Annotated in this window: 49 protein-coding genes, 2 tRNA genes, 2 pseudogenes and 1 riboswitch (1 of these 54 cut by a window edge); of the genes and pseudogenes, 30 read left to right on the top strand and 23 right to left on the bottom strand. The window is 70.0% G+C overall.

Annotation, left to right across the window (positions count from 1 at the left end; all coding sequences use genetic code 11):
* From ACQEWB_RS23460 to ACQEWB_RS23435, 6 genes are all read left to right on the top strand, one after another.
* Positions 1-1,137: the end of an FG-GAP repeat domain-containing protein gene (locus tag ACQEWB_RS23460; protein WP_432834086.1), read on the top strand. It extends 1,653 nt beyond the left edge of the window; the window shows 1,137 of its 2,790 coding nt (coding positions 1,654-2,790); its start codon lies off the left edge, out of view; its stop codon occupies positions 1,135-1,137.
* A 48-nt stretch (positions 1,138-1,185) separates the two neighbouring features.
* On the top strand, positions 1,186-2,757 hold the full coding sequence (locus ACQEWB_RS23455; protein ID WP_432834084.1) for an amino acid permease: 1,572 nt from the start codon (positions 1,186-1,188) through the stop codon (positions 2,755-2,757).
* A 99-nt stretch (positions 2,758-2,856) separates the two neighbouring features.
* Positions 2,857-2,929 (top strand) — tRNA-Lys (locus ACQEWB_RS23450).
* Positions 2,930-3,150: 221 nt separating this feature from the next.
* Positions 3,151-3,489 carry a hypothetical protein gene (locus tag ACQEWB_RS23445; protein ID WP_432834082.1) on the top strand — a complete coding sequence of 113 codons (339 nt, stop codon included), beginning with the start codon at positions 3,151-3,153 and terminating at the stop codon, positions 3,487-3,489.
* Between the two features lie 404 nt (positions 3,490-3,893).
* On the top strand, positions 3,894-4,415 hold the full coding sequence (locus ACQEWB_RS23440; RefSeq protein ID WP_319301710.1) for a toll/interleukin-1 receptor domain-containing protein: 522 nt from the start codon (positions 3,894-3,896) through the stop codon (positions 4,413-4,415).
* A 12-nt stretch (positions 4,416-4,427) separates the two neighbouring features.
* Positions 4,428-5,015 carry a hypothetical protein gene (locus tag ACQEWB_RS23435; protein WP_319301708.1) on the top strand — a complete coding sequence of 196 codons (588 nt, stop codon included), beginning with the start codon at positions 4,428-4,430 and terminating at the stop codon, positions 5,013-5,015.
* A gap of 101 nt (positions 5,016-5,116) precedes the next feature.
* Here the strand turns inward: ACQEWB_RS23435 and ACQEWB_RS23430 are convergent, their stop codons facing one another.
* Together ACQEWB_RS23430 and ACQEWB_RS23425 are read right to left on the bottom strand one after the other, a co-directional pair.
* Positions 5,117-6,649, bottom strand: a complete 1,533-nt coding sequence (locus ACQEWB_RS23430) for a site-specific integrase (protein ID WP_432834079.1) — start codon at positions 6,647-6,649, stop codon at positions 5,117-5,119.
* Entirely contained in the window at positions 6,646-7,326 is a 681-nt protein-coding gene (locus tag ACQEWB_RS23425) for a helix-turn-helix domain-containing protein (RefSeq protein WP_319301704.1), read from the bottom strand. The genes ACQEWB_RS23430 and ACQEWB_RS23425 overlap by 4 nt, the downstream gene beginning before the upstream one ends.
* 96 nt (positions 7,327-7,422) lie before the next feature.
* Here ACQEWB_RS23425 and ACQEWB_RS23420 point away from each other — a divergent pair, with 96 nt between their 5' ends.
* The 7 genes from ACQEWB_RS23420 to ACQEWB_RS23390 all read left to right on the top strand — a co-directional run bounded on the left by ACQEWB_RS23420 (position 7,423) and on the right by ACQEWB_RS23390 (position 14,894).
* Positions 7,423-7,662: a hypothetical protein gene (locus ACQEWB_RS23420; protein ID WP_432834077.1), complete on the top strand. Its 240-nt coding sequence runs from the start codon at positions 7,423-7,425 to the stop codon at positions 7,660-7,662.
* A gap of 233 nt (positions 7,663-7,895) precedes the next feature.
* On the top strand, positions 7,896-9,176 hold the full coding sequence (locus ACQEWB_RS23415) for a DUF3631 domain-containing protein (protein ID WP_432834075.1): 1,281 nt from the start codon (positions 7,896-7,898) through the stop codon (positions 9,174-9,176).
* 212 nt (positions 9,177-9,388) lie between these two features.
* The gene (locus tag ACQEWB_RS23410) at positions 9,389-10,141 is read left to right on the top strand and encodes a DUF2637 domain-containing protein (RefSeq protein ID WP_432834073.1); all 753 of its coding nucleotides are present in this window, start codon (positions 9,389-9,391) and stop codon (positions 10,139-10,141) included.
* Positions 10,142-10,421: 280 nt separating this feature from the next.
* Entirely contained in the window at positions 10,422-10,913 is a 492-nt protein-coding gene (gene mobC, locus ACQEWB_RS23405) for a plasmid mobilization relaxosome protein MobC (protein WP_432834071.1), read from the top strand.
* On the top strand, positions 10,910-12,613 hold the full coding sequence (locus ACQEWB_RS23400; RefSeq protein WP_432834069.1) for a relaxase/mobilization nuclease domain-containing protein: 1,704 nt from the start codon (positions 10,910-10,912) through the stop codon (positions 12,611-12,613). The genes mobC and ACQEWB_RS23400 overlap by 4 nt, the downstream gene beginning before the upstream one ends.
* Before the next feature lie 210 nt (positions 12,614-12,823).
* Complete coding sequence (locus ACQEWB_RS23395) at positions 12,824-14,473, top strand: hypothetical protein (protein ID WP_432834067.1); 1,650 nt, start codon at positions 12,824-12,826, stop codon at positions 14,471-14,473.
* A 25-nt stretch (positions 14,474-14,498) separates the two neighbouring features.
* Complete coding sequence (locus tag ACQEWB_RS23390; protein ID WP_384149750.1) at positions 14,499-14,894, top strand: hypothetical protein; 396 nt, start codon at positions 14,499-14,501, stop codon at positions 14,892-14,894.
* 16 nt (positions 14,895-14,910) lie between these two features.
* Here the strand turns inward: ACQEWB_RS23390 and ACQEWB_RS23385 are convergent.
* The 9 genes and pseudogenes from ACQEWB_RS23385 to ACQEWB_RS23345 all read right to left on the bottom strand — a co-directional run.
* Positions 14,911-15,066, bottom strand: a pseudogene (locus ACQEWB_RS23385) (flavoprotein); the annotation flags it as partial.
* A gap of 26 nt (positions 15,067-15,092) precedes the next feature.
* Positions 15,093-16,229, bottom strand: a complete 1,137-nt coding sequence (locus ACQEWB_RS23380) for a hypothetical protein (RefSeq protein WP_432834065.1) — start codon at positions 16,227-16,229, stop codon at positions 15,093-15,095.
* An 88-nt stretch (positions 16,230-16,317) separates the two neighbouring features.
* Positions 16,318-18,399 (bottom strand): methyltransferase, FxLD system, encoded by a 2,082-nt coding sequence (gene fxlM, locus ACQEWB_RS23375; protein WP_432834063.1) that lies wholly within the window; start codon positions 18,397-18,399, stop codon positions 16,318-16,320.
* 21 nt (positions 18,400-18,420) lie between these two features.
* Positions 18,421-19,695: a lanthionine synthetase C family protein gene (locus ACQEWB_RS23370; protein ID WP_432834061.1), complete on the bottom strand. Its 1,275-nt coding sequence runs from the start codon at positions 19,693-19,695 to the stop codon at positions 18,421-18,423.
* On the bottom strand, positions 19,692-22,646 hold the full coding sequence (locus ACQEWB_RS23365; RefSeq protein ID WP_432834059.1) for a lantibiotic dehydratase: 2,955 nt from the start codon (positions 22,644-22,646) through the stop codon (positions 19,692-19,694). The genes ACQEWB_RS23370 and ACQEWB_RS23365 overlap by 4 nt, the downstream gene beginning before the upstream one ends.
* 216 nt (positions 22,647-22,862) lie before the next feature.
* Entirely contained in the window at positions 22,863-23,042 is a 180-nt protein-coding gene (locus ACQEWB_RS23360; protein WP_210875011.1) for an FxLD family lanthipeptide, read from the bottom strand.
* Between the two features lie 189 nt (positions 23,043-23,231).
* Positions 23,232-23,420 (bottom strand): hypothetical protein, encoded by a 189-nt coding sequence (locus tag ACQEWB_RS23355; protein WP_432834057.1) that lies wholly within the window; start codon positions 23,418-23,420, stop codon positions 23,232-23,234.
* Between the two features lie 19 nt (positions 23,421-23,439).
* Positions 23,440-23,637 (bottom strand): hypothetical protein, encoded by a 198-nt coding sequence (locus ACQEWB_RS23350; RefSeq protein WP_432834055.1) that lies wholly within the window; start codon positions 23,635-23,637, stop codon positions 23,440-23,442.
* Between the two features lie 11 nt (positions 23,638-23,648).
* Positions 23,649-24,095, bottom strand: coding sequence for an ATP-binding protein (locus tag ACQEWB_RS23345; RefSeq protein ID WP_432834053.1), 447 nt, complete (start codon positions 24,093-24,095; stop codon positions 23,649-23,651).
* Positions 24,096-24,336: 241 nt separating this feature from the next.
* Between ACQEWB_RS23345 and ACQEWB_RS23340 the strand changes: the two genes are divergently transcribed.
* Entirely contained in the window at positions 24,337-25,620 is a 1,284-nt protein-coding gene (locus ACQEWB_RS23340; protein WP_432834051.1) for an XRE family transcriptional regulator, read from the top strand.
* Positions 25,617-26,156 carry a GNAT family N-acetyltransferase gene (locus tag ACQEWB_RS23335; RefSeq protein ID WP_432834049.1) on the top strand — a complete coding sequence of 180 codons (540 nt, stop codon included), beginning with the start codon at positions 25,617-25,619 and terminating at the stop codon, positions 26,154-26,156. Before ACQEWB_RS23340 ends, ACQEWB_RS23335 begins: the two co-directional genes overlap by 4 nt.
* Positions 26,157-26,350: 194 nt before the next feature.
* Here ACQEWB_RS23335 and ACQEWB_RS23330 read toward each other — a convergent pair whose 3' ends face one another.
* The 3 genes from ACQEWB_RS23330 to ACQEWB_RS23320 form a co-directional block, all read right to left on the bottom strand.
* Positions 26,351-27,211: a Shedu anti-phage system protein SduA domain-containing protein gene (locus tag ACQEWB_RS23330; RefSeq protein ID WP_432843963.1), complete on the bottom strand. Its 861-nt coding sequence runs from the start codon at positions 27,209-27,211 to the stop codon at positions 26,351-26,353.
* A 228-nt stretch (positions 27,212-27,439) separates the two neighbouring features.
* On the bottom strand, positions 27,440-28,621 hold the full coding sequence (locus tag ACQEWB_RS23325; protein WP_432834047.1) for a hypothetical protein: 1,182 nt from the start codon (positions 28,619-28,621) through the stop codon (positions 27,440-27,442).
* A gap of 333 nt (positions 28,622-28,954) precedes the next feature.
* Entirely contained in the window at positions 28,955-29,119 is a 165-nt protein-coding gene (locus ACQEWB_RS23320) for a hypothetical protein (RefSeq protein ID WP_360715749.1), read from the bottom strand.
* 634 nt (positions 29,120-29,753) lie between these two features.
* Here ACQEWB_RS23320 and ACQEWB_RS23315 point away from each other — a divergent pair.
* Positions 29,754-29,918, top strand: coding sequence for a hypothetical protein (locus tag ACQEWB_RS23315; RefSeq protein ID WP_432834045.1), 165 nt, complete (start codon positions 29,754-29,756; stop codon positions 29,916-29,918).
* A 497-nt stretch (positions 29,919-30,415) separates the two neighbouring features.
* On the opposite strand, the gene ACQEWB_RS23310 is transcribed toward ACQEWB_RS23315, so the two are convergent.
* Positions 30,416-31,144: a TetR/AcrR family transcriptional regulator gene (locus ACQEWB_RS23310; protein WP_432834043.1), complete on the bottom strand. Its 729-nt coding sequence runs from the start codon at positions 31,142-31,144 to the stop codon at positions 30,416-30,418.
* 97 nt (positions 31,145-31,241) lie between these two features.
* On the opposite strand from ACQEWB_RS23310, the gene ACQEWB_RS23305 reads away from it, so the two are divergent.
* Both ACQEWB_RS23305 and ACQEWB_RS23300 read left to right on the top strand, forming a co-directional pair.
* Entirely contained in the window at positions 31,242-32,303 is a 1,062-nt protein-coding gene (locus ACQEWB_RS23305) for an oxygenase MpaB family protein (protein ID WP_432834041.1), read from the top strand.
* Positions 32,304-32,531: 228 nt separating this feature from the next.
* Positions 32,532-33,791 (top strand): KamA family radical SAM protein, encoded by a 1,260-nt coding sequence (locus ACQEWB_RS23300; RefSeq protein WP_432834039.1) that lies wholly within the window; start codon positions 32,532-32,534, stop codon positions 33,789-33,791.
* Here the strand turns inward: ACQEWB_RS23300 and ACQEWB_RS23295 are convergent.
* The gene (locus tag ACQEWB_RS23295) at positions 33,769-34,719 is read right to left on the bottom strand and encodes an ATP-grasp domain-containing protein (RefSeq protein ID WP_432834037.1); all 951 of its coding nucleotides are present in this window, start codon (positions 34,717-34,719) and stop codon (positions 33,769-33,771) included. The genes ACQEWB_RS23300 and ACQEWB_RS23295 overlap by 23 nt on opposite strands.
* 34 nt (positions 34,720-34,753) lie before the next feature.
* Here ACQEWB_RS23295 and ACQEWB_RS23290 point away from each other — a divergent pair, with 34 nt between their 5' ends.
* The 6 genes from ACQEWB_RS23290 to ACQEWB_RS23265 all read left to right on the top strand — a co-directional run bounded on the left by ACQEWB_RS23290 (position 34,754) and on the right by ACQEWB_RS23265 (position 41,588).
* Positions 34,754-35,476 (top strand): TfuA-like protein, encoded by a 723-nt coding sequence (locus tag ACQEWB_RS23290; protein WP_432834035.1) that lies wholly within the window; start codon positions 34,754-34,756, stop codon positions 35,474-35,476.
* A gap of 100 nt (positions 35,477-35,576) precedes the next feature.
* The gene (locus ACQEWB_RS23285) at positions 35,577-35,753 is read left to right on the top strand and encodes a hypothetical protein (RefSeq protein WP_432834033.1); all 177 of its coding nucleotides are present in this window, start codon (positions 35,577-35,579) and stop codon (positions 35,751-35,753) included.
* The gene (locus ACQEWB_RS23280) at positions 35,750-37,075 is read left to right on the top strand and encodes a YcaO-like family protein (RefSeq protein ID WP_432834031.1); all 1,326 of its coding nucleotides are present in this window, start codon (positions 35,750-35,752) and stop codon (positions 37,073-37,075) included. Before ACQEWB_RS23285 ends, ACQEWB_RS23280 begins: the two co-directional genes overlap by 4 nt.
* On the top strand, positions 37,072-38,706 hold the full coding sequence (locus ACQEWB_RS23275) for an MFS transporter (protein WP_432834029.1): 1,635 nt from the start codon (positions 37,072-37,074) through the stop codon (positions 38,704-38,706). The genes ACQEWB_RS23280 and ACQEWB_RS23275 overlap by 4 nt, the downstream gene beginning before the upstream one ends.
* A 176-nt stretch (positions 38,707-38,882) precedes the next feature.
* Positions 38,883-40,127, top strand: a complete 1,245-nt coding sequence (locus ACQEWB_RS23270) for an ATP-grasp domain-containing protein (RefSeq protein ID WP_432834027.1) — start codon at positions 38,883-38,885, stop codon at positions 40,125-40,127.
* 306 nt (positions 40,128-40,433) lie between these two features.
* Complete coding sequence (locus tag ACQEWB_RS23265) at positions 40,434-41,588, top strand: histidine kinase (RefSeq protein ID WP_432834025.1); 1,155 nt, start codon at positions 40,434-40,436, stop codon at positions 41,586-41,588.
* Positions 41,589-41,762: 174 nt separating this feature from the next.
* On the opposite strand, the gene ACQEWB_RS23260 is transcribed toward ACQEWB_RS23265, so the two are convergent.
* Both ACQEWB_RS23260 and ACQEWB_RS23255 read right to left on the bottom strand, forming a co-directional pair.
* Positions 41,763-42,404 carry a GTP cyclohydrolase II gene (locus ACQEWB_RS23260; protein ID WP_432834023.1) on the bottom strand — a complete coding sequence of 214 codons (642 nt, stop codon included), beginning with the start codon at positions 42,402-42,404 and terminating at the stop codon, positions 41,763-41,765.
* Between the two features lie 122 nt (positions 42,405-42,526).
* Positions 42,527-43,060, bottom strand: a complete 534-nt coding sequence (locus tag ACQEWB_RS23255; RefSeq protein WP_432834021.1) for a MarR family winged helix-turn-helix transcriptional regulator — start codon at positions 43,058-43,060, stop codon at positions 42,527-42,529.
* 152 nt (positions 43,061-43,212) lie between these two features.
* On the opposite strand from ACQEWB_RS23255, the gene ACQEWB_RS23250 reads away from it, so the two are divergent.
* The gene (locus tag ACQEWB_RS23250; RefSeq protein WP_432834019.1) at positions 43,213-44,343 is read left to right on the top strand and encodes a dihydrofolate reductase family protein; all 1,131 of its coding nucleotides are present in this window, start codon (positions 43,213-43,215) and stop codon (positions 44,341-44,343) included.
* A gap of 107 nt (positions 44,344-44,450) precedes the next feature.
* Positions 44,451-45,671, top strand: a complete 1,221-nt coding sequence (locus ACQEWB_RS23245; protein WP_432834017.1) for an alginate lyase family protein — start codon at positions 44,451-44,453, stop codon at positions 45,669-45,671.
* A 50-nt stretch (positions 45,672-45,721) separates the two neighbouring features.
* Here ACQEWB_RS23245 and ACQEWB_RS23240 read toward each other — a convergent pair.
* Positions 45,722-45,795 (bottom strand) — tRNA-Met (locus tag ACQEWB_RS23240).
* A gap of 131 nt (positions 45,796-45,926) precedes the next feature.
* Here ACQEWB_RS23240 and ACQEWB_RS23235 point away from each other — a divergent pair.
* The 3 genes and pseudogenes from ACQEWB_RS23235 (at position 45,927) to ACQEWB_RS23225 (ending at position 49,275) form a co-directional block, all read left to right on the top strand.
* Entirely contained in the window at positions 45,927-47,036 is a 1,110-nt protein-coding gene (locus tag ACQEWB_RS23235) for a PP2C family protein-serine/threonine phosphatase (protein WP_432834015.1), read from the top strand.
* Positions 47,037-47,268: 232 nt separating this feature from the next.
* Positions 47,269-47,426: riboswitch (cyclic di-AMP (ydaO/yuaA leader) on the top strand.
* Between the two features lie 11 nt (positions 47,427-47,437).
* Positions 47,438-48,463 (top strand): M23 family metallopeptidase, encoded by a 1,026-nt coding sequence (locus tag ACQEWB_RS23230; protein ID WP_432834013.1) that lies wholly within the window; start codon positions 47,438-47,440, stop codon positions 48,461-48,463.
* Positions 48,464-48,533: 70 nt separating this feature from the next.
* A pseudogene (locus ACQEWB_RS23225) lies at positions 48,534-49,275 on the top strand (aldo/keto reductase).
* A 96-nt stretch (positions 49,276-49,371) separates the two neighbouring features.
* Here ACQEWB_RS23225 and ACQEWB_RS23220 read toward each other — a convergent pair.
* The 4 genes from ACQEWB_RS23220 to ACQEWB_RS23205 all read right to left on the bottom strand — a co-directional run bounded on the left by ACQEWB_RS23220 (position 49,372) and on the right by ACQEWB_RS23205 (position 54,412).
* Positions 49,372-50,706 (bottom strand): PrsW family intramembrane metalloprotease, encoded by a 1,335-nt coding sequence (locus ACQEWB_RS23220; protein WP_432834011.1) that lies wholly within the window; start codon positions 50,704-50,706, stop codon positions 49,372-49,374.
* A 64-nt stretch (positions 50,707-50,770) separates the two neighbouring features.
* Complete coding sequence (trmB, locus tag ACQEWB_RS23215) at positions 50,771-51,655, bottom strand: tRNA (guanosine(46)-N7)-methyltransferase TrmB (RefSeq protein WP_432834009.1); 885 nt, start codon at positions 51,653-51,655, stop codon at positions 50,771-50,773.
* A 63-nt stretch (positions 51,656-51,718) separates the two neighbouring features.
* The gene (gene lhgO / locus ACQEWB_RS23210; protein WP_432834007.1) at positions 51,719-52,939 is read right to left on the bottom strand and encodes an L-2-hydroxyglutarate oxidase; all 1,221 of its coding nucleotides are present in this window, start codon (positions 52,937-52,939) and stop codon (positions 51,719-51,721) included.
* Positions 52,940-52,987: 48 nt separating this feature from the next.
* Positions 52,988-54,412, bottom strand: coding sequence for an MFS transporter (locus ACQEWB_RS23205; protein ID WP_432834005.1), 1,425 nt, complete (start codon positions 54,410-54,412; stop codon positions 52,988-52,990).
* Positions 54,413-55,107: 695 nt separating this feature from the next.
* Between ACQEWB_RS23205 and ACQEWB_RS23200 the strand changes: the two genes are divergently transcribed.
* On the top strand, positions 55,108-57,195 hold the full coding sequence (locus ACQEWB_RS23200) for an asparagine synthase-related protein (RefSeq protein ID WP_432834003.1): 2,088 nt from the start codon (positions 55,108-55,110) through the stop codon (positions 57,193-57,195).
* Positions 57,196-57,324: the final 129 nt, after the last annotated feature.

Below are 57,324 nucleotides of genomic sequence, written 5' to 3'. Positions count from 1 at the left end.
CAGGCCGTCGGCCGCTTCGTCTACTGGGCCTGTACGGCACCGGGGAAGGCCGGTGTCTTCGACCGCTCCCGGGGCCGCTCGGTGGCCGTACCGACCGGCGACGCCCTGCTGGCCGACGGCTTCCTGATCCGGCACGACACCCTCCGCGCCGAGCTGGTCCGCACCGACGTCGGCTCCGGCAGGGCGGTCACGTCGGATGTGGCCGACCTGCCCGCGGCGGGCAACCTGGACGGGCGCCTCACCTCCGACCGGGGCATCCGCTGGACGCTGGAGGCGAACGGCAACAGGCTCGCGTACGTGGACGAGGCCGAACGCATCCACATCCTCCCCGCCGGCACCCTCGCCGCGCCCGTGCGCCGCGACCACGTCGGCCAGGACGGGCTCGCCGACCTGCTCACCCTCAGCTCCACCGGCACGCTCACCTTCCAACAGGGCGACGGCAAGGGCGGGTTCGCCGGGAAGGTGTCCGGCGGCGGCTGGTCGGCCAAGGCGGTGGCGGTGCCGTTCGGCGATCTGAACGGCGATCGCTGCGAGGACGTGCTGGTGCGGATGACGGACGGTTCGCTGCGGGGCTACAAGGTACCGTGCGGGAAGGCGCCGACGCCCGCCATGCCGTACACGGGACTCGGCGGCGGCTGGAACGCGTACGACGTCCTCACCTCGCCCGGCGATCTGACCGGCGACGGCCGCCCGGACCTGCTGGCGCGGAAGGCGTCGACGGGGGACGTCTACCTCTTCGCCGCGAAGAGCGGCGGGACTCTCGCGGCGGGGAAGCGGATCGGGTCGGGACCCGTCTGGAAGGGCTACCCGAAGATCGTCGGCGCCGGGGACCTCGACGGTGACGGGATCGGGGACGTGCTCGCCCGGGACAAAGCGGGCACGTTGTGGCGGTACGGCGGTCTCGCGGGCGGTTCGGCGGGCGGACATCTCAAGGCGCGCGCAAAGGTATTCGGCGGCTGGGGATCGACGTACAACACGGTCGTCGGCGTCGGCGACATCACCGGTGACGGGAAGAACGACCTGGTCGCACGGGACACCGCGGGGCACCTTTACCGCTACGGCGGCAAGGGCAATGGTTCCTTCGGCGGGCGGGTGCTGATCGGGAGCGGCTGGCAGGCCTACAAGGGCATTTTTTAGCCATGTTGTGATGCATGTCACGCCCCCGGCGGGGGAATCGCTGGGGGCATGACAGATGACGCCATAGCGAGCGGGCAGTCGGGCCCGGCCCCCTCGGGGCTGTCCGACGAAGAACGGCTTGCCCAGCTCGGCTACACGCAGGTCCTTGCCCGCCGCATGTCGGCGTTCTCCAACTACGCGGTCTCCTTCACGATCATCTCGGTCCTGTCGGGCTGCCTGACGCTGTATCTGTTCGGCATGAACACGGGCGGACCGTCGGTGATCATGTGGGGCTGGGTGGCAGTCGGCCTCATGACCCTCTTCGTCGGGCTGGCGATGGCCGAGATCTGTTCGGCGTACCCGACCTCCGCCGGCCTCTACTACTGGGCGTACCGCCTGGCGCCGCCGCGTTCGGCCGCTGCCTGGGCGTGGTTCACGGGCTGGTTCAACGTGCTGGGCCAGGTGGCGGTGACCGCGGGCATCGACTTCGGCGCCGCGTCCTTCCTCGGCGCCTACCTGAACCTCCAGTTCGACTTCGAGGTGACACCGGGCCGGACGGTGCTCCTGTTCGCCGGGATCCTGGTGCTGCACGGCCTGCTGAACACCTTCGGCGTGAAGATCGTCGCCCTGCTCAACGACATCAGCGTGTGGTGGCACGTGCTGGGCGTCGGCGTGATCGTCGGCGCGCTGGCCTTCGTACCGGACCACCACCAGTCGACGACCTTCGTCTTCACCGAGTTCGTGAACAACACGGGCTGGGGGAGCGGGGTGTACGTGGTGTTGCTGGGACTGCTGATGGCCCAGTACACCTTCACCGGTTACGACGCCTCGGCCCACATGACGGAGGAGACGCACGACGCGTCGACGGCGGGCCCGAAGGGCATCGTGCGGTCCATCTGGACGTCGTGGATAGCCGGTTTCGTGCTTCTCCTGGGCTTCACCTACGCGATCCAGGACTACAGCAAGGAGCTCGCCTCCCCGACGGGCGCGCCGCCGGCCCAGATCCTGCTGGACGCGCTCGGCGCCACGGCCGGGAAGCTGCTCCTGCTGGTCGTCATCGGCGCACAGCTGTTCTGCGGAATGGCCTCGGTCACGGCCAACAGCCGCATGATCTACGCCTTTTCACGCGACGGCGCGCTCCCCTTCTCCCACGTCTGGCACACGGTCAGCCCGCGCACCCGGACGCCGGTGGCGGCGGTGTGGCTGGCGGCGGCGGGGGCGCTGGTGCTCGGCCTGCCGTACCTGATCAACTACACGGCCTACGCGGCGGTGACGTCCGTCGCCGTGATCGGGCTCTACATCGCTTACGTCGTCCCGACGCTGCTGCGCCTGACCAAGGGCGAGGCCTTCGAACGCGGGCCGTGGCACCTGGGCCGCTGGTCGCGCCTGATCGGCGTCGTCTCGGTGGTGTGGGTCGGCGTCATCACGGTCCTCTTCATGCTGCCGCAGGTCTCCCCGGTCACCTGGGAGAGCTTCAACTACGCCCCGATCGCGGTCCTGGCCGTCCTCGGCTTCGCGGCGGCGTGGTGGTTCGCGTCGGCCCGGGAGTGGTTCCTGAATCCGGAGCACGAACGGACGCGGCGGCGGGAGGCGGCTCGGGCGAGCTCCTCCGGAGGGGCACCCGAAAAGGTAGATCCCTGACACTCCCGACGCACCGCGCGACCTCGGCACGGCCGTGTCCCCGATACCCGATCGGAGACACGGCCGTGTCCGGCTATGCTCGGGGAGGCAACATCGCCTGGGCCCTTAGCTCAATTGGCAGAGCAGTGGACTTTTAATCCATTGGTTGTGGGTTCGAGTCCCACAGGGCCTACCGGTGGTGGGCGGGGGATATGGCCTCTGACCTGCTACGCAGCGTCCGGGTCGGCTTCGGTCGGCTCGGGCGCTGCTGCGTTTTCGGGGTCGTGCGTGAGCGATGCGTGAGCGGATGTGCCAGTGAAGGCTGTCTGCCCGGTGGGCGCGGTGCCGAAGAGCAGAGGTGGCGGGAGGACGCCATCCCAAATTAACCCCCATGACCCGCGCTACCCTCGCGCCATGACGTCACGACCCCCCTTCCATCCGGACGACGGCCGCCCTCGTTATGTCGGGCCAGCTACGGTCGTTTTCCCTGATGGCAAGGAGGTCTCTGTCATCGCGTCGCTTGTACTGCGTCTGGACCCCTCGACGGTGGAGAACTTCAGCTACGACCGTCACAGCACCTGGGCAGGGAGCATCACCCTCGTGCGCGACGAAGAGGGTGTCGACCTTTTCGATGCGGCGCCTGGAATCCTTCGCATGCCCGACGGCCGCGAGAGCGAGTTCATGGCCACCGGAGGCAGTGCCAGTGAGAGCGGCTGCTCGGGGCTGGGGCCTGCTCCATTCCATTCAGCCTGACTGCACAGGTCGCAGCCCCACACCGAGGTCCGTCGGCCGCAGGCAAGGGACAGTTGCGGTGCATGTGAGCGGGACTTGATCGTCTCTAGCCCTGAGGGAATCGCAAACTGCTTGGATATGTCGGCGACTCCGGGCTTATGCGTAAACGAGATGGCTCCTGGGGCTGCGTGGACTACCGTGTGGTTATGAGTCGTTGTACAGCCCCTCGGCGGGGGCATCGGACCGCCAGCGGACGTGCGGCGTGCCCCGCGTGCGGCGGCGGAGGCTACGGGTACTCACCCTCCCCGTCCTACTATCCGCCGTCGGCCTACTCATCGCGGAGCAGTGGCGGGGGCGGCGCGACTAGTGGGGGCAGCTCCAGTAGCGGCAGAACGCGAGCGCCTTGGTCACCGAGCACCTCCTCCGTGACTTACACGCCTGCTGAGGTGAAGGACCTGGCTCCAGTTCGCGACGCCGCCGTGTTGCGCGCGCGCCAACAGCCAGACCTTCGCGATGTCTTCCTCTGCCACGCATGGGATGACCGGCGCGGTGCTGCCAAGGAGTTGTGCGATCTGCTGGAAGCAGAGGGCGTGTCGGTCTGGTTCAGCGAGAAGGACATTCTGCTCGGCCAACCGTTCATGCGGGAAATCGACAGAGGTCTGGCGAAGTCGCGTACGGGTCTCGTTCTGGTCACCCCTGAGCTACTGAAGCGCGTTGACCGACGGGGCGTCTCCGACATTGAGCTCTCGGAGCTCCTTGCACGTAACCTGCTGCTTCCTGTCGTGCACAAGACAACCTACGACGAACTTCGGAAGGTTAGCCCCTTGCTTGCCTCTCGAAACGGGTTGGATACGGCGGATGATTCGATGGCAGAAATTGCCGCCAAGATCGCCGAGCTGGTCGCTGTTGAGGACGATCTGACCGCGCTGTCCACACCGGCGAACTAGGCGTCCAGCGGCATGCCTTGGGAAGACATCGCCACCTTTTCCACTGCTGCGCTCGGCGCGATCGCGACAGCCGGTGCCTGGCTGGCCGCCCGCCGGTCTGCGGCCACGGCAGAGACTCTGACTCGCATCGAACGGGATCGGCGGCACGAAGAGCGACGGCCCCAGCTGGAATTGAGCATGGAGAACCGGTCCCAGGACCACTCGATGCTCAACGTGCACCTCGCCGGCCCCGACGAGTTGGGGGTGGTCGAGTTCGTGAGCGTTCGTGTCGATGATGACGACAAGAATCGCAGCAACCTGACACCTGGCCGAGTGACCGCGGAGGACATCTCGAACCACGTCTGGGGGCCGTTCAGGTTTACGCCCCGCGTGAACGAAGCCGACGAGCACGGGCGTACCCTCGGCCCGTTCGCCCTGCGCGTGGGTCGGGGCCACCCGTTCCAGATGGAGCGGACCAGGCCCGGCCACTGGATGGAGGGTAAGACGATGGAAACCTGGCAGGACGAGTACCGTGGTCACCCCGTTCGACTGGTCATCACCTGTCGTGTCGGGGACGAGGAGTGGGTACTTGCCCGGCGGCTCCCCAACGAGCCCTACTAATAGCTGGCCCGGACCGCAATCAAATCCACCGACGGAGCGGGTGGTCTGTGGCGGGCGTAGTTGCCTAGGCAACCGTGGTCAGAACCCACCAGCGCCTTCAGTCACTCTGTGGCAGACGAATCTGTGGTTGCCGGACGTGACCGGGGGACCAGCTTCGCTGCCTTCTCGGCGATTTCACGGTCCAGTTCCGGGAGCAGGCTCGTGTACGTGTCCGAGGTCAGCGTGATGGTGGAGTGCCGCAGGGTCTCCTTCACGGCGTGGATGTCGCCGCCACCTCCGTGCGTGAGCGTCGCGGCGACGTGGCGTAGGTCCCGCAGGGTGATGGGCGGCAGGTCAGTCGTGGCGAGGATGCGGCGGAATGTCTCGGAGACCGTCCCGGGGTGGAGCCACGAGCCGTCTTCCTTCGTGAAGACCTTGCCGGTGTCCTGCCAGGCTTCGCCCCACTCCGCGCGCTCCTTCTCTTGGCGGGCCTTATGGTCGCGCAGTTCGGAGATGGTCGTGCTGTCGAGCGCGATCGTGTTCGCGCTGCCGTCCGTCTTCGGCTCGGACTCGTAGAGATCCCAGCCGTCCACCACGATCTCCTTGGCGGGCGTGATGAGGCCGGCGTCGAGGTCGATCTCGTGCCAGTCCTGGCCGACCGCCTCGCCGCGACGGAGGCCGCGGGTACCCATGAGGTGGAAGATCGCGTACAGGCGGTCGCCCTCGGCCGTGTCGAGGAAGGCGCCGAACTGCTGCGGGGTCCACACCATCACGGGGCCGGGGACCTCGCCCGTCTCGCGCCAGCGCCGGACTCGCTCATCGGTCCAGAGGAGAGGCTTCGGGCGCTTGCCGGACTCCAACTCGACGTGGGACGCCGGGTTGAAGGTGATGAGCTGCTGGGCGATCGCTGAGTTCAGGGCCGCGCGCAGGGTGCGGCGGATCGCCTGACGGGATGCCGGGCCGGTGATCTTCCGGAACGGCTTCATCTCCGCCAGCTTGGCCCGTTCGGCCGCGAGCAGCTTTCGCTCGGCTCCTACGGGCCGGCCGGGCTTGCTCGGCTTGCAGCGGGCGATCTGCTCGCGGCGGGCCCCGTTCTCGGCCGCGATGACCTCGTTGTCGTCGGCTATCCCGTCGAACATCTCCACCAAGTGGCCGACGTTGAGCCGGTCGAGGCGCACGTGGCCGATGCGCGGCTTCAGGTGGACGCGGATGTGGGACGCGTAGCCGTTGAGCGTGGTCTTGCGGCGCTTCTTCGCGGCGAACCACTGGTCGAGCCACTCGCCGACGGTGAGGCTGCCGCGGAGGGCGAGACCGGCTCGGAGGCGGCGCCGAGTCTCCTCGATGGCGGGCAGTGGAGCCTTGTCGGCTGCGACCTCCTCCAGCAGGGCGACGAGGCGCTGGAGGCTGTCGGGGTCGTCCTTGTCCGCCAGGGCGAGCAGAGCGCGGACGTGATCGAGGTCGGCCTGAGCCGTCTTCAGGGACTCGTAGCCGGCGCGGTTGAAGGAGCGGCGGGTGCCGTCTTCGCGGGGCGGGAGTTCCTGGCGTATGGAGTACGAGCCGTGCTTGCGGCTGGAGAGCTTGGGGCACTTCTTGCCGAGCGGCTTGCCGGTGTGGGGGTCGCGGCAGTAGCAGCGGCGATGGGTGGAGCCCTTCAAACGCGTTCCTCCGGGGCGGTGTTGGGGTCGGGTTCGGTTGGGTCGACGTCGCTCAGGGCGAGTGGCAGGTGGGGTGGGATGGCGCCCTCCTCGCGAATGTCGCGGCGGAGGTGGCGGAGGTTGTACTTGGCGGAGATGGCCTCGTCGGCGTACTTGGTCTGCTTGCGCTCGGCGTCTTCCTGTTGGGCGCGGTTGCCTGCCGTCCTGGCTGCGAACCGCGCCCGTTCTTCCTCTTCGAGGGCGGCCAGGGCGGTGCGTACGAGACTGTCGTGCGCCTCGAAGTCGGGGACCAGGCCCGCGTCGTACGAGGGCATGTCCTCGTCGCCGGTGAAGCGCCGAAGGGCGTCCCAGGTGGGCACGAGGTGCTGGAAGGGAAGCTCTTGGGTCCGTTCGACGTAGCCGACCGGGAAGATCAGACAGACCGGGTACGTCTCCAAGGCGGCAGCCAGGACCATGACGTCCACGAGCGGGAGGTTGGCCCGGCGGCCGGACTCCATGTTGGCGATCACGTTCCGCGGGATGGGGTGCCCGAGCCGCTCGCACTGGTCCGCCAGATCCTGTGCGCTCCATCCCATCTCCTTCCTCCTTCGGCGGACTTCGCCGGCCACGTTGGCCTTGACCCGGTCCTCCCACTCGGGAACGTCGTCCTCTTCATCATCGAAACCGCGTTGTGTCATGAAGACACATTAGCTTGGCCATCCTGGTAGGTAGACGCCTGGAGCCGAACGTGATGACCGCGTTCGCCGAGGGCTGTACCGAAAGGGGCGCGCTGCATGCGCGATGACGCGACCGCGGGACGATCGACGAGTTCGAAGGGGATGAGCCGGGAGGAGCTGCTTGCCCTCCCCGTATCTGTTGACCTGGATACGAGCAATCGCGCTCTGGGGCTCGGGCGGAGCAAGGGTTATGAGCTGGCGAAGCGTGGCGAGTACCCGTGCAAGGTGCTGCGGCTCGGCAATGCCTATCGGGTGGTGACCGCGAATCTGCTGGAACTGCTCGGGCTGGTCGCGTGAAGGGTCGGGAGCGTAGCAAACCATTCTGCGCTGAGCTGACACAGAAACGCTGGACTGTTGCCGGGCGTGGACGTACGGTCCGTGTTCCCTCGCGATCACCGAACGCCCGCGAGAACGGGAGCGGCCCCCGGCGGTGCAACGCCGGAGGCCCCAGCAACCCCGTACGGCCCGTGAAGTACCAACCCGGCGGCAAGGGCGGGCAAGCCCGCAGCCGCCAGACGAGGAGCTGCCCCGTGGAACATGCGGGAGCCGAGCACTATTCCGACTCCAACACGCCTTCGTGGCCGCCGGTCGCTGTCCCCGGCCAGCCGGTTGACGGCACGGCATTGCCTTCACCGGACGTACCGGCCAGCCCAGTTGAGGCGCCGACCGCGTCGCCCGACTCCGAGGGCGCGCAGATCCTGGTCAGCCTGCGGGCGCAGATCAAGCGGTACGTGGCAATGCCGGGTGAGGAGGCTCTCACCGCGGTCACGCTGTGGATCGCGGCTACGCATCTGCAGCGTGCGTGGCAGCACGCGCCGCGTCTGGCGATCGTGGCTCCGGAGAAGCGGTGCGGCAAGTCACGGCTGTTGGACGTGGTGACCGAGACCGTCCGCAACCCGCTGATCACGGTCAACGCCAGCGCGGCGGCTATCTTCCGCTCGATCGACGACGAGGACCCGCCGGCTCTCCTGGTCGACGAGGCCGACACCCTCTTCAGCACCGTCAAGGCGGCGGAGAAGAACGAGGAGGTGCGCGGCCTGATCAACGCCGGCCACCAGCGCAACCGGCCCACGCTGCGGGTGACCGGGCCCGAGCACAAGCCCACCGCGTTCCCCACGTTCGCCATGGCGGCGCTCGCCGGGATCGGTGATCTGCCGGACACGGTGATGGACCGGTCGGTGGTCATCCGGATGAGGCGCCGGGCGGACGGCGAGGAGGTGGCGCACTTCCGCACCCACCGCGACACCCCTGCCCTGCACACGATCCGTGACCGGCTCACCGCCTGGCTCCAGCCGCTGTACGCCCAGGCGCTGGAGATGGAGCCGCCGATGCCGGTCGAGGACCGCGCGGCCGACACCTGGGAACCCCTAGTGGTCGTCGCCGACCTCGCCGGGGGCGAGTGGCCGGCACTCGCCCGCACCGCCTGCCGCGTCATGACCGACTACGAGGCCGGGCAGGACGAGGAAGGCGGCCTGCGCACCCGCCTCCTGGTCGGCATCCGCCGGGCCTTCACCGCCGAGAACGACCCGGCGGTCCTGGGCACGAAGCGCCTGCTGGAGGCCCTCAACGCGGACAAGGAGGCGCCGTGGGCCGAGTACGGCCCCAATGGGCTGACCCCGCGTGGCCTGCAACTGCTGCTGAAGCCCTACGGCATCAGCTCGGCCAACCGTCGCTTCCCCGACGGCACCCAGGCCAAGGGCTTCGCCCGCAACCAATTCCTCGACACCTGGGCGCGCTACTGCCCCGAACCGGCTCCGGCGGCAGAGCCCGCACAGCCGTCGGCCGAGCCCCTTCCCGGCTCCGCGGCCTGACCCGCGCCGACTCGTCGCACTCGTCCCCGCGCAGGTCAGCGCGGGGACGAGTGAACGGCCCGCAACGAGTCATCTCGACATCGCCAGCCCACTCGTACCTGCTCTGACCAGGCATGCGACGAGTGGTACGAGACACCACGCCTCACGGCGGCCACACCTCGCCCTCCCCTGCTCCGAGGCCGCCGCCCCCAAGCCCACCTGGAGTACCCCGCTTGTCTGGCCGCATCACCGCCACCGCCGCGATTCGCGTCGGCATCGCCCTGCTCGCCGTTTTCGCCTTCGCTCTGTCCTACGACGCCCTGCGTCAGATGGCCGTCGCCATCCACATCCGCGGGCTTCTCACCTATGTCTTTCCGCTTGTGATCGACGGGTTCATCGCCATCGGCGTGGGAGCCCTCGTGATGCTGCGAGCCGCCTCGACATGGTCCCGCGCGTACGTATGGACACTCGTTGGCGCCGCAACCGTGACGAGTATCTGGGCCAACGCTCTGCACGCCGTCCGCCTCAACCAGCAGACCCGCCAGGGCGATGGCCTTCGCCTCGACGACTTCACAGTCGGCGGCCTGTCAGCCATCGCCCCGCTCGCCCTGGCCGGCGCGGTCCATCTCTCCATCGTCGTCCACCGCCAGCCCACTGTTCACGGCCCCGACGATGTGGCGAGGGTTGCCGTCGATGTGGCTCCGGACACCACCGAAGTGGCTGAGGACCCGCAATCCTCCGCCGAACCGCAGGATCACGAGCCCAGCGAAATCTCTCCCGAACGGCTCGCACTTGCGCGCACCGCGCCACTGGGACGCAATGGCCGCGCCTCGCGCCGCCACATCGAAGCCACCTTCCGCAGCAGGGACTTGACCATCGGAAGGACGGAGGCGGACAAGCTCAAGGACACCCTTCAGGCCGAACTCGACGAAGCCACCTCCCCGCAGCAGAGGGAGCCCGACACGGCCTCCGCCAGCGCCGCCTGATCTCTGCGCTGGTGCTGATCGCCCGCCGCCCTAACGGGCTCGCCCTGTGTCCCCGTCAGCCGAGCACCGGGGCACAGGGGCGGTGCACAGCGAAGCATCCGACCCCAAACAACCTCCGGAGACCCCCATGCACGACCCGTACCACGAACTCCCCATCTCCGAGCAGTAGATGACCACCGGCCTGAACAGCGCAGCAAGGTATCCCGTTGGACCGTCCAATGGTCGGTCCAACGAAGGCGCCTCCGCCCCGGGGGTGGCGGAGGGGCATGGGGACCAGGGGGTGCCCGAGGAGGACAAGCTCGTCGAGACCCCCACTGTTTCGCTGCCGCGAGCCGCCGACGCCGCCGCGCTGCACCGCGTCGCCCGCCGCCGTCAGCGCGAACCCGTCCAGCGCAAAGCGCGTGTCGACGTGCGCTACAGCGCCGACGAGAAGGCCGCGATCCTCGCCAAGGCCCGGTCCCTGAACATCGCCGGCGCCCACTACGTTGGCGCCGTCGTCATGGCCCATCTCCACGGTGACCTTGCTCTGCCCGGCCAGCGCACCCCGCTCGACGACTACATCGACGAACTGACCGCCATGCGCGGCGAGGTCGCCAGGATCGGCCACAACATCAATCAGATCGCCAAGAAGCTCAACTCCGGCGGCCATCCACACGCTGGGGACAACGCCATGCTGGCCCAGGTTGAACCCGCCTTGGATGCAGTTGGCGCCACCGTCCGCCACATCGCGAACGCCGCGAACCAGGCCGTCGCCAAGAAGCGCGCTCGATGATCGCGAAGATCAGCGGAGGCAAGGGCACAGCCGGTCTGATCCGGTACCTCTTCGACACCAAGAGGGCCAAGGACCACACCGACCCCCACCTGGTCGCCTCCTGGGACGGCTTCGCCCCCGACCCCGGCCGCACCGACGACTTCGACGCCACGAAGAGGCTCCTCGTGGCCGACCTCGACCTGCACGTCAAACAGGCTGGGCGCTTCGGCCGTGCCCCCGAGAAGCACACGTGGCACTGCTCGATCCGGGCCGCCGAGAGCGACCGTTACCTGAGCGATGAGGAGTGGGCCGACATCGCCCGCCGGGTCGTTGCCACCACCGGCATTGCGCCCGACGGAGATCCGGACGGCTGCCGATGGGTCGCCGTCCGTCATGCCCCCGACCACATCCACATCGCCGCCACCAAAGTCCGCGCTGACCTGCGCACCGCCCGCCACTGGAACGACTACCTCACCGCCGACCGCGAACTCGCCGCCATCGAGAAGGAATACGGCCTCTTCCAAGTCGTCCGTGGTGACCGCACCGCCGCCGAACGCCCCACCCGCGCCGAACAGGAGAAGGCCCGTCGCGCCGGCCACGACACGACCGCCCGCGAACGCCTGCGCGCCACCGTCCGCACCGCTGTGGCCGCCGCCTCCACCATCGAGGAGTTCGTCGGCCTGCTCAGCCAGTTCGACGGCGTGCTCGTCGAGGTCGTGCACTTCCCCTCAGGGGATGTACGCGGATACAAGGTCGCCGTCGCGGACGACGCCCAAGGTCCCATTTGGTACTCCGGCTCCAAACTGGCCCCGGATCTGTCCCTCCCCAAGATCCAAGAACGCCTGGCGAGCATGGGGCCGCAGCCCACTGACCAGTCGGGCAGGCGCAGGCCCAACCCCTGGTACCAGGCGACAGCCGCCGCCGAACGCATTGCCCACCACCTGGATCAACCTGACGACGGAGCCTCTCAGGCCCACCTGGCCGCTTTCGGTGAAGCCCTCGACGCCGTTGTCCTTGTCACGCCCCAAGCTGTGCGACCTCAACTCCGAGAAGCAGCAAACGCTTTCGAGCGCGCCACCCGCTCCCGCATCCACGCCGAACACCACCACGCCCGGGCCCTGCGCGGCGCCGTACGCGCAATGCTCGGCGAACCTGCGCCCAAAGACGGAGCCGTCCTGGCGATGTTCCTCGATGCCGCGATCCTCGTCGTCATCGCCGCCGCACGCTGGCACCAGCTCCACCATCACGATCAGCAAGTCGCTGCCGCGCGCGAGGCGCTGCTCCATCTCCAGGCCGCCTACGGTCAGGCCGCAGCCGCTCCTTTGGCCGCTCTCGCTCAGCGCCGACCGCCCCGGCAGACTATGGACCGGCACGTTCGACACCTGCGCCAGGCTGTGCCCGACCATGCCGAGGAGATCGTCGAAGACCCCGCCTTCGGCGCTCTCACCGCTGCCCTCGCCGAGGCCGAGGCAGCCGGCCACGATCCGCAGCAGCTCCTCCAACAGGCTGCCGACCAACGCGCCCTTGACGATGCCGACTTTCCCGCACGAGTCCTGACTTGGCGTATTCAACGCCTCGGCGCACGACCGGCCCCCAGCGCACGAGCCCGTGCTGCGCAGGCTCGAAGCGCTGCCGCACGATCCACCGGCGCTGCGGTTCCGATGACGGCAGCCGTCCCAGCCCCACAACAACCAGTACAGGCACGGCCGCGCTCCCGGTGACGCCCGAGTTCCGGCGGAAGACCACCTGCGCCGTCGGTAGCCACACAACACGGAGTCGCCTTTCGGTCATTGTTCGATCCGAATGGCTCTGTGGGCTGCTTGTGCGGGTTTGCGGTATGGCAGCGCTTGCTCTGTGCGAGGACGATGCCCCTCTGCCTCCGCCGTGTTCAGGTGTCGCGGTGGGGCATCGGAGACACGGGGGTGGGGGTCTTGTCCTACGCGGAGCATCAGTCTGTCTTTTCGGCGCCGGCGGTGCCGTTGGGGACTGCGGCTGATGCGCGGGAAGTGATCAAGCATGGGGTCTATACCGAGGGGATCACTCGCCGGTTGAGCGCTGCGGCCTTCGCCCGCACGGACTGGATGGCCGTGTTGCGTGCCGAACTCGCTCGGCTCTGGAAGGAGTTGAAGGCGGCCGTGAAGAAGCGGCTGCGGTGGCTCTTCCCGCCCAAGGAGGCGGAGAAGGCACCTGGTTCCTCCGAGCCGGTGCCCCCGTCGGTGGTGGTGGGTGAGGACTACGCAGTCTGGGTTCGGCGGAGGATCAAGAAGTCGAAGCGGCCAGTGCCGGTGTACGGCTTCCACCAGGAGCCCGTTGTGGAAGCATCGGACCGCGCTATACGCCATATGCGGAAACGGCGATGGTCCGTCGCTGTGGTGGTCGCGGTTGTCGTCTGGCAGGCCATCGCCGGCACTCTGACGGTGGGGTGGGCTGCCCTCACCCTGGTCGTCGGCGTGTGGGGCGTGTACATGGTCGAGCGCTGTCTGGCACAGACGCGCCTCAACGCCCTGTTGGCCGGTGAGCTGCACTCGGCTCCGACAGCAGTCCAGGCCCATGCTCTGCCGTATCTCCGCGAGCGCCGAGACAGCGGCGACCGGGACCGTTTTCTCGGAGCGGGTCTTCAGGCGTGGCCGCCTGCGGTCATCGGCATCGACGTTGAGCCGGCCCCGGAAAACCAGGATGCGGGAGACGAAGACGCCGGGCTGCCTGCGGGACTCGGTTCGCCGGCACAACGCCGAGGCCAGCCCGACATGGCCGAGGTGGCAAAGGCCGTTCTGGATGCCTTGGCTCAGCACAACAAGCCAGTGGCCCGCAAGCCACTGAAGCACTTCACCGTTGCCCAACTGCACACGCATGTCGCACGCCGCCTGAACGATCCGGCACCCGCCCACCACCGCGATCACCCCATCCCGCGCATGGAGGTCATCGGCATCGCCGGTATCCACTACAAGCGCTGGGACCAGATCGACGACGACGCCTGGCGCAGCCTGCACGCCCTCGCCGAGGACAGCATCGGCGACAAGCCCGCCGAGGAGATCGCCCGCCGCTACATCTGGGCCCGGGTCACGGCCTGGAACGGTGATCTCATCGCCGCCGTTCTGGTCCACCTCGCCTACCAGGGCGGTTTTCTGCGCGTCACCGTCCGGCCGCACATCATGGCCCCGCTCAACCCGAAGGTCGCCGGTCTCAAGCCCGCGGACCCGCGGAGCCTGAGATGGCTCGGCCGCAATGCGTTCAACGCCCTCGGCGACGTCTACGTCGGCCTCGACAGGCTCCTCCGTCGCAAGGCTCGCAAGCGCCCCGAACTCGACCCGGGCAGCGGACCGGTCAGCCTCCGCGAGGTCTACAGCGTCCGTTGGATCGAGGACATGCACACCAACGACGATGCCCGTTACTACGTGCAGATGATGCAGCGCCGCGTCTTCGACTCCACCGAGATCTTCCTGCGCGACCACAACGTCGACATCGCCGCCTACCAGCAACAGGCCACCGCTATCTACAACTTCGGCGTCATGAACGGCGGCACCATGATCGGCCCCGCACAGGCCGCCCCGTTCTCCCAGAACCCCTCCCAGAAGAACTGACCCGCGCCCTCACCAGGAGCTTCACATGGCCATCCGCCGCCAGCCCGACCCGGCCCCCAACGGACCCAACTTCGGCATCATCAACACCGGCAACATGACTGGACCCGCCCAAGCCGCAGCGTTCTCGCAGAACGTCAGCCAGACCAACAACATCACCAACGAAGCCGTGGACAAGGCCCGCGAAAGCATCGACGACCTTCGACGGCGCCTGGAAGAACTACGTGGCCAGTACCCCGAGGTGGACGCCGCCCTGCGCGACCTAGCCATGATCACCCCGCGCCTGGATGAGCCCGAACGCGACCCCGGCACTCTGCGCTACATGCTCCAGAACCTCGTCGAGCGCTGCGGCGGTTTCCCCAACCTCTTGGCCGCAGCCCAACTCGTCCAGTCCACCGTCATGGCACTACTGCCTGGATCTTGACCACCCCTGGTTGCGGTTACCGAGAGAGCCGGGGCTCCAGCAGGTCCAAGGCTTCCTCCCAGCGGAAGCGGTCCGCGTCGCCGGCCTTCGGCCGATGCGGCTCATAGCTGTCGACCAGGGTGCCCATCTCGCGCAACCGTTCCAGGCTCTGCCGGTACGCGGGGTGGGCGGGGAACAGCTTGTCAGTCGGTACATCCATCAGGCTCTCTCCGCAAAGGGTGTACGTCCAGGCTTGGAGGGGCGCGTGAGGTTTGCCCGGATCACGCTGCCGCTGGCTCGCAGAGCCGCCGTCAGTTCTCGTCGCAGCTCGCTCGGGAGGATCCCTGTATCGAGGGCGCAGGCGTGCACCAGCGCGCGGCAGTCCTGTACTTGCCGGTCCGTGGCGATCTCGGTGAACAGGGGATGAGCCAAGTTTTCGCGGGCCGCGTAGCCGTCCTCGGCGTCCGTCGTCCTACGGTGGAGGTTCTCGACGATGCGGTGCGCGGCGAGCGCCTCGGCGGACCCGATCGCGTCGAGGACGGTGAGCCCGAGGCGGGTGTCGAAGACGGTCATCCCGGGTGCGGATTCCCGTCCGGAGTGGGCCGTCACCAGGTCCGCCAGGTGGCCGTCGATCGGCTGCCCGGCGTCGCGGCGGCATAGAACGGTCAGGCATGCCGTGACGGCTTGTTCCCAAGGGTCGCCGGGCGTCGTGTCGGTAAGGAGGTCAGCGGCCCAGGTGGTGTCACCCGCAACGAGGGCGGCGAGTACGGCGACCTGCCGACCGTCGAGCATCCGCTTTCCGATGCCTTGGTGGGCTTCGATGTGTGCCAGGGCCTCGGCCCATCGCCACTCGGTGGTGAGGGTACGCGTGCCGTCTGCCAGGAGGACGCGCCACAGCCATGCGCGGATCTCCTGGCGGTCTTCGCCGGTCGAAGTGAGGTCCGCGGGCACGGTGACGCCCTCAAACCGGGCGACTGTGCCCGCCTCGACGGCCTTGTACAGGTCGAGGAGTCGCTGACGGCCATCATCGGTGTGGCCGGCGCGGATCTGGAGGCGGGCGAGGTTGACGACCGGTTCCAGTCCTCGGATCGCGCTCATGCCGGGCAGGGGGCAGGCGTGGAGGTAGGCGGCGGCGTGCTGGTGGCACATCTCGCGGGCGAGTTCGGGGAGATCAAGGTCGGAGGCGATGAGTGCGGCCTGGTTGTAGACGGCTGATGCGAGCCCCTGATCGGCCTTCTTCACTGCGGTGTCGGCCAGGTCGACGAGTGCGCGTACGCGTTTGGGGAGGGGCAGGCAGGCGGGGCGGAATCGGGCGACGAGCGGGAAGCGCTGGGCTGTGGGGCTGTGCGGGTCCATGGATCCCCCGGGTCGAGAGTGAGGACTGCTGAGGCGGCGGTGCCCGCCAGTCGTGTGCCGACGGGCACCGTCCGCTACGCGTGGGGCGTCATCGCCAGTCGACGACGATGCGGTTCAGCGGGGTGTCGAGGGCGAAGAGGCCGGGGCGCTGCTCGATGGCGGGGGTGTCCAGGGGCTGGATCTCGAACGTGGCCTCGCGGTCGCGGTACTCGCGGTCCCAGGTGCGGATGGCGTCGGCGACCTTCGCGGCCAGTTCATCGCTGCCGGGGCCGTGGCCGATGACGCCGAACTCCCAGAGCTTGTCGCCCTCGGGGGTCTTCTCCTTGGACAGGCGCCGGGCGAGGTAGGTGACGGCGCCCTTGTCGACGGCCGCGGTGGAGGAGGGGTAGGGGTCCTCGGTGAGCAGGGTGCCCTTGGCGCTTTGGGGGAACAGCATCCGGATCAGACCGGAGGGGAGGGAGCAGGTGACGAACAGTTCCATCCACTCGGGCGATTCCATGGCGCGGACCGTCATGCCGGTCCACTCCTCGGTGTGCGGCTGGTCAAGTACGCCTGCGAGGGCGTCGGCGTCGATGTTGAGGCCGGCGGGGGCCTGGAGTCGTACGGCGCCGTCCGCGCTGATCGGGATGATGCGGCGGTCGTCGTCGGCGATGCCCCGTCGAAGCGGCATGAAGGTGTTCATCTGGCTGCCGAGGGATACCCATCGGCCGTCGCGCTGCTCGTAGGCGATGGAGCGGGAGACGGTGCCCTTGAGGCGCTGGGGGACGAGGAGTCGGCCGCCGGGTGCGAGCTGCTGCAGCCAGGCGTGCGGTACGCCGTGGGCGCCGACGGTGGCGATGATCCGGTCGTACGGCGCTGCTTCGGCGTAGCCGAGGGCCCCGTCGCGGGTCATGGCCTGGACGTTGGTGATTCCCGCGCTGGCGAGGTGGGCGCGGGCGCCTTCCACGAGGTCGTCGTCGACGTCGAGGGTGGTCACGTGTCCGTTCTCGCCGACCAGGTGGGCGAGGAGAGCGGCGTTGTAGCCGGTGCCGGCGCCGAGTTCGAGGATGCGCTCGCCGGGTTGGGCTTCGAGTTGGTCCAGCATGAGGGCGACGACGCCTGGTTGGGAGGCGCAGGAGATGGACGTGCCGTCGGTGTCGTACTTGATGTGCACCGGTGCGTTGGCGTAGGCGTCTTCGAGCGTCGCCTCGGGCACGAACACGTGGCGGGGCACGGTCCGCAACGCGGTCTCGACGGCGGGCGTGCGGGCGTGTCCGTCCGCGCGGAGCTGGTCGACCAGGGCGTTGCGGAGGCGCTCGGCGTCCGCCGTGGGGGTGGTGATCGTGTCGGTGTTCACCGCGCTGACGCTATCGGCGTCGGCCGTTGCCTCGGTGGGCGATGCGGTGTGGTCACTCGTTCCCATGACTACCTCTCGTGCGATGTGGGACAGGGCGCTCTGGTCGTCTCGGAGGAGACCGGCGCGGTTGGCGTGGAAGATCACGTGGTGGGCGATGACGGAGCGCAGGCCGCGGGTGAGGGCACCGCGGGCTGCGAGGTCGGCGAGTGTGGCTCCGGCCCGTTCGAAGGCGGTCACCCATTCCTCGTGCGCGTGGAGCGGGCCCTCCGGGCGGCAGAGGCTGTGCGCGTCGGCGGTCATGAGCTTGCGCATGGCCGAGGCCAGTTCGGCGGCTCGTTCGGGTGGTTGTGAAGCGGTGGCCGGTCGAAGGGCCGCGACCTTCGCCCATACGTCGCCCTGCTCGAACCAGTCGAGTCCAGCGCCGCGCATCATGGCGCTCACCAGCAGGACGGCGGTCTCTCGGCGTCCCAAGTGGATCGGGCTGGGCTGGTAGGTGAGCAGGTGGCGGGAGTCGCTGTGGAACAGTTCGTGGGCTGTGTCCATGGCCTCGGGTCCACCGAATGCATCGACCTCGGGCTCGTAGACGCAAGGCAGGCACGACACGGCTACGCCGTCGTCGATGAGGTTGCTCAGGAGCGATTCGATGGCTGGTGAGGGCTGGTCGGCGAGATACCGCAGCGGCCAGGGCTGCTTGTTCATGAACCACCAGCCGGTGAGCTGGCCGTCGGCCTCGGCCTTGATCAGGGCGGGGCCGAGACGTTCGGCGATGGTGCGCCGGGCAATCTCGCGGTCGACGAAGGTGATGTTGTGCTGCTGCCAGCGGTAGGGAGGCATAGAGGTCCTTCGGTCGGTGGATCAAGCGATGAGGAGGCATGCGTCCCAGGAGGATCGGGGTGGTGCGGCAGTGCTGGGCGCCAGGAGGGCCAGGGCTATGCCGGCGGCGCCGTCGAGGAGGCCAGGGCCGCCTTCCTCGTTCCGTATGAGCGCCGTGGCCATTAGTTCGGGGTCGGTGCCCGGTGGGATGACCGCAGCTAGGAGCGCCGGGATCGTGGCTCGGAGTTTCCCCGCGGTCGAGGGGTGGGCGTCGTCGGCCGTGCGCGCGGCAGCGTGGGCGAGGCCGGCAAACCCGTGGCAGAGGCCGTTGTCTGTCGTGGCCTTATGCTGCTCGGGATCGGTGAGGGCGGCCACGAGCGCGTTCTCCGCGTCGATCTGGCGGCGGGTGTCTCCGAGAGCCAGTGCGGCGAGTTGCTGGGCGCGGGCGAGGCCGGCGGTGCCGTAGCACCAGGAGGGCCGCCGGGGCGCAGACGGGGCGAGACGCCCTGTGCGCAGTTCGCCCTGAGTGATCCAGTATGGCCAGACCGGTCCGCTGTCGGCCTCCTGCTTCCAACGGTCCAGCCAGGTCAGGATCGTGCGCAGTGCCGCGTGGTGCCCGTCGGTGGCGGAGCCGTTCCGTGCGGCGAGGGCGAGGAGCGCGAGCACGCCGCCGATGCCGTGGGCCATACCGGTGTTGGCGTGCCCGCCGGTGAATCGGTCGTCCGGGTTGCCCGAGGGCCCGGTCTCAGTCCACCAGCCTGGCAGGGTCTCGCCGTGGTGGGTGATCGGTTCGGTGAGGCGTACGCAGTAGTCGAGAACGGCGCGCATCGTGGTGCTGCCGGGGTCTCGGCGCAGTAGATAGGTGCCGTATCCGGTGAGGCCCCGGATGGCGTCGAACTCGGCGAGCTGCGGTAGGCGTCCGGCGTCGATGCGGCGGTGTGCGGCGTCGAGACGGCGTCCGACATCGACTGCGATCTGTCCGTCCATCGCGTCGAGGGCGCGCTGGTAGGAGCCGGGAAGGTGGTCGGCGGCGCAGGCCAGGGCGTGGGCGAAGGCGGGCACTCCGTAGAACGGGTGGCTGTCCGGGCCGCTGGTGAGCGGCTGCCGAGAGGCGGCGGCGAGCCAGTCGTGGGCGTGCTGCCACGGGCCGAGGCCGTTCGCGGCCAGTTCGATGTGCAGGAGCGCGATTCCGGGCGGGCCATAGGCAAGGTGCTGCCGGTCCGCGGACAGCACCTTGGAGCCGAGGGGCACGGTGCCGGGGTCGGCGAGCCGCGCGGCGATGGCACCGGCCAGGCGGAGCGCGGGGTGGGCGGTCACGAAGCCCTCGCTCTGGTACGAGCGGTCCAGGCCAGAGCGGCGGCACGCGACAGGTAGAGGCACACCTCTTCCTCCGGGAAGTTCACGGCGACGTGGCGCACGAAGTGGACGTGCAGCAGGGAGGTCAGGACGTCATCGACGGCGATGCCCTGGGTGTTGGGGCCGGGCAGGTGCGGCCGGTACGCGGCGAGCGCTCTATCCCGGTCGGCCCATCCGGACACGATGGCGTCCCCGCCCGGGACGCTGCGCAGGGCCGACCAGTCGTCACACGGGTCGGCGAGCCGTACGGCCTCGGTGAACTGCGGACGTGGAACGGGTGTTGGGGCTGTCGGCGGGACGCGGTCTATCAGCCACCGCATCCCGGCTGCGGTGCTGCCGAGGAACGCGGAGGTGATGGCGACGGTGTGGGCCGCCACCAGTGTGCGCGGTCCGGGGCGTTGTGGCTGCGTGAGCTGGGCCAGGATGGCGCGTGAGTCCGCCCGGAACACCTCCTCGGCCGCCTCCCATGTGGTGCCGGAGCCCCAGCGGCCCATCTCCCGGTAGGAGGTGGGATAGCGCAGGTCGGCCAGCAGGCCGATGCTGCGTAGCTCGTCGGCCCAGGAGCTCACCGTTCGGGCCGTGTCGGCGAAGGCTTCCGGGTCGGGGAGGGCGATGCGTACGCGGAGGTGTTGGTCCGGGTCGCGGAAGCGGATGAACCACCAGGGTGGGTTGCCGAGTTGTTCGAGGATGCCGGGCAAATGCCGGGAGAGCAGGACGTCTTGGCGGCGGGGGTCGCCGTACAGGGCGGCCAGAAGCACTGAGGAAGAGGCGGGCGTCTGCATCTGGGCCGCAGACAGGACACGGGTCCGGCTGGGGGTTGGCAGCGGCGGCCACGTCGGCGGTCGGGTCGCCTTGAGCGGAGCTACGACCTCGTGGGCTCGCCCGCCGCACCAGCCGTACGCCTCTGGCTCCGGGGCCTCGACCAGCACTGCCAGACGCGTGCGGTCGAGATGCTGACGCAGGAGCGTCCGGTGGCCGGCCTCGTCGAGGTCGAGGAAGAGACGCCGGTCGTCCTCAACGAGGTGGACGCGGCGCGACAGCCTCCGCTGGACACGCCAGTCGGCGAGCGCAGCATCCCACTCCTCCCGAGGACGGACGGGGCCGGGCAGTTCGGACGCTTCCAGCCGCCATTGGGCCGGGGCCAGCACGATGCGGCCGTACCGCAGACGTGGAAGGAACGGCATCGCCGCGGCGGCGCCCCAGTCGAAGACGGTGACCTGCGCGCACTGGGCGCGGGACAGTTCGGTGAGGAACCGCACCAGTGGTGGGGTGTGGGTGCGGAGGTTCAGCGCGTGCATCCCGATGGCCTCGACGCGGTGGCCTCGCTCGGGGACGGCGAGGTACATACGGCGGCCGTCGCACCCCACCGCCAAGTCCTCCGGGGTGAGGACGGTGTCCTGCGGGGCACGGTGCTCCTGAAGGCTGATCACGGTGGGTAGGACCTGTGGGGAGCGGGTGACGTGGGCGCTCCTGGGGAGCAGGGGCGGGAAAGAGAGCTGTGCGGGCATGGTGTTGCCGTCTGCGGCTGGGAGGTCGGCGAGCTCGGCGGCCAGGGCCTTCCGCTCGGCAGGGGCCAGCACGCTGAGGAACCGGCCCACGGAGACGCCGGCGCCTCGGGACACGCTCATGACCTCCAGCCGGAACCGCCCGCGCTGCAACTCCTCCAGGCTGACTGCATGCACCCGCACCCCGATCTCCAAGTGCGGCGGCAGCCGAGGCTTGTCGGGCCCCACGTCCAGGGACTCAATCTGTTCGTCCGTTAGGATCACTTCGTCCCGGCCGTCGAGCGCGGCGGCCTGAGCCAGCCGTACGAGGGCGTCATCCCGAGCGGAGACGCGGGGCCTGCGTGCGCCGGCCGGAGCGCCTGGGTAGCCGTCGGGATAGCCGGTGCCGCTGTCCGCCACGGCCTCTACGAGCGGCACCATCGTGCCGATGCCGTACCGCTCGTAGAACCGCTGGTGGTACTCGTTCCAGGCGGCGGTCCCGTACGGGCGGATACTCAAGCGGGTCAGGATGAGAGCGGCGCGTTCGATCTCTCGGGCGACCGCTTCCGGCAGAGCGATCTGCGCGTCCAGGCGGAGGTCGAGCGCGACAGGGTGGCGACGCAGGCCGGGGACGAGGTCTCGCATCCGCGCCGCGACGCTGTCCCGGCCGCCATGCGTGGCGCACTCCTCCAGGCCCGCCCGGACCGCATGGAGTTCGCGTACGCTCTCCGCGACCGGGGCGAGGCTTCCAGCGTCGATCGCGTCGAGTTGGCCCAGCAGATACCCGAGGGCGTCGGTCTCGGTGCTTGGTGCTTGCAAGCTCGTGATCAGTACCCGTCGCCGGATCAGCTCCGTCAGCAGTTGACGTGCCTTCTCGGGACCGGCCTCGGGGAACTCCGCTCGGAGCTTGTCCACGAGGGTGCCGAACCGGATCGGCGCCCGGGTCGCGGCAAGGACTGCGCGCACCGGTCCGCTCAGGGCCAGGGACGCCTCGACCGCGCGAGTCCGGTCGTCCTGGACGTCGGGCTGGAACGGCACGATGAGCCGGTCTCCCCGGGACGTCACGGTGTTGTTGATGACGACAGGCAGCCGTTCGAGGAGGTCCAGGCAGGACTCCAACCGTTCGACCAGGGCCGCCAGCCACTCTGCCCCCGCGCGGCCCACGGCCACGTGCTCCTCGCCCCAGTCTGCTTGCGCCTGCGGGCCGAACTCCGCGGTGGCCACACCGGCGAACAGGCCGAAGGGTGTCGCGCGGTGCTGGGCCCGCAGCAGGTAGCGGGCCACGGACAGCGCCGCACGCTGCACATCCCGGAGGGCGGGATGCTCGGCCGTACACAGGGCCCCTACTTGCGCGGCCAGGACCGGGCTGGAGTGCTGGAGTGCCTCGGCGACGTCCTTGTCCGCCCAGACCGCGCGTAGCCACGCCACACGGGCAGACGAACCACTGGGCGAGCGGTCGTCGAGGTCAGGGCATGGAGGAAACGGCAGCGAGGGTCGGACCACGGCGCGGACGAGAGCAGTGGAACCGGTGCGGAACGCTGCGCGCGGAGCAACCACCAAGTACCTCCGTAGGTGAGGGGGCGGGCGGCTGGTGCCGCCGCGTGGAGACGCGGCGGCACCAGACCGGGATGGCTTGGGGCCGGATCAGGCGACGTTGGTGGTGCAGGCGCCGCAGGTGGACCCGCAGTTGTCGTCGGTCAGGTTGACCAGGCCCGCCGGGTCGACGATCTCGACGAGGGAGACGTCCAGGTCGAAGCCGTCCGATGCCCCCGGGATCTGCGGGCGTACTTCGGTGCGGCTGGGAACTACGGTGCTGCGCGTCATGCTTCAACTCCTTTTAATCGTTGTGGTGTTACTGGGCTGGAGCGCCCACCAGGTGCCGCCACGGGAGCGATGCCAGATGGCTGCTTTCCGGACGACTCCTGGCCGCCCGGCGCGAGGGGACGTGCTCCGCAGGGGAAGTCCTCGCGGGGTGCCTGCCTCACGCCGGGAAGTCGTGTGCCGGGAGTCTGATCAAGCGGATGCCGGCCGCCGCTCCATGAAGTAGGCGAGCGCCTGGGCCTGGAGGCGATCGAGGCACGGCTCGCACGCGTAGAAGGGGGCGTGCTGTCCGTCCCACTGCACCGGGCCGAGCCAGATCACCAGGACTCCGGTACGTCCGCAGCCGAGCCAGCAATCACCGGTGGTCCACCGCCACTCCATGCGAAGGACTTCCCCTTTCTCAGCTGGTCGGGATGGTCGATCTGGCGGCCTGGCAGTGGGGAGCGCAGGCCCAGAGCTGGAACAGCAGGTCCCGGTGGCGTATCTCGCCCAGCCGTCGACCGCTCGCTCCCAGCAGCCGGGCGCAGAGGGCGCAGTCCGTGGCCATCTGCTGCCGGGGCCGGAGTCGGGCGAGATCCGGAAGGGGCGACGGAGCCATCGCCGGGATGCTCACTTGCCGCCCTCGATACGGAGTTCCGCCCAGACCTCTTTGCCCCAAGGGCGTCTGCCCGAGCCATGCAGGTCGTAGCCCCACCGGTCAGCGACCGCGTCGACGAGGAGCAGCCCGCGCCCCGACTCATCGTCGTCACCCGCCTGGCCGAGTATGGGCAGACGCGTCGGTTCCCGGTCCACGACCCCGACACGCACTCGTGTCGCGCTCGGCCGCCCAACCGTGAGGCGGATCTCGGGACACAGAGTGTGCCTGGAGGCGTTCGCGATCAGCTCCGTGACGATCAGCGCGGCACGGTCGGCGAGGCCGCCGAGGTGCCACACACCGAGGACGTCTCGGACGAGGTCGCGGCCGATCTCGGCCGTGGACGGCTGACACGGGAAGGTCTGGCTGTACGTGGGGTGGCCGACGGAGAGGGCCTCAACTGGGGATCTCAGACTCGTCATTGGGGTGGAGCCTTCGTGTCGTCTCGGCGCCCGGCCCGCCCCCGCGGGGGAACCTCAGGGGCGGACCGGGCCGTCAACAGCCGCCCGCACGGTGGGGCGCGGTGGGCGACCAGCACCCAGACAACTCCCTTTCTCGCCAAGCTGGTTAGGGCGTTCAGACATTCAGCCGACGGACCCGCCTAGGGCGTTTTGGCCTGCCCTTTACCTGGTGGGGAGGGATCGCGCGGACTACCGTGCTCGCATGGACACCACCCGCAACACCGTTCTTGAGGCGTGGATGACCGAACACGGCTACAGCTCCAACAGCCTCGCCGAGGCCGTGAACAGCGCCATTGAACGGTTGACCGGGCGCCCTGGAGGACTCGACGGCTCATCGGTCCGGGCATGGAAAGCGGGCCGGGTCACGTGGCCAAAGTCAGCCGCCCGCAAGGCACTTGAGGACGTCACCGGACTACCAGCCATCGCTTTAGGGTTCGTGCCACGGGGTCGGCCTTCGTCCACCCCGGCCCCACCGCAGCAGGAGGACCCCGACATGAAGCGCCGCACCCTCGTCGGCAGCATCGCGGCGGCGGCCGCAGCAGCAGCCGCTCCTGGCACCGCATCGCCGCGCCGTATCGGCATGAGCGACGTCAACCGCCTGAACAAGCGCTTCGCCGAGATCATCGCCAGCGACCACCGCCACGGCGGACAACTCGGCATCGAACAGCGGGCCGCCGCCCTCGCCGACGAGGCGCTCAACCTCCAGAACGCCGGCAGCGCCACCCAGCGGGTACGCAGCAACCTCTACGCCTCCGCAGCCGCCTTCCGCTCCTCCGCGATGTGGGCCGCCATCGACGGCCGGCGCTACGACGTCGCCAAGGCGCACATGCGCGAAGCCCAGGCCCTCGCCGAGATGTCCGGCGACCAGGCGATCAAGTTCCGCATCTGGAGCCACGCTGGCACCATGTACCGCCACATGGGCCGCCCCGCCGACGCGTTCGCCGCCAACGACGTCGCCCGCAACCTGCACCTCACCCGCCGAGACCCCCTGTTCGCCTCCCTCGGCCTGGCCCGCCAGGGCGCCATCCACGGCGCGGCACAGGACCGCACCGGCACCCGCCGCGCCTTCGAGCAGGCCCAGGACGCCATGCTGCGCGCCGACCCCGCCGACTACCGGCCGGTGTGGATGCTCGCCTTCTACGACCAGGCCGAACTGGACTCCCTGGCCCTCTCCGCCCACTTGGCGCTCGGCGACTACTCGACCGCCGAGTACCACGCCCACCGCTGCCTGGCCGCCCTCCGCCCCCACATGATCCGCTCCCGCGCAATCACCACCACCCGGCTCGCACACGCTCAGCTCGCCCAGGGCGCCCCCGACGCCGCCACGGCCACCGCGATGAAGGTCCCCGCCGAAGCCGCCACCCAGCACGCCCGGGTCACGCGCATGCTGCAGGAGTTCGGGGCCGCACTGCGCGCCACCGCGCCGGGCAGCTCCACCGCGCAGACCTGGACCGAGCACACCGCCGCCTGGAGGATGGCCGCATGACCACGGCGCCCGCCATCGAACTACGCACCTTCACCACTCTCGACACCGCCCGCGGCGACCTGCTTGACGTGTACGCCGAAGTCCGCGCCCCGCTCCTCCACCTGCCGAACTACGCGGTCACCGCGTTCGGCGAACGCCTGGACCGGCACGGAACCGAGCCGGGATTCACGGCCGTCCTCGCGTACACGGACGAGCATCCGGTCGGCTACGCCTACGGCAACACCATCGAGCACGGCGACCGCTACTGGCAGCGCACCAGCCCGACGCCCGCCGAGAAGTACACCCAGCGTCCGGCCGTGGCCCTGAAGGAGATCGGCGTCCGACCGAGCTGGCGGAAGACCGGCACCGCCCGCCGCATCCACGACGCCCTCCTCTCCACACGCGACGAGCCGTACGTGACGCTCATGGTCAACCCTGCCGCCGGGGACGGAAAGGTCCACGCGCTCTACGAGTCGTGGGGTTACAAGGACATTGGGCAGAGCCAGCCGTCGCCAGTCTCGCCGGTCCTCACAGTGATGATCCGTGCCAACCGCTGACAGGTGTGCCGGGCTGGCTGTTGCCACAACCAGCCGATTTCCAACTCGTGCCCCAGCCCGGTGATATGGGCCTTGCTGACTCGTGGCCCCTCGGAGAACTCTTTGATAGCACCATCCCTTACCGGACCCCCGTCGTACTACCTGGTACGACGGGGGCGAGTGCCAGTGGATTTCTGTTGCAATGGCCGGACGGTCTATTCGATTCCTGTGCGGCGAGTGCGGATGCGACTGGAGGCAGGACGTTCCTGTTGTTCAAAATTTCGCCAATAATCCCATCGCTTTTTCAAGTACTCGCGCCGTTCTTCGGTCATCATGACCGAGCGAGAAAAAGCGGCCTCTGCGTCGCTCAGGCGGAGCGCCCTGGGTCCAGTATTTGTTCCCGTTCCATAAACTGGCGAAAATGCGTGAATCTTTGGACCTTGGGCAGTCATAGTGAGGGTCATCGAGATGGAGTGATCGTAGCGTGGACGCAGTGCGTCAAATGTCATGAAGTATTCACTCTCTCCTCTCTGTTGGTCCCGCTTGTACCGCAATGCGTCAGGGTTCGAATGGCCACCGCCCATCTTGAATTCTGACTCACGCCCATAGATCAATACAAATTGCGGCTCGAGTGGTCTGTTTCTGTACTTCTCGCCGAGTAGGAGAAATGTTTCGCGAAATAGTGCCTGATTTCCATCCCGGCGGAACCAGGAGCGCCAGTCGTTGAGTTGATCGCGGGCTTCGGTGAACTCGCTGGTAGGTCGTCCATCTTTTCTGAACCAGCGTTTAGATGGCTTTTCAATCTCGATGAGAATTGGCGTGATCAGGCCGGATGATCTAGTGACCCACATAAAGTCCGGCTCAAACGAGCGACCTGCGCCAATCAGTTTCGGGCGCCGGAATACTGCTCCCATGTCTGATCCATGGTGCCCTCCGGGCCCCACGTCGCCGCTGCCTCCCGGAATCATGGCCGGGTGCAGTTCGAGGAAACGCTGAACCTCGTCCTCTTCGGGGCTTCTGCTGAGGAGGCTATACCACTCGGAAAGCGCTTGGTCTGAGTATCTGTCCCAAGTCATAGCCATAGGCCGATCTGGATCTCGATCCGGAACGACTGTCTCGAACGCACTCTCAGATCGTTGATTATTCTCCATGGAGTCAGGCTACCGAGTCTGCGGCGCGGTTGTGGCTATATGCGCGAAGCCTGTGAGCTTGATGCAGGTTCACTCTGTTGTAGTAGGCGGCATCGAGTTGGTCCATTCTTCATCTCGCCATCCCTGGGATGTTCGCCCGTTCGCGTCGTTCCCTTAGCTTTCGGTGCTTGGTCGACGCCGGGGAAAAGCGTCCCCGATCGGCCAGTGCTCAGGCAGACCAAGGGACGTGTGGATGGGGCGAGCCGCTGGCTGGCGTTCGATGCGAATATCGACCAACTGTGCCGTTTCCCAGGCGGGGAGAACGGGGGCAGGGAGCGAGTCAGGTGCGGGGCTTTGCCAGAGGATTGGGACCTTCTTCGCCCAGGTCCAAGGTGCCGGGTTGTCGACGGTCAGTACGCCGCTGACCCGGCTATGGGCCTGACCTTGCGCGGCAGTCCAGTAGCCGTCGGCATTGCGACCGAAGGCCGATCCGGTGTGGTGGGCGTACTCGACCGAGGTCCCGTACAACGCGCTTTCGGTGTCTTCATCCTCGGGAAAGACCGCTGAATTGCCGACCGCCACGATGAATGGCAGCCCCAATTCGCCGTACTTCCTGCCCTTCTTTCTCACGGCTTTGAGTACCCGATCTGAGTCATCGGCGACCCACACCGAGGGATGGAAGCCGATTGCCCTGCTCGTCGGATCGCCTCGCCTGCTGGGGCTGCGGGGGATCGCCTCGAAGCTGAGGCGCCAACCTGCCTCCTGCCAGGTATGCCTGGGTAGCGGCACTTTCTGCTCATACTCGGCAGTGACCTGGTCGGGGTCCAAGCTTGCCAGCCATCGTGTCAACTCGTTCTTCAACCGCCGTTGCTGCGGTGTGGTCGAGCCAACGCTGTCAACCTTGTACGCTACGTAGAAGTTTGGGCTCGGAACGCGGTCAATCGCGTCCACCACCTGAGGCGGGAGCGAGCGGCTCCCGGTTGCGTCCAGATTCTCGGCCGTCCAGATCGCCTCGACAACGAATTGCTGGTCGCCATGGGTGACCAGGAAGTCTGGGTACTTTCCCCCTGTGCCTATTTGCTGCTCGATCTCCACGGTGCAACCGGATCCGCGCAGCATCTCGTGCACGTACAGCTCCCACAGCGCGGAGAAGACGTTCGCGTCGGAATTGCGATCGCGTAGCCGACTGCGCAGGCCGGGCTGAGCATCGGGGGGCAGGTGTGACCACCACTCGTTGATCACATCTCGAACCTGGTCCCAGAACGGACCAGCGATCCGTTCGAAGAATTCGGCATCCGACTCCGATGCTCGCTTCGGTGTCGCATCTGTTCGATGTCGGCTTATGTACACGCCCATGACGAACGATCATAGATTGCTCCGTGCGCTGCTCTCGCGGGTTTTCTGCAGCGTCCCGGCGACGCTTGCGTTGAGTCCGAGCTGTCGCCGTCGTCCGCACGCCCTTGATGATCGTGCGCCGTCACTCGCTGCCGACGGAGACGCGGAGCAAATGATCAGCAGTGCCCGTTCAGAACCGACCAGCACCTGCGGCTGTTCCGAAACGGAACGCCGCGCCCGTTCGTCACCAGGCCGGCCGGAGAGATTCAGCTCGGCGGTAACAGCGGTCTCGGCTGCTGAGCGCCCTGGGACTGGCGCCGTCCGCCCGCCGCCCAGGCGGTGCGAGGGCAGGGGTCAGCCCTGGTCTTCCTCCTGATCGTCCCGCAAGGCGTCGCGCACGGAGCGCCAGGCGCGGATTGCGTTGCCGATGTCCAGCAACAGCCCTCGGAGTTGGCGAATCAGAACCCGCGCGGCACAAATGGCAGTAACGACTTCGAATTCCACAGCGAGCCTGCTCACCGGCTGCTCCCCACCTCGGGCGCCAGCCTCTCCGTCTCGCACCGCGAAGTCAGTACCCAACTGGGTACATTTCGTGATCACTCTCGGCTTCACCCGCACGATTGGACGGACACGCGGCTGAACCCAACGAGCCGAGCCACATTGAGGCACCGCGGACAACACTCGTCGCTGTGAGGGCGCGGGTCAGCATCAGAGTTGAGGCATTTACTGATCTTGAAGATCCGCGCCACGGGAACGTGTCTGAGCCGATACACCCAGGCTGCCCGTCGAACGGGCTGGTGTCTGTAGGGTCGAGCCTACTTTTTGTGATCTTGGATGGATCCGCAAGCGTGTCCCGTCCAGAGTGTTCTGTGCAGTTCACGCGGGGTGCCCTGCGTGAGCGATGCGTGAGCGGACGGTCCGGCAGGAGGTGTTCTGACGTGGACCGTGCCTAAAGAAGACCTGTTCTGACCTGGTGGTTCCGGACACCGAGTCAGCATTCGGAACCACCCAGTGAGCTTTGGCCAGGACTTTTAATCCATTGGTTGTGGGTTCGAGTCCCACAGGGCCTACGGTGCGGGTGGCGGGGGTACCCCCTACGACCTGCTGTGCAGCGCCCCGACCGGTTCTGACCGGTCGGGGCGCTCCTTTGGCGATGAGCACAGTCATGGTGGACGACACCGGTCTGGTCGAGGCGTGTTCCGTCACCGACGACGAGGAATGGCACCGTTTCTGCAGCACCGCGCCGGATCATCCCGTCACCCGGTATCTCTACGAGGACCCGTTCACGAGCCGGGCCCCTGCCCGCCCTCGCGGATAGGCCGGCGACGCGGGCCTGATCGACATGATCTACGGGCACCGGCCGCTTCCCGCCGGCTCCTGCGTGGGGCGGCGATCTACGGCCGGCTGAACCAGATGTCCGGCAGCCGGGCGGTACGCGTCCGCCGTGACCTGATCACACGTGAACTCGAAGCGATCGCGGGCCGGTCCGAACGCCCGGCCGTACTGGCCGTTGCGTGCGGGCATCTGCGGGAGAGCCTCGGCCTCACCACCCGGGCCAAGGAGGGCTTCGGGACGCGAGAGAGGACTGGCCGGCTTCCGCCCGGTGCACGCGCGGCTGTTCACCTTCCTCCGGCCCGGCGGGAAGGAAGTTGCCGATCAGCAGGCGGCCAGATGAATCTCCTCTCCGAGGCAGTTCCCCCGCACCTGGTCGCGCGACACGACGTGTTCACCGACGTGACCGAGCACATCGCCTTCCTGTCGCTGACCCGCAGCCACCACCCTGGCTGAGAGGGAGGTGCCCGAAGCCCCGACCCGTCACCGCCTCCGCGGCCAGACGGCGCCGAGGATCAGCTGGACCTGGGTGATCAGGTGGGCCGGGTCGAATCTGGTGGGGTCGGTGAGGGCGACTCGGCCGAAGTGTTCCGCGCAGGCGACCAGGGCGTGGGCGAGGATCCGGGGGTCCAGGGGCGGGGCGTCGCTGCGGTCGGCCAGGGTGTGGGTGAGCCAGGTCTCGACCCGGCGTCGGAAGCGTTCGCGGTCCGCCTCGATACGGTCTCGGACGACCGTGGGCATGTTGCCCGGGGGGAGGAGGATCGGGCGCCAGGTGTCCGGGTCCTCGCGGAGCATCGCCGACATGCGGCGCAACGCCTCGGCGACGAAGGCGGTGGGGTCGGAGAATTCCTGCGTGCCGGGGATCGTTTCGAGCAGTCGGCCGAAGGCGCGGGCCTGCTGCCGGTCGAGCAGGGCCGTCAGCAGGGCGTCGAGGTTCTCGTAGGCGCCGTAGACCACCGAGCGGGCGACGTCGGCCCGCTTGGCGATGGCGTCGATGGAGATCCGGTCGTAGCCGTCGGTCACGATCACGGCCAGGGCGGCGTCGAGGAGTTGCTCGCGGCGCTGCTCGATGGGGACGCGCGGGGCGTAGGGGCGGCGCTTGCGGGGCCCGCCTCCCGAGGAACGCGGCCTGTCTTCCGAGGAACGCGGCCCGTCTTCCGAAGCACGTGGCCGGCCTTCCGGAGAAGGGGACGAAGATGTGGGCGCTGACACCTTGGCAGTTTACGACACTCGTGTCTTAATTTACGACAGCAGTGTCGTAATCGGGGATCGGGGCGGCTGGCGCCGCGCACGCACAAGGAGCGGCTCCATGGCGAAGCTGAAGCGTGGCGAGGTCGAACCGCATGAGGACTACGGCTTCTTCGGGCCGGGTTCCGTGGTGTGGAAGGTCTGGAGCCATCCGACCGCGCCGACGGTGGGTTTCCAGCGGGCCGTGGTCGTGGAGGAGCTCGACCCGCCTCTGGTGGCCGCCGTCCACGCGACGCAGGGCATCTACCGGCGCTCCCGCACCCGTTACGACCGGACCCTGCGCTACTTCGCGATGGTGGCCTTCGCCGGTTCGCGGGAGGTGTGCAAGGCCGCGGACGTCCTGGTGAAGGTGCACTCCAAGGCGATCGGCCAACTGCCTTACGGCGGTGGGACATACGACGCCAACGACCCCGCCTCGCAGCTGTGGATCCAGCTCACCGGCTGGCACTCGATCCTCTACGCGTACGAGAAGTACGGGCCCGGGAAGCTCACCGCGGCGGAGGAGACCGAGTACTGGGAGGCGTGCGCCCTCGCCGCGGAACTCCAGACCTGCTCCCCGGACGACGTCCCCCGCAGTCGTGACGGTGTCCGGGAGTACTTCGCCCGGATGCGCCCGCACCTGTCCGCCAGCCCGATCGCCCGGCAGGCCATGAACCACCTGCTCAAGACCGAACTCGTCCTGCCGCCGGTGCCGTTCTGGGCGAAGCCGGTGCGGCTGGCCGTGGCCAGGGCGCAGCGGATCGCCACGATCGCCACCCTGCCGCGCTGGATGCGCGAGCTGGCCGGGATCCGGCAGTCCCGCCTCCTCGACGCGCTCATCGTGCCCGTCATGAAGACGTCCTTCGCCCTCGCCCACCTCAACCCCAGGGTCGAACTACGCCTGTTGGGACTGATCTCGCCCTCCACGGTCGCGGTGGTCGCCCCGGTCAAGCTCGGCATCCCGCCCCGCAAGGAGGAGGTGCTGACCCCCGCGGAAGCCCGCACCCGCCACGGCTACGCCAAGCCCACCGAGGCCCACCTCGATTTCCGCGCCCGCCAGTCCGCCCGGGTCTTCGACGACGGCGAGGCGCCGAGCGAGCAGGGGCTCATCGAGTCCCAGGAGAGCCTGGGGCCGCTGGCATAGCGACGAGATTCGTGGCCGGGAAGCGCGGCAGTCACCCCTTCTCCCGGCCCTGTCCGGTAATCGCGGTTCGCCACGGACGCGTACTGGCCGCCCCCTGGGGCCTTTGCTAGGAAGGGAGACCGGACAGGGCTGCTGAGGGCGCGTCGGCGTGCGACGGAGGGGTCTGGCTTGCTTGTGCAGGGGACACCTACCGAGGTTTTCCGCCCGTACGGCAGCAGGGACCTGGAGGTGCTTCTCAGTCGGTCGCCGGCGCTCTCCGAGCGGTACCGGCTGGAGGCTCGGGCCGTCGCCGAGGTGCTGCCCTTCCGGGCCAACTCCTATGTCGTGGACGAGCTCATCGACTGGTCGGCCGTACCGGACGACCCGATGTTCCGGCTGACCTTCCCGCAGCCGGAGATGCTCCCCGCCGCCGACCGGGAGCTGGTGGCGGGACTGGTCGCGGGTTCGGCGTCACGCCGGCGGATGAACGAGGTCGTACGGGGCATACGCGCGCGGCTCAACCCGCATCCGTCGGGGCAGCGGGAGCGGAACGTGCCCGTGGTGGACGGGCGGCCGGTGCCGGGCATCCAGCACAAGTACCGGGAGACCGTGCTGTTCTTCCCGCGGCGCGGGCAGACCTGCCACGCCTACTGCACCTACTGCTTCCGGTGGGCGCAGTTCGTGGGGGACGCCGATCTCCGGTTCGCCGGTGAAGTGGGGCCCGTGGTGCGGTACTTGCGGAGCCGGCCCGAGGTGAGTGATGTGCTGCTGACCGGTGGCGATCCGCTGGTGATGTCGGCGCGGATGCTCGCCGGGTACGTCGAGCCGCTGCTCGCCGACTCGCTCGCGCATGTGTCGACGCTGCGGATCGGTACGAAGGCACTGAGCTATTGGCCGTACCGCTTCGTCTCCGATCCGGACGCCGCCGAACTGCTCGCCCTCTTCCGGCGGGTGGTGGCCGCCGGGCGGCGGCTCGTGGTCATGGCCCACTACTCCCATCCGCGGGAGCTGGGCACCGATGTCGCGGTGGAGGCGGTCCGGCGGGTGTGCGAGACGGGCGCCTCGGTGCGGGTGCAGGCCCCGCTCATCCGGGGCGTCAACGACGAGGCGGCGCTGTGGCAGGAGCTGTGGTCCTCGGCGGTACGGCTCGACATGGTGCCGTACTACCTGTTCGTCGAGCGGGACACCGGGCCCCAGGACCACTTCGCCGTGCCGCTCGTGCGGGCCTGGGAGATCTACCGGGACGCCTACGCCCGGGTGTCGGGGCTGGCCCGGACCGTGCGCGGGCCGGTGATGTCCGCGGACGAGGGCAAGGTGTGCGTGGACGGGGTGATGGGGGCCGGGGAGGAGCGGGTGTTCGTGCTGCGGTATCTGCAGGCTCGGGAGCCGAGTTGGGTGGGGCGGCCGTTCATGGCGCGGTTCGATCCGGCGGCGACCTGGTGGTCCCAGCTTCAACCCGTCGCGGGGGGTGGGGACTTCGGCCCGTTCACGGGTGGAGCAGGTCGGTGAGCAGGTCGGTGAGCAGGTCGGCCTGGGCCGCGGTGATGCCGTGCGGGGTGAGGTCCAGGTCGGTGCCCTCGACCGGTTCCCAGCGGCTGACCGTGGGGTTCACCTCGATGACGACCGGGCCGTCGGGGCCCTCGACCAGGTCGACGGTCGCCAGGTCCAGGCCGAGCACCTCCAGGCAGCGGACCAGGATCCGCTCCAGGTCGGCCGTCAGCTCGGCGGGGGCCCACTGGAGCGGGTGCAGCAGGCTGCGCACGCTGCCGTCGGGCGCGGTGCTGATGTGAAAGTGGCACGAGGCGACCCGGTCGCCGATCACGACCGCGCGCAGATCGCGCCCCGGGTTCTCCACGAACCGCTGTGCGCACAGCACATGGTGGCGGCGCAGCCAGTGCCACAGCACGATGTCCTCGCGCAGCCCGAGCAGACTGCCCTGCTGGCCGCCCCCGTGGCCGGGCACCAGCCGGATCACGTCCACCGAGGCGTGTCCGGTGATCGGCTTGACGATGACGTCGCCCCACTCCGCGAGGCACCGCTCGACCTCCTCGGCGCTGCGCACCGCCCGCGTCGGCGGCACCGGGAGGTCGGCCGAGGCGAGCCGCGCCGCCTGCCGCACCTTGTTCTGGCAGACCCGCAGCGACTCGACCGGGTTGACCAGCCGGGCGCCCTGTTCCTCCAGCATGGCGAGCCAGTCGTAGAGCAGCGCGAGGTCCCCCTCGGTGTGCCGGGTGAGCACCCGGGCGGTGACGACGGCGAGGCGGGGCGCCTCGCGAATGCCCTGCGGGCCGGCGAACCCGGGCGGGACGGCGTACGGCTGGATGTCCGCCCAGTCGACGCGTTCCGCGGGAATTCCCCGGTCGGTCAGCGCCTCGCGGAGCGTGTCGACCTCCCAGTCGCTCTGGATCCGGTCGAGCAGCCAAACGGACTCGCCCACCGCCACCTCCACAGCCGCTTCGGATGGACTCAGTATGACGACACGTGTGTTTCTCGGGCCGACACTTCCGGTCGCCGAGGCCGAGAAGACACTGCCCACGGCCGAATTCTTTCCGCCGGTCTCCGTCGGTGACGTCCTGAGAGCAGTTCGCGCGGGCTGCGGGACAATTGTGCTGGTCGACGGCTATTTCCAGGGAGTTCCCTCGGTGTGGCACAAGGAAATCATGTACGCGTTGTCCCTGGGTGTGACGGTGGTCGGCTGCTCCAGTATGGGCGCGCTGCGCGCGGCCGAATTATACCGCTACGGAATGCAGGGATATGGCCGGATCTTTTCGGCGTACAAGGATGGTTTGTACGAGGACGACGACGAGGTCGCTGTGATCCACGGGGACGCCGAATCCGGGTATCGCCCGCTCTCCGAGCCGATGGTCAACATCCGATACGGCCTCGAGCTCGCCCGACGGGCCGGAGTGATCTCGGGGGAGGTGGAGGAGCGGCTGGTCAGGCGGGCCAAGGGGGTGTTCTATGCGGACCGGCACTGGTCCCGCGTGATGGCCGACGCGGGGGTCGGCGAGACCGCCGACCGTCTCCGCCGCTTTCTCCGGGAAACCGACACCAACCTCAAACGGGCCGACGCGATCGAGACATTGTGGCGCATTGCCAACGGTGAACTCGACGAGTGCGGAGGCGTCGAGGATTTCACCTTCGAGGAGACCTACAGCTTCCTGGTTCTTCAGGAAAGCGAAGGGAATTGCTAACATCGGCCACTGATTGTCATCCAGTTGATCCGGTCGATCCAGTGATCCAGTGATCCAGTGATCCGGTTGATCCAGTTGTCATCCAGCTGAAGGAGGGCACATGTCGAACTCGATCCGGCAGCAGGTCGCCAGCTCCGGCGCGGCCAACGCCGTCAAGGGCTCCGTGCACAGTGCGGGCGCCGCCAACTCCGTCAAGCGCCGGGTGAATTCCGCCGGTGCGGCGAACGCCGTCAAGTCCTCGGTGTCCAGCGCGGGCGCGGCCAACGGGGCCTGTTGAGCCTGCCGGAATACCGGGGGGCCGGATCTTCGCAGCGTCTCCATAATCGGAGGGTTTCGGAAATACCTCCGGAAGAAACACTGCGGAGATTCGGCCCCGTGGGAAATCGCATCGGAATAACCAGGCTGGCCGACGTCACCGGTCTCGACCACGTGGGCCTGCCGGTCTGTCTCGCGCTGCGCCCCACCGCGCGTTCCCTGGTGACCAGCATCGGCAAGGGGCTCACGCCGGCCGCGGCCAGGGTCGGCGCGCTGATGGAGGCCGTCGAGACCTGGCACGCGGAGCACCTACGGCTGCCGACACGGACCGGCACGTACGCGGAGATCGCTGCCGTGGCCCGGGTCGTGGACCCCGCCCGACTCCCGCGCGCCTTCGGCGGATCGGTCCCGCCCGGGCAGTCCCGCCGCTGGCTGCGCGGCACGGATCTGGTCACCGGCGCCGACACCTGGGTGCCGTACGAGTCCGTGTCCATGAACTTCGTCGCCGACCAGCTCGGCGAACCCGGTCTCGCCCGAAACTCCAACGGGCTCGCCTCCGGCAACGGTCTCGACCAGGCGCTGCTGCACGGCCTGTGCGAGGTGGTGGAGCGGGACGCGGAGTCCCGTTGGCGGGCGGACTCGGCGTCGTACCGGATCCGCCTCGACACGGTGACCGACCCCACCTGCCGCCGACTGATCGGCATGACCGGTGCGGCGGGCCTCGAACTCGCCGTCTGGGACGTGACCTCGCACACCGAAGTGCCCTGCTACGGCTGTGTCGTGCTGTCCGCGCCCGACCGGCAGGACGTCCTCGACGCGGGCGTGCACGACGGCTTCGCCTGCCATCCCTTGCCCGCAGTCGCCTTCGCCGGGGCGGTCAAGGAGGCGCTTCAGAAGCGGCTGACGTACATCGCGGGCAGCCGGGACGACCTGAGCCGCGCGGAACTGGAGCGGGTCCGGGCGCCGGAGCTGGCACGGGCCGTGTGGGACGAACTCGCCGCGGAGCCCGCGGAGACGGACTTCCGGGAGCGGGAGGATCTGAGGGATCTGAGGGATCTGAGGGATCTGAGGGATCTGAGGGATCCGAGGGATCCGAGGGATCCGAGGGGTCCGGGGGATTTGTCGGGTGGCTCGTGGACTGACGAACTGGGGGCGGTGGTACGGGCGGTGACGGGGCGGCATCCTCAACACACCGCCGTCGCCGTGGACTTGACCCGGGCGGAGTTCGGGGTGCCGGTGGCGAAGGTGATCGTCACGGGGATGGAGGGGCCGTTCGGGATGTGCGAGTCGGGGCTGGGCACCGATCTGTCGGGGCCGGGCACCGATCCGATGGACGTGCCGTGAGCTCCGCCGTCGCCGAACCCCGGGCCCAGCGGCGGGACTTCCGGCGGATGTGGCTCGGGCAGAGCGTCAGTCTCGTCGGTGATCAGATCTCGCTCTTCGCGCTGCCCAGCCTCGCCATTCTCACGCTCCACGCCACCGCACCGCAGGTCGGGGTGGTGCGGGCGATGGCCACCGTGGCGTTTCCGGCGCTGGGGCTGTTCGTCGGGGCGTTCATGGACCGGGTCAGGTGCCGGCCGTACATGATCGCGGCCGATCTGACCCGGCTGGCCCTGTTCACGGCCCTTGCCGCGCTGGCCCTGGCCGGGCGGCTCGACCTGTGGCAGCTGTACACCGTGGCGGCCATGGTGAGCGTCTGCACGGTCGTCTTCGACGTCGGCTACCAGACCCATCTGCCCCGCCTGGTGGGCCGGGAGCTGCTGTCGCTCGGCAACGCGCGCCTGGAGATGTCGGCGAGCGTCGCCCGGGCCGGCGGCCCCGCGCTCGGCGGCGCGGTCACGCAACTCCTGGGCCCGGCGCTCGCGGTCGCCGCCAACGCGGCGAGCTTCGTCGCCTCGGCGGCCGGGCTGCTGGCCATCCGGGCGCCCGAATCGGCCGTACCCAACCCCGAACCGACCCCCTGGCGGCGGCAGATCCTGGACGGGGCGCGGTACATCTGGCGTACGCCGCTGCTGCGTTCGCTGTCGGCGGCCGCGGCGCTGCGCAACCTCGGCATGGCGATGGTCGACACGGTGCTGCTGCTGTTCCTGTACCGGGCGCTGGACCTGCCGCCCGCACTGGCCGCGGCTGTGCTGACCGCGGGCGCGCTGGCCGCGGTGCTGGGCGCGGCGGCGAGCCGCGCCCTGGTCGAGCGGGCCGGGGTCGGGCCGGTGCTGCTCGCGACGGTCACGGAGGGCGTGGTCTGGACGGCGGCCCCCCTGGCTCTGCTGACGGGATCGACCACGGTCGTCGTGGCCATCGCCTTCGTCTCCGCGCTCTGGCTGCCGGTGTGGAACATCAGCGTCACCACCCTGCGCCAACTGATCACCCCGCCCCACCTACTGGGCCGAGTCCACGCCACCGCCCGCACGGTCAACCTGTGCACCATCCCGCTGGGTTCGGTGGCAGGGGGCGTGCTGGCCGGCTGGTCCACGGCCCACTGGGGCGAACGCGGCGGCCTGGGCGGGGCGCTGGCGGCGGCGGGCCTGGTGACGACCACGGGACTGCCGTTTCTGCTGAGCCGGGAGGTACGACAGCTGCGGCGACTGCCCGGTGTCGAGGCGGACGGGCGCGAGGGGGTGGCGGGGGAGGGAGCCGTCCGCGACGAAGCTGCACCTGGGCAACCCGGCCACGAGCAACCTGCCCGGGAGCGAGCCGCCCGCGCGGAAGCCGCCTGCGAGGCAGCTGCGCCCGACCAAGCCGCCTGCGACGAAGCCGCCGCCGAGCAGCGCGCACCCGAGCACCCGGCCCGGGAGGAAGTTGCACCCGAGCAGGCCGGCCGTGAGGAAGTCGCGCGCCAGCAAGCCGCCCGTGACGAAGCCGTACCGGAGCAGCTCGCACCCGCGCACCCCACCCGCAAGCAGGTCACACCCGCGCACCCCGCCCCGGACGAAGCCGCCTCCGAGCCCCCCGCACCCGAGAAGGGCACCCGCTGATGACCCCAGCCGCCCCACCCGGCCCGCGCTCCGCCCCACCCAGCCCGCGCTCCGCCTCACCCAGCCCTCATCCCGCCTCCCGCGGTCTCCATCCCGCCTCACCCGGCCCGCGTTTCACCTCACCCAGCCCCCACCCCGGCCCCCGCCCCACCGCAGCCGTCGCTTTCGTCGAGTTGTTGCCGCCCGCCTCCTCGCCGAACCCGCACGCCAACGGTGTCTCCGGGCTGCGGGCCGCTCGGCGGCTCGGTGTGGTCACCACCCTCGTCACCGCGCACCGCGAGCGGCTCGAACCGGTCGTCGGTGAGCTCGTCGACATCTGGGTCCGTGCCGACACCACCAGCGCGGACGCCGTCGCCGAGGCACTGGTCCGGCAGCGCCCCGACGCGCTGGTCAGCTGGGTCGACCCCTTCGCCGGTATCGCCCAGCAGGCGGCGACCCGGCTGCGCCTCGACACCGCCAACCCGGACTGGCCGACCGGCGGCTGGAACGACAAGGCCGCCGTGCGGGCCCGCCTCGACGAGCACGGCGTGCCCAACGCCCGTTGGGCGGCGATACCGCCGGGTCGGTCGGTCAGCGGGCTGCCGGTCCCGCCGCCGATCGTCGTCAAGCCCGTCGACGGCTTCTCCAGCCTCGACACCGTGCGCGCCACGACCGTGGACGACCTGCGACACGCGGTCGACGCGCACCGGCTGCGCGGTGGTTACGGCGACGGGGTCGTCCCGGCCGGCACGCTGCTGTGCGAACAGGAACTGCGGGGGCCGCTGGTCAGCGCCGAGGGCATGGTCGTCGACGGACGGCTGGAGATCTGGGGGCACAGCGACCGCACCCTGGGCCCGCCGCCGTACTACGTCGAGACCAGCGTCGCCTTCGCCACCGACTCGCTCCACCCCGACCTGGACGACTACGCGGCCGCCGTGTGCAAGGCCCTCGGCTACCGCAACGGCCCCTTCCACTTCGAGGTCGTGCTCACCGACTCCGGGCCCGTCCTCGTCGAGATCAACACGCGTCTGGTCGGCGCCGGCATCCACCGCGCCATCGACCTCGCCACCGGAGTCCCCTGCGCCGAACAGGTCCTGCGCGGCCTCCTCGGCCTGCCCCTCCTCGCCCCGCGCACCGAGGCCGCGGCCTGCCTCTTCCACCTGACGGCCCCGTCGGACGGCCGTATCACCGCGATCACCGGAACCGAGGCGGCCCGCCACGCCCCCGGGGTCCACGACGTGGTCCACCGCGTGGCCGTCGGCGACACGGTCACCAGGACCGGCTCCAACACGGACCGCCTGTGCCACGTCCTGGCGACGGGCCGCACCCGCGAGGACAGCCGGAGAGCGGCCCGGACGGCGGCGGGCGACATCGCCATCGAGATCGCCCCGGCGGAGGGAAGGGCCACGGGTCCTGAGCGAGTCGAGATCGCCCGGGAGTGAAGGCTGTAGATCCCGAGGGAGTCGAGATCGCCCGGGAGTGACGGCTGTAGATCCCGAGGAAGCCGAGATCGCCCCGGAGGGAAGCGCCGTAGGCCCCGAGGAAGCCGAGAACGCCCCGGGACGAAGCCGACCGCCCCTCTGCCCCTGACGACCCCCGCGCCGACCCCCGCGCCGACCCCCGCGCCGACCCCCGCGCCGACCCCCGCGCCGACCCCCGCGCCGACCCCCGCGCCGGCCCCCTCCCCACCCCCAATGGTGTAGCCCACTACACCGCGCCTACCACCCCCCGTCGCCTAGCGTGGCGGTATGCGGAAAATGTTGCGGCAGGCCGGACGGGCCACCGTCCATCTCGTGCTGGCCGCGGCGATGGCCTTCGGTCTGTGGATATTCGTCACCGTGCTGCTCATCACGGCCATCGGCACCCTGGCCGTGGTCGGCGCCTGGCTGCTGCCCGAGACGGTGCTGATCATCCGCCGGATCGCCGGCGCCAAGCGGAGGTTGACGGCCGCGTGGACCGGCCAGAAGATCCCCGAGGCCTACCAGCCGATCACCGGTACCGTGCGCGAGCGCATCCTCATCGCCGTCCGCGACCCCGGCACCTTCACCGACATGCGCTGGATGTTCGCCTACTACTTCTACGGCGCCCTGCTCGCCCTCGCCCTGCCGCTGTGGCCGTTCGCCCTGGTCGTCGACGGCGTCTGGAGCGGTCTGCTGGGCCGTGACCCCGTCGTCCTCCCCCTCATCGTCCGGATCGCGGACCTGGAGGCCGACTGGTCCACCGCCCTGCTCAAGCCGTCCCCCAAGGCCCAACTCACCGCCCGCGTCGAGGAGTTGGCCGCGACCCGTGCCGACGCCATCGCGGCCCACGGCGCCGAGCTGCGCCGTATCGAACGCGATCTGCACGACGGCGCGCAGGCCAACCTGGTCGCCCTGTCGATGCGGATCGGCCTGGCCAAGAGGGCGTACGACCGCGACCCGGAGACCGCGCGCAAGCTGCTGGACGAGGCCCAGGCGCAGGCCGAGCAGGCGCTGACCGAGCTGCGGCACGTCGTGCGTGGCATCCACCCGCCGATCCTCACCGACCGCGGCCTGGTCGGCGCCGTGCGGGCGCTGGCCGCGAGCAGCGGGCTCAGGGTCTCCGTGGAGGTGGACCGCCTGGAGGACGACGGCCTGCGGGCACCGGCCGCGGTGGAGGCGGCCGCCTACTTCGTGGTCGCCGAGGCCCTCACCAACGCGGCCAAGTACAGCGGCTCACCGGTCGCCGCGGTCCAACTCGCCCGGTTCAAGCGCGGGTTGCGCGTCCGGGTGGCCGACGAGGGCCACGGCGGCGCCGATGATAACGGCGGCTCGGGACTTCTCGGAATGCGGCGGCGGGTCGCGGCGCTGGACGGCACCATGGAGGTCTCCAGCCCGGTCGGCGGCCCGACGGTGATCGACGTGGTGCTGCCCTGCGTGTGGTGAGCTCGCTGAAGAGCGGGCGTCTGAAGAGCAGGCGTCTGAAGAGCAGGTAAGAGGTCAACGAAATTGTTGACACTCGAACCGTCGCCGCTTTACGTTCGTGACGGCGGCGTCCGTTCTTCCCGTCTGTCTGTTTCGGGCGCCGCCACCTCATGGGCGCCGCCACCCGCAGGGGCGTCACCCCGCGTTGAGCTCCGTCAGCTGGCCCAGCGGCAGCGTGTGCTGGGTCTGAAGGACCTTCGCGCGCAGGTAGCGCACGTTGTGGGCGGTGGTGAAGACGCCGGTCGGGACGCGGTCGCGGACCGAGATGCCGAGCCCGCGCAGCTGGTTGGCCTTGTCGGGGTTGTTGGACAGCAGGTCCAGCTCGTCGATGCCGAGGGCCCGCAGCATCTGCGCGGCCGCCGTGTAGTCGCGGTCGTCCTCGGGCAGCCCGAGCGCCGCGTTCGCCTCGTACGTGTCGAGCCCCTGGTCCTGGAGGGCGTACGCGTCGAGCTTGTTGTAGAGGCCGATGCCCCGCCCCTCCTGGCGCAGGTAGAGCAGCACGCCCCCGCGCTCCGCTATCCGCTCGACCGCCTCGCGCAGCTGCGGGCCGCAGTCGCAGCGGGCCGAGCCGAAGACGTCGCCGGTGAGGCACTCGGAGTGCAGCCGGACCAGCGGGGTGGCGCCGGGGGCGGGGTCGCCGAGGACGACGGCGAGGTGTTCCTGTCCGTCGGTGAGGCCGTGGAAGGTGACCAGTTCGGCGTCGACGCTGTAGCCGTCCTGGAAGCGCAGCGGCACCCGGACGCGGGAGCGCTGGGTGGCGGCGGGGAAGTCGGGCATGCGGGTCTCCGGGGTCCGTCCGTATCTGCTTCAGTTTTGAAGCAGATCCATGGTCAGCGACCCTACCCCATGCTTTAAATTTGAAGCAACGCGTTTATGGCACAGCTCTCACTCGGTACGGCTCAGTCGTCCGCCGGCCCCGAGCACGGCGACGATGACGACCGCCGCCGCCACGGCACCTCGTCCGCCGACGGCCGCGTCCCGTCCGCCTCCAGCGCCTGCGTGACCTGCGTGAAGATCTCCTCCAGCTGTCCGACCTGCTCCTCGCTGAGGTGGTCGAACAGGAAGGCTCGTACCGTCTCCACATGCCCGGGCGCCGTGCGCTCCAGCGCCGCCATCCCCTCGTCCGTGAGGGCGGCGAAGCTGCTGCGCTTGTCCCACTGGCAGTTCTCGCGCCGGATCAGCCCGTCCTTCTCCAGCCGGGTCACGGCGTACGTCAGCCGGCTGCGGGTGATCTTCGTCCGCTCGGCGAGGTCGGTCATCCGCAGCCGGTGGTCGGGCTCGTCGGAGAGGTTGGCCAGGATGGAGTAGTACAGGTGGGGCATGCCGGCGTCCTGCTGGAGCTGCCGGTCGAGCGCGTCCTCCAGGAGGTGCGCCGCGGCGATGTACGCGCGCCAGGCGCGCTGCTCCTCGGGAGTGAGCCAGCGAGTCGTCATGCCACCAGTGTAGGTTTGTTTCAAACTTGAACCAAGACCCGCCCGCCGGACTTGGACCGGGCCCCGCCCGACCGGCCCCGAGCCCCTGCCCGTCCCGAGCCCCTGCCCGTCCCGAGCCGAACCCCGCCCGCCGTCGAGAGTGAGCGCGTCCGATGCCGTACCCGTACGTCCTGCTGTCCGCCGCCGTCTCCCTCGACGGCTACCTCGACGACACCGGCCCCGAGCGCCTGCTGCTCTCGTCCCCGGCCGACTTCGACCGCGTGGACGAGGTCCGTGCCTCCGTGGACGCCATCCTCGTCGGCGCCGGCACGATCCGCGCCGACAACCCCCGGCTCCTGGTGAACTCACCGGAGCGCCGCGCGGCCCGGGTGGCATCCGGAAAGCCGGAGTACCCCCTCAAGGTCACGGTCAGCGGCTCCGGAGACCTCGACCCGACGGCGAACTTCTGGCACACGGGCGGGGACAAGGTCGTCTTTACGACGGAGAAGGGCGCGGAGCGAGCCCGCACCCCGGGCCTGTCCGCCGACATCGTCCCCCTCGGCCCCGACCTCGACTGGCGCCGCCTCCTGGAGCACCTCCACGAGGTACGAGGGGTACGGCGCCTCATGGTCGAGGGCGGCGGCACGATCCACACCCAACTCCTCCAGCAGGGCCTGGCGGACGAACTCCAGCTGGTCCTGGCCCCGTTGTTCGTCGGCGACCCGGAGGCCCCGCGCCTTTTCGGTCCCGGCGGCTACCAGGGCGGCCGCCTGCGCCTGCTGGAGAGCCGGCGGATCGAGGACGTGGTCCTGATGCGCTACGAGCCCACGGCCCCCGGCGCCGGAGCCCTCCCGTCCGCCGCCGACCACCACTGGCTCGCCCTCGCCTGCGAACTCGCGGCCCTGTGTCCGCCCTCCCGGACCGCCTTCAGCGTCGGCGCGGTCGTCGTCGCCGCCGACGGCACCGAACTGGCCCGCGGCCACTCCCGCGAGGGCGACGACCCGGTGGTCCACGCGGAGGAGGCGGCCCTGGCCAAGCTGGACCCGGCCGACCCGCGCCTGCCCGGCGCGACGGTCTACAGCAGCCTGGAGCCCTGCGCCCACCGAGCCTCCCGCCCGAAACCGTGCGCCCGCCTGATCCTCGACGCGGGAGTACGCCGGGTGGTCACGTCCTGGCGCGAGCCGGACACGTTCGTGACGGCGGCGGACGGAAACGGCCTGCTCACGGCACAGGGCGTCGAGGTCGTCGTACTCCCGGAGTTCGAGGACCGGGCGAAGGCCCCGAACGGCCACCTCCTGGGCTGAGCGGTATCGGGCTTCTCGGTCCGATCGGCCCATCAGATCCTGCGCCTCCGCTCACACCGGGTCACGCTGCTCGTGACCCGGTGTGAACAAATGCGGAGGTAACACCCATGAGGTCAGTTCCCAGGCGAGCGGCGGCACTTCTGCTCGTGCCCCTGCTCACCGCGGCCGTCGCCTCATGCGGCGCCACCGAAACCGGGTCCCGGACCATGGCCCGTGCCCTGCCCCCGGACGCCTCCTTCACGCACCCCGGTGTGCTCGTCGACAAGGCCCAGCTGGACGCCGTACGAAAGAACGTGACGGCCGGGAAGCAGCCGTGGCTGAAGGCGTATCTGGACATGCGGGACAGCAAGTACGGGTCGTACAAGTACGCGCCGGAGCCGTACGAGCACGTCGACTGCCCGTGGGGCGACAAGCCAGCGCACGGGTGTGTCGAGGAGCGGCAGGACGCCATCGCCGCCTACACGCAGGCCCTGCTCTACAGCGTCACCGGCAAGCAGCAGCACGCGCTGAAGGCCCGCGAGATCATGGACGCCTGGTCGGCGAAGATCAAGCGGCACACCGAGGAGGACGCGGGGCTTCAGACCGCGTGGGCCGGGTCGACCTGGGCACGGGCCGCGGAGATCGTGCGGTACGCGCCGGGGGCCGGCTGGCCGGCGGACCGGGTCCAGCGGTTCGAGCGGATGCTGCGCACCGCCTACCAGCCCCAGGTCACCCAGAACCTGCCCGACTACAACGGCAACTGGGACCTCGCGATGACCGACGCGGCCATCGGGATCGCCGTCTTCACCAACGACCACAAGGCATTCGACGCGGCCCTCAAGCGCTTCCGCAACCGGGTGCCCGCCTACTTCTACCTGGAGAAGGACGGCCAGGTGCCGCTCACCCCGGCCGGCTCCACCGTGAACACCCCGCAGAAGCTGACGACGTACTGGTTCAAGCAGACCCGGTTCAAGGACGGTCTTGCCCAGGAGACCTGCCGCAACTTCAAGCACGTCGGCTACTCCCTCGCGGCCACCGCGCACATCGCCGAGACCGCCTGGCACCAGGGCGTCGACCTGTACGGCGAGGTCAAGGACCGGCTCAAAGCGGCGCTCGACTTCCACGCCCGCTACCAGATGGGCGAGAACCCGCCGGCCTGGCTGTGCGGCGGCAAGGTCGACCGGAACATGGGCCCCGACCTGGAGGTGGCCCTCAACCACCTGGAGAACCGCCTCGACGTCAAGGTCCCCTACGCCCACAAGCTCGCCGAGGAGACCCGCCCGGCCGGTACCGACGACCTCTTCGTCTCCTGGGAGACGCTGACCCACGCGGGCAACCCCGGAGCCTGAAACACCGAGGGCCGGAATCCAGTGACTGGATTCCGGCCCTCGGCCTTGAGTAGCGGGGACAGGATTTGAACCTGCGACCTCTGGGTTATGAGCCCAGCGAGCTACCGAGCTGCTCCACCCCGCGTCGGTGTGTCACCAGCATACGCCATCCGCGGGACGCTCAGCACCACGGTTTGCTCCCGCCCCTGCTCACCTGCGTCATTCGGTCGGCCCACACCGCTCGCCGCCGGCCCCCGCTCCGGGAAGCCTGGACATGTGGATCATGAGCGGCGGCCGTACACGAGAGCCGGCGGGCGGCTGTCCCGCGACGCCGTCGCGCTCGTCCGGGTGCTGCCCGCCCTGCTGATCATCGGCGGGATCCTGTACGACGGCCTCACCCCGAAGGACTTCACGGCCATCCCCTTCTTCACGGCCGCCCCGCTCGTCGCCGCCCCCGTCCTCTCGCTCGCCGCCACCGCGGCCACCGGTGCCGTGGCCGTCCTCGCCGCCTACGGGGTGCACGTCAGATTCGGCTGGGGCCCGGACGCCGACACCCTCACCGAGGCCGCCACCGTGGCCACGGTCGCCCTGCTCGCGGTCGGCATCAACCGGGTGGTGGCCCGCGGTGACGCCCGGCTCGCCTCCACCCGCGAGATCGCCGAGGCCGCCCAGCGTGCCGTACTGCCCGAACCGGCCGAGCGGATCGGCGGGTTCGCCATCGCGGCGCGGTACGAGGCGGCGCAGAAGGACGCCTTCATCGGCGGCGACCTGTACGCGGTGCAGGACACCCCGTACGGCGTCCGGCTCGTCGTCGGTGATGTGCGGGGCAAGGGGATGGGCGCGGTGGCCGCCGTCGCCGTCGTCATCGGGGCCTTCCGGGAGGCCGCCGAGCAGGAGGCGAGCCTTGAAGCGGTCGCGGGACGACTGGACCGGGCGCTGGCCCGGGAGGGCGCCCGGCGCGCGGGACTCGACGCCTACGAGGGGTTCACCACCGCCGTGCTCGCCGAACTCCCGCACGGGGACGGGGTGGTGAGGCTCGTCAACCGCGGCCATCCGCCGCCGCTGCTCCTCTGCTCCGACGGCACCGTGCGCACCCTGCACGCGGGCGAGCCCGCACTGCCGCTGGGGATGGGCGAGTTGGGGGCGTGGCCGGACCGTGCCGAAGAGGCGAAGTTCCCCGGCGGAGCCACCCTGCTGCTCCACACCGACGGACTGTCCGAGGCGCGGGACGGGCACGGGGAGTTCTACGACCCCGCGGCCCGGCTGGCCGGCCGGGTCTTCCGCGAGCCCGGCGCGCTGCTCGACACCCTCGCGCGCGAGGTCCGCCGGCACACCGGGGACGGCACCACGGACGACATGGCGCTGCTCGCCGTACTGAGACCCTGATTGTCGTCACCGGTGGTGATCGGGCGGTCCCCCTCCGCATAACGACTGACATACCGTCAATAGCTGTGAAGATCCTGAGGTCTGGTCAACTCGCCCGTTTTTCGCCGGGCATGGGCCCTACGTCCAGGCAGGATTCGTTAATGATCAAGCCGAACAGCTTGGAAACGGCCCCCCGGGTCTATTAACGTTCGATAACGCAGCGCGGTCGTCCCAGCCGTCACAATGGCGGCTCCGTGCGCACGCGCCGAATCCCGCAAGGGAACCGGGGAACCACCACCCTGGGGTGAATCGCACGGATCCCGTCGTGGGAACACGGCAGGTATACGCGCGTAGGAGACCTTCCTGCTCCGAACCCGTCAGCTAACCCGGTAGGCGAGAAGGAAGGAAAGGAGCACGCCCACGTGGCGTCCAACCCGCCTGCCCCGGCAGCCCCGTTCGTGCCGAGTACCGAGCCCTTCGGTTTCCCCGGCCCCCGCACCGACGAGGGTCAGTGGGAGGAGTGGAACCCCACCGCGGAGTCCCTCGCTCCGGTACGCGGCCGGCACCGTGTCGCCAAGCAGCGCGGCGGAGGACTCGCCCGCAGCTCCACGGTTCTCGGCGTCGGCGTCATAGCCGCCGTCGGCGCGGGCGGTATGGCCAGCGCCAACACCGGCAAGCCGCCGGTCTCCATCTCGATGCCCGATCTGCCCTCCGTCGGCGGCGTGTTCGGCGGCTCCTCGGACGCCCCCAAGGGCTCCGCGACCGCGCTCAGCAACGTCGGCGTGACCACCGAGGACACCGCGCAGGGCACCAGGGGCGCGGGCGAGGCGCTGCGCGACCGCATCATGGCGCAGGCCGAGTCGCAGCAGGTCCAGGTCGACAGCAAGGCGCAGTCGGCCACCGAGGCGGCGCTCGCCAAGCAGGTCGACGACGCGGCCGCGAAGGCCGAGAAGGACGCGGCGGCCAAGGCCAAGGCCGCCAAGGAGAAGGCGGAGGCGGCGGCCAAGAAGGCGGCCGAGGCCGCGAAGCTCGCCGAGCTCGCCAAGCAGTACAAGCTCCCGGTCGGCTCCTACACGATCACCGGCACCTTCGGGCAGGCCGGCTCCATGTGGTCCTCCGGCTACCACACGGGCCTCGACTTCGCCGCCCCCACGGGCACGCTCATCAAGGCGATCCACTCGGGCACCGTCACGGAGGCCGGCTGGGCGGGGTCGTACGGCTACCGCACGATCATCACCCTCGACGACGGTACGGAGCTGTGGTTCTGCCACCAGTCGTCGATCAGTGTGAGCGTCGGCCAGAAGGTCGCCACCGGTGACGTCATCGGCCGCGTGGGCGCCACCGGCAACGTGACCGGGCCGCACCTGCACCTCGAGGTCCACCCGAACGGCCAGTCCGACGGCATCGACCCGATGACGTGGCTGCGCAGCAAGGGCCTCAACCCCTGACGGCTGCAGGATCTTTGACGTTCACGGGATTTCTGCGGGCGTGCCGGAATGAGCTGTTCCGGCACGCCCGTTGACGTTGTGGACCGCCGACGAGGCCGCCTCCTTCGCCGTCCTGGACGCCTACGCGGCGGCGGGCGGCAACTTCGTGGACACCGCCGACGCGTACTCGGCCTGGGTGCCCGGCAACAAGGGCGGCGAGTCCGAGACGATCGTCGGCTGGGGGTCCCCCGCTCGAAGAGTGGGGGAGGACAAGGGCCCGCGGCAACCGGGCCGACGTCGTGATCGCGACCAAGGTGAGCCAGCACCCGGAGTACCCGGGCCTGTCCGCGGCCAACATCTCGGCCGAGCGGCTGCGCGCGTCCCTGGAGTTCTCCGACCGCGAGGGCCTGGCCAAGTACGTGGCCGTGCAGCCGCACTGCAACCTGGTCTCGCGCGGTACGTACGAGGGCGACCTCCAGGACCTGGCCGCCCACTACGGCCTGGCCGCGGTCCCGTACCACGCACTGGCGTCGGGCTTCCTGACGGGCAAGTACCGCCCGGGTACGACGGTGGACTGCGCGCGGGCGGCGGGCGCGTCGAGGCACGTGGAGTCGGAACGGGGTCAGCGCGTCCTGACGGCCCTCGACGAGATCGCCGAGACCCACGGCGTCCCGGTCGCGACCGTCGCCCTGGCATGGCTCGCGTCCCGGCCGACGGTGGCGGCCCCGATCGCGTCGGCGCGGACGGTGGAACAACTCCCAGCACTGCTGGGACTGGCGGACCTGACCCTGACGGACGCGGAATTCACGCAGCTGACCCAGGCATCGGCCTGAATCCCCGCTGTTCTCTTCCTCTGCCGGCTTCTTCTCCCCGCCGCAGCGGCGCCCCGCCACGGCGGCGTTCCCCGGCGGTGCCGAACCTCCGCAGCCCTACGACTGATACGGGTTGTACGAGGGATACGGCCCCGCCGGATACCCGTAGCCGTACCCGTACGCCCCGTACACCGGCCAGGGCGGCGCGGCCACCGGTACCGGTGGTGCGGTCATCCGGGCCGCGTAGTCCAGCGCCGGGCGGGCCACCTCGCGCCGCAGCCACAGCTCGTTCAGCAACTCCCGTTCCCGGCGCGGGAAGTCGGTCCCGCCCCGGCCTTTCCGGCCCCGGTGCCGCAGGAACGCCAGCGAGGTCGCGTACGCCTCGTACTGCGTCACCGCCTGCGCCGCCGGCTTGCCGAAGTGGTGCCCGGCGTAGTCGCGGGCCAGCTGCCGTGCCCGCATCGAGCCCAGCGCGAACGGCTCGGCGGGCGTCAGCCACCCGGCGGCGGCGTACGCGGGCAGTTCCTCGCGCACGGTCCGCAGCTCCCGCTGCCGGGTCCAGACGGCCAGCCAGGTCAGCAGCCCGAACGCGGGCACCATGAACAGCGCGTACACCCCGAAGAACCCGTACTCGCCGAACGACGACGAGCCGTTCCAGATCGCGTGCATGCCCATCGCGAGCAGTAGCCCGGTGAGCGGCACGAGCACGCGCCGCACCTGGCGCCGGTCGGATGCCATCGCCGCGGCGAGCCCGAAGCCGATGCCGGTGAGGACGGTGAAGAGGGGGTGCGCGAAGGGCGACATGATCACGCGGACGAAGAAGGTGGCCGCGGTGACGGAGGCGATGCCGCGGTCGCCGGTGAGCTGGTCGGTGCCGAAGGCGGTGCCGAGGTAGAGGATGTTCTCGGTGAACGCGAAGCCGGTGGCGGTGACCCCGGCTATCACCACGCCGTCGACGATCCCCGTGAAGTCCCGTCTGCGGAACAGGAAGACGAGCAGGACGGCCGCGGCCTTGGCGGACTCCTCGACGATCGGCGCTATCACCGTCGCGCCGAGTGTGTCCGCGCTCGTCGGGTCCGCGGTCGCCGTCGCTATCCAGCGGGTCGCGAAGCTGTTGGCGACGATCGCTATGAGCGCCGCCGCGCAGGCGCCCCAGGCGAAGGAGAAGAGCAGGTTCCGCCAGGGGCCGGGGGCGACCCGGTCGAGCCAGCGGAAGGCGGCTATGAGAAGCGGTACGGGCAGCACGGCGAGGCCGAGCCCGACCAGGAACCCCTCGGTGCCGGTCTGTTGGCGTACCAGGGCCAGGATGACGAGCCCGGAGAGCGCGAGCAGGGTGCACAGCGCGCTGTACCGCACCCACCTGCGCTGCCACCAGCGCATGTGCCTGAGCGCACCACCGGCCGGGCCACCGGGGTGCGGCGGGTGCGTCGGGTACGGGGGACACGTGGCCACGGCATTGACCCTAACGAGCGAGGGCGCCGCCCGCGACGGTGCATCGGGCTGCCGGAGGGGGCTTTCAGGCGCCGGTGGGGGGCTGGTTGTGATGCTGTACGCGACGGAAGAGCAGGTCGTTCACGACATGTCCCTTGTCCAGTCCCTGCCCCTCGAAACGGGTCAGCGGCCGGAACTCCGGACGGGGCGCGAAACCGCCGTCGGACTGCGTGTTCTCGAAGTCCGGGTGCGCGCCGAGCACTTCGAGCATCTGTTCGGCGTACGGCTCCCAGTCGGTCGCGCAGTGCACGAGGCCGCCGGGTCTGATGCGGGCCGCGGCCAGGGTCAGGAACTCGGGCTGGATCAGCCGGCGCTTGTGGTGGCGCTTCTTGGGCCAGGGGTCGGGGAAGTAGACGCGGAGCCCGTCGAGCGAGTCCGGGCGGAGCATCTCGCGCAGCAGGATGATGGCGTCGCCGTTGCCCACCCGGAGGTTGGCGAGCCCGTGCTGGTCGGCGAGGTTGAGCAGGTTGCCCTGGCCTGGCGTGTGCACGTCCACGGCGAGGATGTTGGTGCCGGGGTCGGCGGCGGCCATCTGCACGGTCGCCTCTCCCATCCCGAACCCGATCTCCAGCACCACGGGGTTGGCGTTCCCGAAGAACTCGACGGGATCGATGACTTCCTGCCCGTCGATGTCCAGCCCCCACTTGGGCCACAGCCGCTGCAACGCGTCCGCCTGCCCCGCGGTCACCCGACTCCGCCGCGGCTGGAAACTCCGGATCCGCCGCTCGAAGTGCGACCCCGCGGGATCGGCCTTGGGCCCGTCGGGGAACCGGGGCTCCCCCTTGGCCCGGGTGTGGCGGACGGAGACACCAGGGGTGTGATCCGGGTGCGCACCGGGCTCGCCGATGTGGCCGCCCGGGGTGTGATCGGCGGGCTGGGGGGTTTCGGGGGTATGGAGGGAGTCAGACACAGTGGGGTCGATTTTACGGGGACGGAGCCATGATCAGCTCGTGACCGGTGTGCGGACCTCGCCTCACACCGACCCGAGTGTCGCCAACGCCCTCCTCGCCACCTCCCGCCCGATCGGCAGCGAGGCGGTGGCCGCCGGGGACGGCGCGTTCAGCACATGCACCGTCCGTGCCCCCTCCTTGATCAGGAAGTCGTCCACCAGCGTCCCGTCCCGCAGCACCGCCTGCGCCCGCACTCCCGCCGCCGTGGGCACCAGGTCGTCCACCCGGACCGCCGGCAGCAACCGCCGCACCGCCGTGGTGAACGCCGCCTTGGACACCGACCGCCGCAGCTCACCGGCCCCGTAGCGCCAGTGCCGCCGGGCTATCCGCCACGACCCCGGCCAGGCCAGCGTCGCGCCGAGCTCCCGCGGCTGTACGACCCCCCAGCCGTACCCCTCGCGGGCCAGCGCCGGCACCGCGTTCGGCCCGATGTGCACGCCTCCGTCGATCCCGCGTGTGAGGTGCACCCCGAGGAACGGGAATGCCGGATCCGGCACCGGATACACCAGCCCCCGCACCAGCTCGGGCCGCGCCAGCGAGTAGTACTCCCCGCGGAACGGCACGATCCGCATCTCCGGGTCGTCCCCGGTCAGCCGGGCCACCTCGTCGCAGTGCAGCCCGGCGCAGTTCACCAGCACGCGCGCGCGTACGACGTCGCCGGTGGTCGTGCGGACGGCGACCCCGAGCTCCGGGCGCCGGTCGATCCGCTCGACCCGGGCCCCGTACCGGATCTCCGCGCCCGAGGCGTCCGCGAGCTGCCGGGCGACCCCGACGAAGTCGCAGATCCCGGTGGTCCCGACGTGTATCGCCGCGAGCCCCTCGACCTCGGGCTCGTACTCCCCGATCTGGGCGGCACCGAGCTCCCGTACCGGAATCCCGTTCTCCCGACCGCGCTGCACCAGCCCGTGCAGCCGGGGCAGCTCGGCCTTCTCGGTGGCCACGATCAGCTTTCCGGTGACGGCATGCGCGATGCCGTACTCCGCGCAGAACTTGACCATCTCCGCCGCCCCGCGGACGGCGAACCGTGCCTTGAGCGAGCCGGGGCGGTAGTAGATCCCGCTGTGGATGACCCCGCTGTTCCGCCCGGTCTGGTGCCGGGCGGGCCCCGCCTCCTTCTCCAGCACGATCACCCGGGTCCCCGGCGCCGCACGCGTGATCGCATACGCCGTCGACAGCCCGACGATCCCACCGCCGACCACCAGCACGTCGCAGTCGTGAGCGATCCCCAGCCGCACCTGCACCACCTCCGCCTTCGATAGTGCACTGCGCCACTGACAACGCGTTCAAACTGCCTACGCCGGAGCCATCAGCAAAGGCCTGGCCCGCTCGCGCAGCTCCACGACCCGCGGCTCGTCCCCATAGGGCTCCAAACGGTGCAAAAGGTCCTTCACGTACTCGGTGGTGCGGGCCGAGGAGATGCGCCCCGCGACCTCCACCGCCCGCACGCCCTGCTCGCACGCCGCATCGAGGTTGCCCGACTCGAGCTCCGCGACGGCCGAGACGACGAGCCGCAGCCCGTGCGACCGTACGAACTCCTCCGTCGGCTTCGACAGCGCCTGCTCGGTGAACCTGCGGACCTGGCGCGGCGCCTTGAGGTCCCGGTAGCACTCGGCCGCGTCCGCGGCGAACCGGTCGTAGGAGTAGAAGCCGAGCCAGGACGGGTCGTTGTCGCCCTCCCGGGACCGCTCCAGCCACCCCTCGGCCGCCTTGAGCGCCGCACCCGCGGCCTGCGCGTCACCGGCACGCGCGTGTGCCCGTGCCTCGACCAGCCGGAAGAAGCTCATGGTGCGGGCGGTCGCCAGCCCCCGGTTGCGCTCCAGGGCGGCCTGCGCGAGGTCGACGCCCTCGTCGCCGAAGCCTCTGTAGGTCGCCTGCAGGGACATGGACGCCAGCACATACCCCCCGAGGGGCACGTCGGCGGCCGCGCGGGCGAGCCGCAGCGCCTGGATGTAGTACCGCTGCGCGGCCTCCTGCTGCCCCGTGTCGAAGGCCATCCAGCCCGCGAGACGGGTGAGTTCGGCGCTCGCCCCGAACAGCGCGCGGCCGACCTCGTCGGAGTACGAGCCGAGCAGCAGCGGTGCCGCCTCCACCCGTAAGCACTCGGGCACCATGGACGAACGCCAGTCGCCGCCTCCGTACTTGGAGTCCCAGCGCCTGGCGTCCTCGGCGGCCTCCCGCAGCTTCTGCACATCGCTGTGGCCGACTTTGAGCGGTGCGCCGGACCCCTCCGCGGAGTTCACCTCGCGCGCGACCGAACTGTCGGCCGGGGTTATCAGCCACCGTGAGGCGGGCGTTGCGTACGCGCTTACTGCGAACGATCCGGCCAGCGACTGCCAGATGCCACCGGTGCCGGCGCGCCGGCCCGCGAGGTCGAGACGGTAGAGCTCCGTCGCCGACCGCACCGCCTGACCGACGTCCCTGGGGAAGGCGAGGCCCACCTCGGGTGCGGGATCCGCGTCCGCCAGGCCGATCTCGTGGAGCGGCACCGGGCGGCCGAGCTTCTGGCCGATGGCGGCCGCGATGAGGTGCGGCGCGGCGCCCTGCGGCACCATGCCCTTCGACACCCAGCGCGCCACCGACGTCTTGTCGTAGCGAAGAGTCAACCCGCGTTGAGCGCCAAGATCGTTGACGCGACGCGCGAGTCCTGCGTTGCTGATTCCCGCGAGGGCGAGAACGGCGCCGAGTTTTTCGTTCGGCCCGCGTTGCTCCCTGGACATGCGCCACCCCTCGACACAGACGGCTGCCGCGCTGGCATAACCACGCGGCATTCGTAAACCCAGCGTAGTTCGCCGCATCCCAAGCGTTAAGAGGCTTTATTCCGGATGGCGGGATTGTGGTCCGTACTGAAGTACGGGTCCGATACGCGCAGTTGCGTCGTGCTCCCGCTGTGTGGCCGTGCGCCCGTCCGTGCGCTCTTCTCCGGCCAGTGGGGGAGCGGTTCCATGGGCCGTGCGTGGGTCGGCCCGCTGTACTGGATCCAGTGGGCTGGGGGACACCGCCGCCTCCATCCCCGCGGGCGGCGGAACGGTCCGGGAGGTGAACTCCACCTCCCGGGCTGCGCGCCGCGGTTGCGGTGCGCAGAGCCTGTACGGAGCGTGTGCACACCTGTCCCCGCGCCGCCGATTTGGCTGAAAACCGACCCCGCCTTCTCCGGGTAAATAAGCCTCCCACCACGGAACTTGAGGGCGTGAAGGGCGTTTTCGGGGCGCATAGCGGGGGCGCATTCGCGTCGCAGCGGCCGTGCCCCGTACGGCCGTTCGTACCTCGTCCGTCTCCCCGGAAGGGGGAGCGCCCCGGCGCGTTCCGGGTATCGCGAGCGGCTCCTCGGCCCCTCCACGCGCGCGTTCTTCGTGGCAGCATGGTGAACCGGTTCGTACGGTGCACTGGTTGTCCACAGCCTGTGGAGGCGGCGATGCGGTGGTTGGTGGGGTGGAGCAGCACCGCCGCGGGAGCAGCCGAGATCGGCTCCGCGGGGGCCACCGGAAGCGACGGCGAGACCGTGCACCCGGTGGGATCCCAACTCCTCTGGGGCGACCCCGATCCGCTGTGGGCGGTCGGCGACTGGCGCCCCGACGAGGTGCGGGTGGTGCAGGCCGACGCCCGGACCCGGATCGCGGTCCTGGGCACCTGCGGAGCCTCCGACGAGGAGCTGCGGGTGGGCCTGTTCGCCGCGCGCGGGGGCGCCCTGCGCCATCTGACGGCCTGGCCGGGCAGTTACACCGCCGTGGTCCAGGTGGGCCGCCGCGTGACCGTGTGCGGCGATCTGGCGGGCGCGCGCCCGGTGTTCTACACCCCCTGGGCAGGCGGCACGGCCTACTCGACCGCCGCGCTCCCGCTCGCCGACCTCATCGAGGCCAACCTCGACTTCGGCCACCTGGCCGCCCTCCTCGCCGCTCCCGACGTCCCGGCGGCCCTGCACGACTCCACGCCCTACGACGGCGTACGGCGCATTCCGCCGGGGCACGCGCTGATCCTGCGCGCCGGGGCGCGTGAGATCGCCGGGTACGAGCCGGTCGCCTCCCTCGCGGTGGCGGCGCCCTCGGCCGACCCCGACAGCGCGGTGGACGCCGTACGCGACGCACTGGTCGACGCGGTACGCGCGCGCCTGTCGGCGCCGCGGCACGTCCCCGGGGTCGACATGGACCCCGGCCCGGTGCCCGGCATGGGGCCCGCCGAACGCCGAGCCGCGCGCGGGATGCCGGTGGCCGGCATCGGCGCGGACCTGTCCGGCGGCCCCGCGTCCGGGACGCTCGCCCTCCTGGCGGCCGGCCTCCCGGGCATGCCCGGGACGGTCCTTGGCCACGGCACGGGCGCCGGCGAACGCCTCCTGGCGGTCACCTTCAACGACCTGGCGGTCGGCGGCCGCGAAGCCGAGCTGGAACGCGCGGGCACCCTGGCCGCCAACCCCCGCCTGCACCACGTGGTCGTGGCCGGCGGCGAGGAGACCCTCCCGTACGCCGACCTGGACGGCCCGCTGACCGACGAACCCGGCCAGTCCCTCGTCACCGCCGCCCGCCACCGCGCCCGCCTGGCCGCCGGCAGCGCGGACCACTTCACGGGCTACGGCGCCCGCCAGGTCCTGGACGCCCACCCGGCCCGCCTGGCCGACCTCCTGATGGACCGCAAACGCCGCCACCTGGTCCGCCCGGTCGCCGCACTCGCGAAGGCGGACGGCTCGGTACTCGTCCCCGCGCGCGTGTACGGCGCTGCCCGCAAGCTGGCCCGCACCCCGTACCGCACGGGACTGGAGGCCCTCGCCGACCGTCTCCTGGAGCGCCGTTTCGACGAGCCCGGAGGCGCGGTCGGCGCGTCTCTCTCCGCCCTCGCCTGGGCCAGACCCGGCCCGGCGGCCCGCTGGCTGACCGGCGAGGCCCTCGCTGAAGTATCGGTTCGCCTCCAGGCCTCCACGCACCGCTCGGGCGTCGGCCCCGGTCAGCGCCCAGGCGACTACCGCGCGCGTGCGGCCCTCGCCCGCCACGCCGCGGACCTCCGCATCCTCGAACAGGCGGCCGAGGTCCGCTCCCAACGCCTGCACGCCCCCTTCCTCGACAACCAGGTCGTCCGAGCCTGCCGCGCCCTCCCGGAGGCCCTGCGCGTCCAGCCGGGCGCCCGCGCGGCCATCCTCCGCACGGTCCTGGAAGGCGCCGGCGTGAGCGACCTCCCACCCGGCTGGGGCGCCCCCTCCCACGCATCCGCGGCGGTGGCGGCCCGCACGGGCATCCGCGTCGCCGCCGACTCCCTGATGGCCCTCTTCGGCACTCCCCTCCTGGCGGAGGCGGGCCTGGTGGAGGCACGGGTCGTCCGCAAGGCCCTCCGCTCGGCGGCCCAGGGCGAGCCCCTGCCGCTGGACGGCCTCGCAGACCTGGTCTCCCTGGAACTCTGGCTGGGCCGCCTACTGGCCCGCCGAGGCACCTGCTGGACAGGCACACCGGCCCGCCAACGGGCGGTACCGGCAGGAATCACGCCCAAGAGGGGGGCGTTGGCTTCGGGGGGTGGGTGAGGGGCGTTCGAGCTGCCGGGGCGGCGGCGCCTTCTCGATCCCGGCCGTCATCTCCAGATCCCGGCCGTCATTTCCAGCCCGTCCGGCGTTTGAGGACGAGGCCCTTTCAGGGCCGACGGGGGTCCAGGG

The sequence above is a fragment of the Streptomyces sp. CA-249302 genome (assembly GCF_050936785.1).
Lineage (GTDB): Bacteria > Actinomycetota > Actinomycetes > Streptomycetales > Streptomycetaceae > Streptomyces.
This window is presented reverse-complemented; position numbering and strand designations above follow the sequence as displayed.

Bases quoted from the DNA above. Each gene is read 5' to 3' on its own strand.
- ACQEWB_RS23455 (WP_432834084.1), top strand. From the start codon at position 1,186: ATGACAGATGACGCCATAGCGAGCGGGCAGTCGGGCCCGGCCCCCTCG.
- ACQEWB_RS23445 (WP_432834082.1), top strand. From the start codon at position 3,151: ATGACGTCACGACCCCCCTTCCATCCGGACGACGGCCGCCCTCGTTAT.
- ACQEWB_RS23435 (WP_319301708.1), top strand. From the start codon at position 4,428: ATGCCTTGGGAAGACATCGCCACCTTTTCCACTGCTGCGCTCGGCGCG.
- ACQEWB_RS23425 (WP_319301704.1), bottom strand. From the start codon at position 7,326: ATGACACAACGCGGTTTCGATGATGAAGAGGACGACGTTCCCGAGTGG.
- ACQEWB_RS23420 (WP_432834077.1), top strand. From the start codon at position 7,423: ATGCGCGATGACGCGACCGCGGGACGATCGACGAGTTCGAAGGGGATG.
- ACQEWB_RS23400 (WP_432834069.1), top strand. From the start codon at position 10,910: ATGATCGCGAAGATCAGCGGAGGCAAGGGCACAGCCGGTCTGATCCGG.
- ACQEWB_RS23390 (WP_384149750.1), top strand. From the start codon at position 14,499: ATGGCCATCCGCCGCCAGCCCGACCCGGCCCCCAACGGACCCAACTTC.
- ACQEWB_RS23380 (WP_432834065.1), bottom strand. From the start codon at position 16,229: ATGGACCCGCACAGCCCCACAGCCCAGCGCTTCCCGCTCGTCGCCCGA.
- fxlM (WP_432834063.1), bottom strand. From the start codon at position 18,399: ATGCCTCCCTACCGCTGGCAGCAGCACAACATCACCTTCGTCGACCGC.
- ACQEWB_RS23360 (WP_210875011.1), bottom strand. From the start codon at position 23,042: ATGACGCGCAGCACCGTAGTTCCCAGCCGCACCGAAGTACGCCCGCAG.
- ACQEWB_RS23355 (WP_432834057.1), bottom strand. From the start codon at position 23,420: ATGGAGTGGCGGTGGACCACCGGTGATTGCTGGCTCGGCTGCGGACGT.
- ACQEWB_RS23350 (WP_432834055.1), bottom strand. From the start codon at position 23,637: ATGGCTCCGTCGCCCCTTCCGGATCTCGCCCGACTCCGGCCCCGGCAG.
- ACQEWB_RS23345 (WP_432834053.1), bottom strand. From the start codon at position 24,095: ATGACGAGTCTGAGATCCCCAGTTGAGGCCCTCTCCGTCGGCCACCCC.
- ACQEWB_RS23340 (WP_432834051.1), top strand. From the start codon at position 24,337: ATGGACACCACCCGCAACACCGTTCTTGAGGCGTGGATGACCGAACAC.
- ACQEWB_RS23335 (WP_432834049.1), top strand. From the start codon at position 25,617: ATGACCACGGCGCCCGCCATCGAACTACGCACCTTCACCACTCTCGAC.
- ACQEWB_RS23330 (WP_432843963.1), bottom strand. From the start codon at position 27,211: ATGACTTGGGACAGATACTCAGACCAAGCGCTTTCCGAGTGGTATAGC.
- ACQEWB_RS23325 (WP_432834047.1), bottom strand. From the start codon at position 28,621: ATGGGCGTGTACATAAGCCGACATCGAACAGATGCGACACCGAAGCGA.
- ACQEWB_RS23315 (WP_432834045.1), top strand. From the start codon at position 29,754: ATGAGCACAGTCATGGTGGACGACACCGGTCTGGTCGAGGCGTGTTCC.
- ACQEWB_RS23305 (WP_432834041.1), top strand. From the start codon at position 31,242: ATGGCGAAGCTGAAGCGTGGCGAGGTCGAACCGCATGAGGACTACGGC.
- ACQEWB_RS23290 (WP_432834035.1), top strand. From the start codon at position 34,754: ATGACGACACGTGTGTTTCTCGGGCCGACACTTCCGGTCGCCGAGGCC.
- ACQEWB_RS23285 (WP_432834033.1), top strand. From the start codon at position 35,577: ATGTCGAACTCGATCCGGCAGCAGGTCGCCAGCTCCGGCGCGGCCAAC.
- ACQEWB_RS23265 (WP_432834025.1), top strand. From the start codon at position 40,434: ATGCGGAAAATGTTGCGGCAGGCCGGACGGGCCACCGTCCATCTCGTG.
- ACQEWB_RS23260 (WP_432834023.1), bottom strand. From the start codon at position 42,404: ATGCCCGACTTCCCCGCCGCCACCCAGCGCTCCCGCGTCCGGGTGCCG.
- ACQEWB_RS23255 (WP_432834021.1), bottom strand. From the start codon at position 43,060: ATGACGACTCGCTGGCTCACTCCCGAGGAGCAGCGCGCCTGGCGCGCG.
- ACQEWB_RS23250 (WP_432834019.1), top strand. From the start codon at position 43,213: ATGCCGTACCCGTACGTCCTGCTGTCCGCCGCCGTCTCCCTCGACGGC.
- ACQEWB_RS23245 (WP_432834017.1), top strand. From the start codon at position 44,451: ATGAGGTCAGTTCCCAGGCGAGCGGCGGCACTTCTGCTCGTGCCCCTG.
- ACQEWB_RS23205 (WP_432834005.1), bottom strand. From the start codon at position 54,412: ATGTCCAGGGAGCAACGCGGGCCGAACGAAAAACTCGGCGCCGTTCTC.
- ACQEWB_RS23200 (WP_432834003.1), top strand. From the start codon at position 55,108: ATGCGGTGGTTGGTGGGGTGGAGCAGCACCGCCGCGGGAGCAGCCGAG.